General features: G+C 63.9%; 62 protein-coding genes, 2 pseudogenes and 1 other annotated feature (1 of these 65 running past the window's edge). Of the genes and pseudogenes, 16 read left to right on the top strand and 48 right to left on the bottom strand.

The features are described from left to right. From H0X91_RS18230 to glmS, 4 genes are all read left to right on the top strand, one after another. On the top strand, nt 1–265 hold the 3' portion of the coding sequence (locus H0X91_RS18230; protein WP_006490531.1) for a hypothetical protein. 506 nt of this gene lie to the left of the window's left edge; the window shows 265 of its 771 coding nt (coding positions 507–771); its start codon lies off the left edge, out of view; its stop codon occupies nt 263–265. Between the two features lie 333 nt (nt 266–598). Beyond that, nucleotides 599–2,737: a polysaccharide deacetylase family protein gene (locus H0X91_RS18225; protein ID WP_006497592.1), complete on the top strand. Its 2,139-nt coding sequence runs from the start codon at nt 599–601 to the stop codon at nt 2,735–2,737. A 92-nt stretch (nt 2,738–2,829) separates the two neighbouring features. After that, a complete protein-coding gene (locus H0X91_RS18220; protein ID WP_048989025.1) occupies nt 2,830–3,918 on the top strand; it encodes a hypothetical protein in 1,089 nt (362 codons plus the stop codon). Between the two features lie 49 nt (nt 3,919–3,967). Continuing rightward, the gene (glmS, locus tag H0X91_RS18215; protein ID WP_196433218.1) at nt 3,968–5,785 is read left to right on the top strand and encodes a glutamine--fructose-6-phosphate transaminase (isomerizing); all 1,818 of its coding nucleotides are present in this window, start codon (nt 3,968–3,970) and stop codon (nt 5,783–5,785) included. A 296-nt stretch (nt 5,786–6,081) separates the two neighbouring features. On the opposite strand, the gene H0X91_RS18210 is transcribed toward glmS, so the two are convergent. The 10 genes and pseudogenes from H0X91_RS18210 to H0X91_RS18170 all read right to left on the bottom strand — a co-directional run bounded on the left by H0X91_RS18210 (nt 6,082) and on the right by H0X91_RS18170 (nt 17,053). Further along, complete coding sequence (locus H0X91_RS18210; protein ID WP_196433217.1) at nt 6,082–6,642, bottom strand: hemerythrin domain-containing protein; 561 nt, start codon at nt 6,640–6,642, stop codon at nt 6,082–6,084. A gap of 461 nt (nt 6,643–7,103) precedes the next feature. Beyond that, nucleotides 7,104–7,225 (bottom strand): annotated as a pseudogene (locus tag H0X91_RS35325) (ABC transporter substrate-binding protein); the annotation flags it as partial. 17 nt (nt 7,226–7,242) lie between these two features. Beyond that, nucleotides 7,243–8,085 (bottom strand): formate/nitrite transporter family protein, encoded by an 843-nt coding sequence (locus H0X91_RS18205; protein WP_196433216.1) that lies wholly within the window; start codon nt 8,083–8,085, stop codon nt 7,243–7,245. 335 nt (nt 8,086–8,420) lie between these two features. Then, the gene (locus tag H0X91_RS18200; RefSeq protein WP_062910790.1) at nt 8,421–9,776 is read right to left on the bottom strand and encodes a nitrate regulatory protein; all 1,356 of its coding nucleotides are present in this window, start codon (nt 9,774–9,776) and stop codon (nt 8,421–8,423) included. A gap of 127 nt (nt 9,777–9,903) precedes the next feature. Next, nucleotides 9,904–10,668 (bottom strand): annotated as a pseudogene (locus H0X91_RS18195) (IS3 family transposase); the annotation flags it as partial. Continuing rightward, nucleotides 10,347–10,463 (bottom strand) — a sequence feature (AL1L pseudoknot). (Overlaps the previous pseudogene by 117 nt.) 117 nt (nt 10,669–10,785) lie before the next feature. Continuing rightward, on the bottom strand, nt 10,786–11,376 hold the full coding sequence (locus H0X91_RS18190) for a suppressor of fused domain protein (RefSeq protein ID WP_227746363.1): 591 nt from the start codon (nt 11,374–11,376) through the stop codon (nt 10,786–10,788). A gap of 55 nt (nt 11,377–11,431) precedes the next feature. Beyond that, on the bottom strand, nt 11,432–11,848 hold the full coding sequence (locus tag H0X91_RS18185; RefSeq protein WP_077056230.1) for an Imm70 family immunity protein: 417 nt from the start codon (nt 11,846–11,848) through the stop codon (nt 11,432–11,434). A 3-nt stretch (nt 11,849–11,851) separates the two neighbouring features. Further along, complete coding sequence (locus H0X91_RS35255) at nt 11,852–13,594, bottom strand: DUF4150 domain-containing protein (RefSeq protein ID WP_080331214.1); 1,743 nt, start codon at nt 13,592–13,594, stop codon at nt 11,852–11,854. Beyond that, complete coding sequence (locus tag H0X91_RS18175; protein WP_060263189.1) at nt 13,587–14,930, bottom strand: DUF2169 family type VI secretion system accessory protein; 1,344 nt, start codon at nt 14,928–14,930, stop codon at nt 13,587–13,589. Before H0X91_RS18175 ends, H0X91_RS35255 begins: the two co-directional genes overlap by 8 nt. Nucleotides 14,931–14,941: 11 nt before the next feature. Beyond that, nucleotides 14,942–17,053, bottom strand: a complete 2,112-nt coding sequence (locus tag H0X91_RS18170) for a type VI secretion system Vgr family protein (RefSeq protein WP_196433215.1) — start codon at nt 17,051–17,053, stop codon at nt 14,942–14,944. Between the two features lie 139 nt (nt 17,054–17,192). Between H0X91_RS18170 and tssF the strand changes: the two genes are divergently transcribed. Continuing rightward, nucleotides 17,193–19,070 carry a type VI secretion system baseplate subunit TssF gene (gene tssF / locus H0X91_RS18165; RefSeq protein WP_062884624.1) on the top strand — a complete coding sequence of 626 codons (1,878 nt, stop codon included), beginning with the start codon at nt 17,193–17,195 and terminating at the stop codon, nt 19,068–19,070. 1 nt (nt 19,071) lies between these two features. Here tssF and H0X91_RS18160 read toward each other — a convergent pair whose 3' ends face one another. Both H0X91_RS18160 and H0X91_RS18155 read right to left on the bottom strand, forming a co-directional pair. After that, entirely contained in the window at nt 19,072–19,644 is a 573-nt protein-coding gene (locus H0X91_RS18160; RefSeq protein WP_043205777.1) for a hypothetical protein, read from the bottom strand. A 24-nt stretch (nt 19,645–19,668) separates the two neighbouring features. Beyond that, nucleotides 19,669–20,046 (bottom strand): DUF3592 domain-containing protein, encoded by a 378-nt coding sequence (locus tag H0X91_RS18155; protein ID WP_012492498.1) that lies wholly within the window; start codon nt 20,044–20,046, stop codon nt 19,669–19,671. 840 nt (nt 20,047–20,886) lie between these two features. On the opposite strand from H0X91_RS18155, the gene H0X91_RS18150 reads away from it, so the two are divergent. After that, nucleotides 20,887–21,213, top strand: a complete 327-nt coding sequence (locus H0X91_RS18150; RefSeq protein ID WP_196433214.1) for a hypothetical protein — start codon at nt 20,887–20,889, stop codon at nt 21,211–21,213. On the opposite strand, the gene H0X91_RS18145 is transcribed toward H0X91_RS18150, so the two are convergent. From H0X91_RS18145 to H0X91_RS18120, 6 genes are read right to left on the bottom strand one after another with little or no spacing between them, the layout of a single operon-like run. Further along, nucleotides 21,183–21,671, bottom strand: coding sequence for a DUF2514 family protein (locus H0X91_RS18145; RefSeq protein WP_196433213.1), 489 nt, complete (start codon nt 21,669–21,671; stop codon nt 21,183–21,185). The two genes, H0X91_RS18150 and H0X91_RS18145, sit on opposite strands and share 31 nt — an antisense overlap. Beyond that, on the bottom strand, nt 21,668–22,357 hold the full coding sequence (locus H0X91_RS18140; RefSeq protein ID WP_196433212.1) for a glycoside hydrolase family 73 protein: 690 nt from the start codon (nt 22,355–22,357) through the stop codon (nt 21,668–21,670). Before H0X91_RS18140 ends, H0X91_RS18145 begins: the two co-directional genes overlap by 4 nt. Then, nucleotides 22,344–22,625, bottom strand: a complete 282-nt coding sequence (locus H0X91_RS18135; protein WP_196433211.1) for a DUF7940 domain-containing protein — start codon at nt 22,623–22,625, stop codon at nt 22,344–22,346. Before H0X91_RS18135 ends, H0X91_RS18140 begins: the two co-directional genes overlap by 14 nt. Continuing rightward, on the bottom strand, nt 22,622–22,831 hold the full coding sequence (locus tag H0X91_RS18130; RefSeq protein ID WP_196433210.1) for a hypothetical protein: 210 nt from the start codon (nt 22,829–22,831) through the stop codon (nt 22,622–22,624). The genes H0X91_RS18135 and H0X91_RS18130 overlap by 4 nt, the downstream gene beginning before the upstream one ends. An 11-nt stretch (nt 22,832–22,842) precedes the next feature. Beyond that, nucleotides 22,843–23,121 carry a hypothetical protein gene (locus H0X91_RS18125; protein WP_196433209.1) on the bottom strand — a complete coding sequence of 93 codons (279 nt, stop codon included), beginning with the start codon at nt 23,119–23,121 and terminating at the stop codon, nt 22,843–22,845. Nucleotide 23,122: 1 nt separating this feature from the next. Next, complete coding sequence (locus tag H0X91_RS18120; protein WP_196433208.1) at nt 23,123–24,436, bottom strand: hypothetical protein; 1,314 nt, start codon at nt 24,434–24,436, stop codon at nt 23,123–23,125. Between the two features lie 20 nt (nt 24,437–24,456). Between H0X91_RS18120 and H0X91_RS18115 the strand changes: the two genes are divergently transcribed. Beyond that, nucleotides 24,457–24,738, top strand: a complete 282-nt coding sequence (locus tag H0X91_RS18115) for a hypothetical protein (protein WP_196433207.1) — start codon at nt 24,457–24,459, stop codon at nt 24,736–24,738. On the opposite strand, the gene H0X91_RS18110 is transcribed toward H0X91_RS18115, so the two are convergent. The 25 genes from H0X91_RS18110 to H0X91_RS17990 form a co-directional block, all read right to left on the bottom strand. Then, nucleotides 24,732–26,369, bottom strand: coding sequence for a hypothetical protein (locus tag H0X91_RS18110; protein ID WP_196433206.1), 1,638 nt, complete (start codon nt 26,367–26,369; stop codon nt 24,732–24,734). The genes H0X91_RS18115 and H0X91_RS18110 overlap by 7 nt on opposite strands. Nucleotides 26,370–26,590: 221 nt before the next feature. After that, nucleotides 26,591–28,663, bottom strand: coding sequence for a transglycosylase SLT domain-containing protein (locus H0X91_RS18105; RefSeq protein WP_196433205.1), 2,073 nt, complete (start codon nt 28,661–28,663; stop codon nt 26,591–26,593). Next, nucleotides 28,660–29,643 carry a hypothetical protein gene (locus H0X91_RS18100; protein WP_196433204.1) on the bottom strand — a complete coding sequence of 328 codons (984 nt, stop codon included), beginning with the start codon at nt 29,641–29,643 and terminating at the stop codon, nt 28,660–28,662. The genes H0X91_RS18105 and H0X91_RS18100 overlap by 4 nt, the downstream gene beginning before the upstream one ends. Further along, on the bottom strand, nt 29,643–30,104 hold the full coding sequence (locus H0X91_RS18095; protein WP_196433203.1) for a hypothetical protein: 462 nt from the start codon (nt 30,102–30,104) through the stop codon (nt 29,643–29,645). Before H0X91_RS18095 ends, H0X91_RS18100 begins: the two co-directional genes overlap by 1 nt. After that, nucleotides 30,101–31,774: a hypothetical protein gene (locus tag H0X91_RS18090; RefSeq protein ID WP_196433202.1), complete on the bottom strand. Its 1,674-nt coding sequence runs from the start codon at nt 31,772–31,774 to the stop codon at nt 30,101–30,103. Before H0X91_RS18090 ends, H0X91_RS18095 begins: the two co-directional genes overlap by 4 nt. Continuing rightward, nucleotides 31,774–32,487, bottom strand: a complete 714-nt coding sequence (locus H0X91_RS18085) for a hypothetical protein (protein WP_196433201.1) — start codon at nt 32,485–32,487, stop codon at nt 31,774–31,776. The genes H0X91_RS18090 and H0X91_RS18085 overlap by 1 nt, the downstream gene beginning before the upstream one ends. After that, nucleotides 32,487–33,317 (bottom strand): hypothetical protein, encoded by an 831-nt coding sequence (locus H0X91_RS18080; RefSeq protein ID WP_196433200.1) that lies wholly within the window; start codon nt 33,315–33,317, stop codon nt 32,487–32,489. Before H0X91_RS18080 ends, H0X91_RS18085 begins: the two co-directional genes overlap by 1 nt. 1 nt (nt 33,318) lies before the next feature. Continuing rightward, on the bottom strand, nt 33,319–34,719 hold the full coding sequence (locus H0X91_RS18075) for a hypothetical protein (protein ID WP_196433199.1): 1,401 nt from the start codon (nt 34,717–34,719) through the stop codon (nt 33,319–33,321). Then, nucleotides 34,716–34,994, bottom strand: a complete 279-nt coding sequence (locus tag H0X91_RS18070) for a hypothetical protein (protein WP_196433198.1) — start codon at nt 34,992–34,994, stop codon at nt 34,716–34,718. Before H0X91_RS18070 ends, H0X91_RS18075 begins: the two co-directional genes overlap by 4 nt. Next, nucleotides 34,995–35,294, bottom strand: coding sequence for a hypothetical protein (locus tag H0X91_RS18065; protein ID WP_196433197.1), 300 nt, complete (start codon nt 35,292–35,294; stop codon nt 34,995–34,997). Nucleotides 35,295–35,304: 10 nt separating this feature from the next. After that, entirely contained in the window at nt 35,305–35,730 is a 426-nt protein-coding gene (locus tag H0X91_RS18060; protein WP_196433196.1) for a hypothetical protein, read from the bottom strand. Nucleotide 35,731: 1 nt separating this feature from the next. Beyond that, the gene (locus tag H0X91_RS18055) at nt 35,732–36,505 is read right to left on the bottom strand and encodes a hypothetical protein (protein ID WP_196433195.1); all 774 of its coding nucleotides are present in this window, start codon (nt 36,503–36,505) and stop codon (nt 35,732–35,734) included. 12 nt (nt 36,506–36,517) lie between these two features. After that, a complete protein-coding gene (locus H0X91_RS18050) occupies nt 36,518–36,703 on the bottom strand; it encodes a hypothetical protein (protein ID WP_059530864.1) in 186 nt (61 codons plus the stop codon). 55 nt (nt 36,704–36,758) lie between these two features. After that, on the bottom strand, nt 36,759–37,673 hold the full coding sequence (locus H0X91_RS18045) for a hypothetical protein (protein WP_196433194.1): 915 nt from the start codon (nt 37,671–37,673) through the stop codon (nt 36,759–36,761). Between the two features lie 27 nt (nt 37,674–37,700). Next, nucleotides 37,701–38,327: a hypothetical protein gene (locus H0X91_RS18040; RefSeq protein WP_196433193.1), complete on the bottom strand. Its 627-nt coding sequence runs from the start codon at nt 38,325–38,327 to the stop codon at nt 37,701–37,703. Nucleotides 38,328–38,347: 20 nt separating this feature from the next. Beyond that, nucleotides 38,348–38,944, bottom strand: a complete 597-nt coding sequence (locus H0X91_RS18035; protein ID WP_196433192.1) for a hypothetical protein — start codon at nt 38,942–38,944, stop codon at nt 38,348–38,350. Beyond that, the gene (locus H0X91_RS18030; protein WP_196433191.1) at nt 38,944–39,831 is read right to left on the bottom strand and encodes a hypothetical protein; all 888 of its coding nucleotides are present in this window, start codon (nt 39,829–39,831) and stop codon (nt 38,944–38,946) included. Before H0X91_RS18030 ends, H0X91_RS18035 begins: the two co-directional genes overlap by 1 nt. Continuing rightward, nucleotides 39,821–40,147, bottom strand: a complete 327-nt coding sequence (locus H0X91_RS18025; protein WP_196433190.1) for a co-chaperone GroES family protein — start codon at nt 40,145–40,147, stop codon at nt 39,821–39,823. Before H0X91_RS18025 ends, H0X91_RS18030 begins: the two co-directional genes overlap by 11 nt. After that, nucleotides 40,144–40,401, bottom strand: a complete 258-nt coding sequence (locus H0X91_RS18020) for a hypothetical protein (RefSeq protein ID WP_196433189.1) — start codon at nt 40,399–40,401, stop codon at nt 40,144–40,146. Before H0X91_RS18020 ends, H0X91_RS18025 begins: the two co-directional genes overlap by 4 nt. Next, nucleotides 40,316–42,460, bottom strand: a complete 2,145-nt coding sequence (locus H0X91_RS18015) for a portal protein (RefSeq protein WP_196433188.1) — start codon at nt 42,458–42,460, stop codon at nt 40,316–40,318. The genes H0X91_RS18020 and H0X91_RS18015 overlap by 86 nt, the downstream gene beginning before the upstream one ends. A gap of 1 nt (nt 42,461) precedes the next feature. Next, nucleotides 42,462–43,997, bottom strand: coding sequence for a phage terminase large subunit (terL, locus tag H0X91_RS18010; RefSeq protein ID WP_196433187.1), 1,536 nt, complete (start codon nt 43,995–43,997; stop codon nt 42,462–42,464). Between the two features lies 1 nt (nt 43,998). Continuing rightward, nucleotides 43,999–44,148 (bottom strand): hypothetical protein, encoded by a 150-nt coding sequence (locus H0X91_RS18005; protein WP_196433186.1) that lies wholly within the window; start codon nt 44,146–44,148, stop codon nt 43,999–44,001. Continuing rightward, on the bottom strand, nt 44,145–44,282 hold the full coding sequence (locus H0X91_RS18000) for a hypothetical protein (RefSeq protein ID WP_196433185.1): 138 nt from the start codon (nt 44,280–44,282) through the stop codon (nt 44,145–44,147). Before H0X91_RS18000 ends, H0X91_RS18005 begins: the two co-directional genes overlap by 4 nt. A gap of 2 nt (nt 44,283–44,284) precedes the next feature. Then, on the bottom strand, nt 44,285–44,449 hold the full coding sequence (locus H0X91_RS17995) for a hypothetical protein (protein WP_196433184.1): 165 nt from the start codon (nt 44,447–44,449) through the stop codon (nt 44,285–44,287). An 11-nt stretch (nt 44,450–44,460) separates the two neighbouring features. Next, a complete protein-coding gene (locus H0X91_RS17990) occupies nt 44,461–45,045 on the bottom strand; it encodes a hypothetical protein (RefSeq protein WP_196433183.1) in 585 nt (194 codons plus the stop codon). Nucleotides 45,046–45,112: 67 nt separating this feature from the next. On the opposite strand from H0X91_RS17990, the gene H0X91_RS17985 reads away from it, so the two are divergent. Together H0X91_RS17985 and H0X91_RS17980 are read left to right on the top strand one after the other, a co-directional pair. Further along, nucleotides 45,113–45,292 (top strand): hypothetical protein, encoded by a 180-nt coding sequence (locus H0X91_RS17985; RefSeq protein ID WP_196433182.1) that lies wholly within the window; start codon nt 45,113–45,115, stop codon nt 45,290–45,292. Beyond that, nucleotides 45,277–45,843, top strand: coding sequence for a hypothetical protein (locus H0X91_RS17980; RefSeq protein ID WP_196433181.1), 567 nt, complete (start codon nt 45,277–45,279; stop codon nt 45,841–45,843). Before H0X91_RS17985 ends, H0X91_RS17980 begins: the two co-directional genes overlap by 16 nt. A 452-nt stretch (nt 45,844–46,295) precedes the next feature. Here the strand turns inward: H0X91_RS17980 and H0X91_RS17975 are convergent, their stop codons facing one another. From H0X91_RS17975 to H0X91_RS17960, 4 genes are all read right to left on the bottom strand, one after another. Beyond that, entirely contained in the window at nt 46,296–46,661 is a 366-nt protein-coding gene (locus H0X91_RS17975) for a hypothetical protein (RefSeq protein ID WP_196433180.1), read from the bottom strand. Then, nucleotides 46,630–46,854 carry a hypothetical protein gene (locus tag H0X91_RS17970; protein ID WP_196433179.1) on the bottom strand — a complete coding sequence of 75 codons (225 nt, stop codon included), beginning with the start codon at nt 46,852–46,854 and terminating at the stop codon, nt 46,630–46,632. The genes H0X91_RS17975 and H0X91_RS17970 overlap by 32 nt, the downstream gene beginning before the upstream one ends. 215 nt (nt 46,855–47,069) lie before the next feature. After that, complete coding sequence (locus tag H0X91_RS17965) at nt 47,070–49,301, bottom strand: VapE domain-containing protein (RefSeq protein ID WP_196433178.1); 2,232 nt, start codon at nt 49,299–49,301, stop codon at nt 47,070–47,072. Next, nucleotides 49,298–51,058, bottom strand: coding sequence for a DNA cytosine methyltransferase (locus tag H0X91_RS17960; RefSeq protein WP_196433177.1), 1,761 nt, complete (start codon nt 51,056–51,058; stop codon nt 49,298–49,300). Before H0X91_RS17960 ends, H0X91_RS17965 begins: the two co-directional genes overlap by 4 nt. Nucleotides 51,059–51,128: 70 nt before the next feature. Between H0X91_RS17960 and H0X91_RS17955 the strand changes: the two genes are divergently transcribed. After that, a complete protein-coding gene (locus tag H0X91_RS17955; RefSeq protein ID WP_196433176.1) occupies nt 51,129–51,380 on the top strand; it encodes a hypothetical protein in 252 nt (83 codons plus the stop codon). On the opposite strand, the gene H0X91_RS17950 is transcribed toward H0X91_RS17955, so the two are convergent. Next, nucleotides 51,381–51,671 (bottom strand): YdaS family helix-turn-helix protein, encoded by a 291-nt coding sequence (locus H0X91_RS17950; protein ID WP_196433175.1) that lies wholly within the window; start codon nt 51,669–51,671, stop codon nt 51,381–51,383. Between the two features lie 143 nt (nt 51,672–51,814). On the opposite strand from H0X91_RS17950, the gene H0X91_RS17945 reads away from it, so the two are divergent. The 6 genes from H0X91_RS17945 to H0X91_RS17930 form a co-directional block, all read left to right on the top strand. Next, complete coding sequence (locus H0X91_RS17945) at nt 51,815–52,612, top strand: helix-turn-helix domain-containing protein (RefSeq protein ID WP_196433174.1); 798 nt, start codon at nt 51,815–51,817, stop codon at nt 52,610–52,612. A gap of 118 nt (nt 52,613–52,730) precedes the next feature. Then, nucleotides 52,731–52,862, top strand: coding sequence for a hypothetical protein (locus tag H0X91_RS35250; protein WP_269062948.1), 132 nt, complete (start codon nt 52,731–52,733; stop codon nt 52,860–52,862). A gap of 112 nt (nt 52,863–52,974) precedes the next feature. Further along, nucleotides 52,975–53,103, top strand: a complete 129-nt coding sequence (locus tag H0X91_RS35245) for a hypothetical protein (RefSeq protein ID WP_269062947.1) — start codon at nt 52,975–52,977, stop codon at nt 53,101–53,103. A gap of 2 nt (nt 53,104–53,105) precedes the next feature. Beyond that, entirely contained in the window at nt 53,106–53,501 is a 396-nt protein-coding gene (locus tag H0X91_RS17940) for a hypothetical protein (RefSeq protein WP_196433173.1), read from the top strand. A 3-nt stretch (nt 53,502–53,504) separates the two neighbouring features. Then, the gene (locus H0X91_RS17935; RefSeq protein WP_196433172.1) at nt 53,505–53,951 is read left to right on the top strand and encodes a hypothetical protein; all 447 of its coding nucleotides are present in this window, start codon (nt 53,505–53,507) and stop codon (nt 53,949–53,951) included. A 1-nt stretch (nt 53,952) separates the two neighbouring features. Next, a partial coding sequence (locus H0X91_RS17930) for a DUF7666 domain-containing protein (RefSeq protein ID WP_442859780.1) occupies nt 53,953–54,590 on the top strand: 638 nt, incomplete at its 3' end.

Raw genomic sequence — 54,590 nt, 5'->3', positions numbered from 1 at the left:
GATGGCCGCGCTGTACTACCCGCTCGATTTCTCGCTGCTGCAAAAGGCCGTCGCATCGCTGCTGGTGCTCGGCTACTTCGTGTTCGCGCTGCCGTTCGTGATGCTGCTGCACGCGACGATCATCCATCACGGCTCGCTGCTGTTCTTGCCGTTCTGCTATTTCCTGCTCGGCGGGCCGCTGCTGATCGGCCTGCTGGTCACGCTCTATACCTACTGCGCAAGCTGGCCCGGCGCACTGACGCGCGATCGCGATTCCGTCTGCTGATAGCGCGTTCGAACGCGCCGTATCAGCGATGAAACGATTCCGCCGTGTTTCCGGATGCACCGCCCGGCCCGCATCGCAAGAAGCCAGCAGTACCGGGCCTCCTGCGCCAATGGCACGTTGTTCGCTTCTTTCAATGCGTCGCATCGAGTCCTCTCATCGGCGAAGACAGCATGGCACACCGGCGCATTCGCGCGTTCCGGCCGCTGTCGGCACGCACCGCTCGATACCCGACGAACCGGACAGCCGCACACGTCTACGGGGCTGGATTGGTCGACCTGGCGGCACGCGCATCACGGCTGCCGCACGCCCCATTCCTTGAGCGAGGAGCACACCATGTTGGCAAAGTCAGGCAAGTTCTTGCGGATCCTGTTCGCGCTGTTCGCGCTCGCGTTCGCATTCGGTCCGGGCGGCGTTCGGGCGGCCACCAACCAGCTTCTCCTGTTGGTGCCCGATACGCTGACACTGCCCGATTCGCGCGTGTCCGCCTGGCTCGACAGCGCGCAGGAGGAAGGGCTGCAGATCAAGGTGATGACCGACAGCCAGTTCATGGCGGCCGGCGCGTCGCTGTCGCAGTATCCGGGCCTGATCCTGCCCGATCAGGTGCATACGACGGCCGACGACACGCTCGTGACCGCGATTCAGAACTACGCGCTGAACGGCGGCAAGGTGATGCTCGTCTACGATTTCGGCGTGCTGAATTCGGCCGGCTTCTACGTCAGCCCGAAATCGCGCTTCAGCAGCATGGCCGGTGTGGACTACGTGCTGTATGACCAATACGGCGGCAACATGATCGGCCTCGGCAACGTGACCGGCATGAGCAGCTGGCTGCGCACGCTCCAGGTGCCGCCCGGCAAGTCGATGGCGTGGACCACGACGTCGTCGACCACCACGACCGCGACGGCGCTCGCATCGCCCAGCACCGCCGGCACGTCGACGAGTTCGACGTCGGGCAGCACGCTGTTTCTGGCCGCCAGCCCGTCGAATCCGGGCGGCCTCGCCAATTACAACCACGGGGCCTGGTTCCAGTACGCGACGCCGCCCACGGGCAGCGGCGTGCTGAGCCAGACGCCGCCGAAGCTGACCGGCACCGTGACCGGCAAGCTGAAGAAGACCACGACGTATACCGCCAACTCGCTCCTGAGCACGTCGACCGGCAAGACGGCCAACACGCTCGCGTCGACGCTGGCCACCACCACCGACACGCTCGAAGGCATCTCCGGCTACGTGTACGGCTTCCTCACCTATCCGAGTTTCGTCACGCAGGGCACGTACACCGGCACGACGATCCTGACCTCGCCGACCTTCGGCCTCGTGTCCGGCTACAACACGTACGGCAACGGCGGCGTGTTGTTCGTCAACCTGCCGCTCGCCTACCTCGACGGCCAGACCGACGGCATGCTGATTCACGGCTACCTGCATTATTTCGGCACGCAGATGCTGAACCTGCCGTCGCTGTCGCCGCTGCCGAAGGCGATGGCCGGCCTCGTGTTCAACTGGCACTTCTGCGCGGGCGACCAGATCCAGCCGGCGCTGCAATTGAAGAGCCTCGGCGTGTGGAACAACGGGCCGTTCTCGCTCGTGATCACGGCGGGCCCCGATGAAGCGGCCTTCGGCGACGGCAACGGCATCAACCTCGCGAACAACCCGACCGCGCAGAATCTCCTGAGGTATTTCGTGACCAAGGGCCATCGCGTCGGCAGCCACGGCGGCTGGATTCACGATTACTGGGGGGCGAATGCGAGCGAAACGAACGCAAGTACGTTCACGCAGTACCTCGTGATGAACCACCAGGCCGTCCAGGCCGCGACCGGCCAGCCGGACGTCGAGTACGCGGCGCCGGAAGGCAACACGCCGACCTGGTCGGTCAACTGGCTCGAAAGCAACGGCTTCAACGGCTACTACTTCACCGGCCACACAGGCTCGGCACCGACCCGCGCATACCGCAACGGCGCGCTGCTGAACCCCGGCCTGTGGGCGTACCCCGTGATGCCGTTCGGCAAGTACGCGACGTTCGAGGAGTTCCAGCAATACGCGGTGCCGACGGCCGACGTGAACAACTGGTACGCATCCCTGATGAACTTCGTCGTCGCGAACCGCACGAGCCGGCTGATCTATGCGCATCCGCTGGGCGCATCGTCCTACACGTCGACGTTGTCCGCGATCTTCTCGCAAGCCAATACGCTGAAACTGACGGGTCAGTTCAAGTGGTACACGATGAGTGACATCACGACCTTCGATCGTGCACGCCTGAACGTCACGTGGTCGGCCACCGACACGGGCAGCGGCTGGGCGTTCGCCGCCAGCCATCCGACCAGCCTCGCGAACATGACGTGGCTGCTGCCGAAGAAGGGCTTCGCACTGCCGATCATCACGCAAGGCTTCGGCAGCGTCGTCATCACCGACTCGACGTACTGGCTCGTGACCGCGAACAGCGGCACCAGTCTCAAGTTCACCAGCGCCAAGGTGCACTGAGTTACGACATCGACACCCCCGTCGGCGCGCGACGCGGCCAACGCCGCGCCCGGCGGGATTTGCGCAGGACCATCGCGCAGGAGCCCCCCATCATGAACCGGCCCGCGCTTTTCCCGGCCGCACGCGCACGCGTGGCGGCCACCGCCCGGCTATGCCGCCTGTGGCGCGTCGCCTGCTGTGTCGCCGCGTGCGGCATCGCGCTGCAGGCGAGCGCCGCGGAACTTCAGCTCAACGGACTCTATCAACGCCCCGACGGGGCGATCACCGTGCGCCTGAACGGCGCCGGCATCGATCCTTATTTCGCGGCGAAGGCACTGCTCGGCGCCGAGGATGCCGGGCTCGACGCACATCGGGCCGCGCTCGCATGGATCGCGTGGCTGCTGCCGCGCCAGCGTCCGGACGGCGGTTTCGATCGCTACTGCGTGAAGAGCGGCCAGTACAGCTCATGCGCCGAAGCCGACGCCGACGATGCGATGATGGCGACCTGGATCGAACTGCTCGCCCGCTTCGCGCCGCCCGAGGGCCTGCCCGCCGCATGGGAACTCAGCCTCAATCGCGCGGCCGCGCATCTGGACGCGCTGCTCAGCAAGCCCGCAGGCGTCTATCAGATCTCGTCGACGCTGCACGTCGCGCTGCTGATGGACAACGTCGAGGTGCACAGCGCGTTCCAGGCGCTCGCCGCGTATTACGTCCGGCATGCCGACGCCGCCCGCGCCGGCCCGTGGACTCAGCGCGCCGACCGGCTCGCGTCCGCGATCCTGAAGGTGTTCTGGCGCGGCACACAGTCCGGCTTTCGCGCGAGCACGCAGCGCATCAGCGACACGACGTTCTATCCGGCGAAAGTCGCGCAGGTCTTTCCGCTCCTGTCCGGCATTCAGGTTCCCCAACAATCGAACGAGACGATCTACGCGCAGTGGATGCAGAAGTACGGCAAGACCTGGCTGCAACTCGCCGGCTCCGACTATCCGTGGGGCTTGATCGCACTCGTCGCATTCAAGATGAACGACTGGAACACGGTCGCGTGCTGGCATGCGCGATCGGGCCCGTACCGGCACGGCGCACACTGGAACGTACTGGAGGAGGCGCTTTACCTGGCATTCGAAAGCCGGATGGCCGACCCGGTCGCGCCCGCTCAATGCGGCTTCACGACGGCGGCGACAACGGAGACCGCGTCACGCTGATCCACGCGTGCGCACGGTCCGGGGCAATCTACAGGGAAGGAGACGTGTCATGTGTGGCATCGTCGGCGCGGTCGCGCAACGGGATATCGTCCCGATTCTGATCGAAGGTTTGCGCCGCCTTGAATATCGCGGCTACGATTCATGCGGAGTGGCGACGGTCGTCAACGGCCAGGCACGCCGCGAGCGCAGCATGTCGCGCGTCGCCGATCTCGACGCGCACGTGCGCAGCGCCGGCCTGACCGGCAGCACCGGCATCGCGCACACGCGCTGGGCAACCCACGGCGCGCCGGCAACCTGCAACGCGCATCCGATCTTTTCGCGCGACGAGATCGCGCTGGTGCACAACGGCATCATCGAGAATCACGAAACGTTGCGCAAGCAACTAGCCAACGAACACTACGAGTTCGACGGCCAGACCGACACCGAGGTGGTCGCGCACCTGATCCACAGCAAGTATCGCGGCGACCTGCTCGCCGCCGTACGCGACGCGACCTCGCAGCTGCACGGCGCGTACGCGATCGCGGTGTTCAGCAAGCACGAGCCGCAACGGCTGATCGGCGCACGCGCCGGCTCGCCGCTCGTCGTCGGCGTGAAGGACGGCGAATGCTATCTCGCGTCGGATGCGCTCGCGCTCGCCGGCATCACCGACCGCTTCATCTTTCTCGAGGAAGGCGACATCGTCGAGCTGACGCCGGGTGGCGTGCGAGTGCTCGATCGCAGCGGCGCACCGATCGAACGCGCGATACAGACCGTCTCGTCCGCGCAGGGCGTGGTCGAACTCGGGCCATACCGGCATTTCATGCAGAAGGAAATCTTCGAGCAGCCACAGGCCGTGGCGGCGACCATTCCCGATGCCGGGCTGTTCGATCCGGCCGTATTCGGCCCGGACGCCGCGCGCGCGTTCGAGCAGATCGACAACGTGCTGATCCTCGCGTGCGGCACGAGCCATTACTCGGGCCTGACTGCACGCCGCTGGCTCGAGACGATCGCGCGCATCCCCGCGCAGGTCGAGATTGCGAGCGAATACCGTTACAGCGACGCGCTCGCGATGCCGAATACGCTGGTGGTCAGCGTGTCGCAATCCGGCGAGACCGCCGACACGCTCGCCGCGCTCAAATACGCGCAGGCGCTCGGTCACATCGACACGCTGGCGATCTGCAACGTGCCGACCAGCGCGATGATGCGCCAGACCGGCCTGCGCTTCCTGACGCGCGCCGGCCCGGAAATTGGCGTCGCGTCGACCAAGGCGTTCACGACGCAGCTCGTCGCGCTGTTCATTCTCGCCGTCACGCTCGGACGGCTGCGCGGCTACGTCGACGACGCGCAGCTCGCGCGTTATACGACGCAGTTGCGGCGCCTGCCTGGCGCGCTCGAGGACGTGCTCGGGCTGGAGCCGCAGATCGAGCGCTGGGCGGCGGAATTCTCGCAGCACGAAAACGCGCTCTTTCTCGGGCGCGGGCTGCACTACCCGATCGCGCTCGAAGGCGCGCTGAAGCTGAAGGAGATTTCATATATCCACGCGGAAGCGTATCCGGCGGGCGAGTTGAAACACGGGCCGCTCGCGCTCGTCACGCATACGATGCCGGTTGCCACGATCGCGCCGAACGATGCGCTGCTCGAAAAGCTCAAGTCGAACATGCAGGAAGTGCGGGCGCGGGGCGGGCAGCTTTACGTGTTCGCGGATGCCGATACGCGGATCGACAACGGCGAAGGCGTGTCGGTATTGCGGATGCCGGATTATTACGGGCTCCTGTCGCCGATTCTGCACGTCGTGCCGTTGCAGTTGCTCGCGTATCACGCGGCGTGCTTGCGCGGCGCGGATATCGACAAGCCGAGGAATCTGGCGAAATCGGTGACGGTGGAGTGATTCGTTTGCGCAATCCGGCGCGAAGCCGCGAAGATCACAAACTGGCCCGCCCTACACGATTCGAACGTGTAACCCACGGGTTAGAAGAACGCACGGCGTCACACTGATCGAGATGGATCGACCTCGCCTTGCGAGTTGGCATCGAAACCGGCAGCGGCTTCAGGGTCCGTCGACTGGCACCGAACGCAGGAATCCTCGCTGCGGGTTCAGCCTATCTGCAGCGACATCCCGCACCTCGTACGCTTCAGACATTGCCCGTGCCCGCGCGACACGGCACGGGTCCTTTTCGCTGGCAACTACTGAAATATCCGGGTCATCGGCCAAGTCCGGTCGCCCGCGTCTTTCGGTAGTCGGGCCTCCAGCTGCGCCTTTCGTTCGGCGAGCTTGAGTCCAAGTCCGACAAGGTCGAGTCCCGATGAGCGCAGTTCGGGAAAGAGCTCCGTCTCCTCTTCCTTGATGTGATGCCGGACGTTTTCCATCAGCACCGCGAAAGTGGCATCAAACCCTTCCATACCAGGCTTGAGGGTTTCGAATTTCTCGATGAGCGTCTTCACGAGAAAGTGCTCGACGTAGGCTTTTTCGACATCCTTTTGGGGGCCGCCGGACAGCGCATCGTACGCAGCTGGGTAAAGAATCTGTTCCTCAATCATCGCGTGGACGGTCAATTTTTCGCAGGCGCGCCTAACGAGCGCGTGCTTGGCATCGAGGTCCTCGTCGGCGGTTTTTTCAAAGATCGTGAACAGCTTTTCGACCGCACGATGGTCAGACTCAAGTAGCGCGATAGCGCCGGTCGCTGACGGAGTGTCAGCTTCATCGCGGTCATGCTTGTGGCGCTGCGTCTCGTTCGTGTTCGCCATGGCTGGCCTCTGTCTAAAGGTGGATAACGGCCAGCCACTGGAGCAAAACTTGCACCTGCTCCCGAAAACGGGGCGGACGCCGCACTCGCCAAGGCAAGGTTTGATCCATGCTCAACGGTTACGGCGCCACAGGGCGGGTCGCATCGTGGCAAGAATCGGAAAAGTCAGGCGGTTCCCGGCCATGGAGCAGAGACGTTCCGCCTTGGGCGTCAACCACGAAATGGCACGCTCGGCACATCCCTACGGGGGTTGTAACGTTGAGCGCATTTTTGTGAGTGTCTCGACAGCCGCCCGCTGCATAGCCCCAAACAAAGTCGTCACCGTTTGCGAAGTTACGTTGTCACTTTGCCGGGTGATGTCGACACCACGCGCGACCAGGTGACGCGTCTAGCTGGCGCCTCCACGAGTCGCTCGCCGAACCACTCGAGGCGCGCCGGCCGCTCACGCTGCAGGGCGATTGTCCGGCGCGCGGCAACACTCGTCGGCGTGACCGTGATCGCGTCGTAGATCAACCCCGGCGCATCCGCCGACGTGAAGCTCGCCCGCCCCCGGTGCGTTTCCGCGCGTCGCCGGCGTTCGGTTGCGGCTTGCGCAGCGCGATCAGGCCTTGCGCGCGACGACACCCACCGGCGAAGCGGGCGCGCGTTTCGACGCGGTCTTGTAGTGCGTGCTGTACAGCGCCGCGCCGACGAACACCAGCCCGCCGACCAGGTTGCCGAGTACCGTCGGGATCTCGTTCCACAGCAGATAGTCGACGATCGTGAAGTGGGCGCCGAGCATCAGGCCGGACGGGAACAGGAACATGTTCACGACCGAGTGCTCGAAGCCCATGTAGAAGAACACGAGGATCGGCATCCACATCGCGATCACCTTGCCGGGTACGGACGTCGACATCATCGCGGCGACCACGCCGGTCGACACCATCCAGTTGCACATCACGCCGCGCACGAACAGCGTGAGCATACCGGCGGCGCCGTGCGCCGCATAACCCAGCGTGCGTGCTTCGCCGATGCCGCCGATCTTCTGTCCGATTGCGTTCGGCGCTTCCGAGAAGCCGAATGTGAAGATGATCGCCATGAACAGCGCGACCGTCAGCGCGCCCGCGAAATTGCCGAGGAACACGAGCGTCCAGTTGCGGAACACGCCACCCCAGGTCGCGCCGGGCCGGCGATCGATCACCGCGAGCGGCGCGAGCGTGAAGACGCCGGTGAGCAGGTCGAAGCCCAGGAGGTACAGCATGCAGAATCCCACCGGAAACAGCAGCGAACCGGCCAGCGCGTTGCCGGTGTTGATGGTGATGCTGACCGCGAAGGCGGCTGCGAGCGCGAGGATCGCGCCCGCCATATACGCGCGAATCAGCGTATCGCGGGTCGACATCGACAGCTTCGATTCACCGGCGTCCACCATCCTGGTGACGAATTCGTTGGGTGTGAGGTAGGCCATGGTATGCGCTCGCAAAGTTGGACGGGCAAAAAAAAAACGCGCCAGGCACTCGCTCGACATGCGAGTGCCTGGCGCGGACGCTGTTATCCACGTGATCGGCCGCCACGGTTCGACATGGCGTGATCGTCAGGCCGCCATTAGCCCGACGAGCGAGATGTTCGCAACTTTCATACCAGTGGCGGGGATATCGCGATGCAGGCCGGCCGGACGCGAGATGCCGGAGGGAAAGGCCGCAGCCGAACGCAGCGAATCGCACTCGCGCGGTGCGAACTGCACTTCGTGCACGCGCTTCGGGCGCCGCCGTGGTGCGTGAAGCGCGGTGCGGTGCGTTCCGGTCAGGTCGTGCCGTCGTCGTGCGGTGTCTCCGGCGCGCTTCGCTGCATACGACGTCGCACGGAAGTCTGCGCGTGCTCGTCGACGAATCGCTCGGGCGACGTCAGCGCGTCTTCCGCGATATCGGCAAGCGGCCGATTGCCGTCCATCGACGCCTTCTGCAGCATCCGATACGCTTCGTCCTCCCGCAGGCTGAAGCGCGTCATCAGCGTATTTTTCGCGCGCTGCACGAGCTTTCGCTCGTAGAGCGCTCGACGTGCCGCGTCGAGCTCGACCTCCGCGCCGGCCAGTCGCGCCGATTGCGCCTCCAGCAGGGATTTCAGGCTGGCGAGCGTCCCCGGGTCGGAGCCGGAGAGACGTCCCGGCAGCTCGTGAACCGCCGCGCGCGCCGACAACGGATCGCCGGCAAAGAACTGGGCGAGCGCCTGGATATGCGGGGGCGGATTGTTTCGCAACTGCGCCATCAGGCGCTCGGAGTCGCGCAGCGTTCGGTGCGCGTCGTCGATTCGCGCGTCGCACGTTTCCTGCACCTGCAGCGTCAGTGCAATCTGAAGGTGCCAGAGATCATCGATGCGGGCGCTCGCGGCGTCGAACCATGCTTCGCTCAGGCCGGCATCGAGCGCATCGCCGGCGTGCACCGTGCACAGTACGCGGCGCAGCTTCTCGAGCGCCGCCATGTGCGGCTCCGTCATGCGGGTTTCCCACCATGCGTTTTGCGCCGTGCTTGCGAAGCTCGCGAAGACTTCGAGACTGCGCTCCTGCGCGGCTATCAGATACAGCAGGCGCTGCTGCTGGTCCGCCGAAAACGTGCCCGCCGCAAACATGTGCGCACCGACGGCGCGTTCCTGTCCCGCTTCTTCCTTGCCCTCGACGACATGGACGAGGGCAATCAGCATGCGCGACACCGACGGATCCGCCCCGCTATCGGCAAACTGGAAAATCAGCTCCACCAGGCCGCCGATCACGGTACTGAAAGCCTGGACCGAATCCGGCGCCGACAGCGCAAGATGGTCGATCTGTTCGCGCAGCACATCCAGCGATTCCAGGTCGAGCAGCACCCAGGCGATCAGCGACAGCAGGCGCGACGTCGAGCCGCGTGCGGGCGTCAGCTCCCGATCCAGGCGCTCGCGCAACTGCGCGACGAGCGGCGCCGATTCGCCGCGCGAAGCCGCGTGTTCGGCGACAAAGCGCTTGCCGCTCGACGCCAGATAGATGCTGGTGGCGCCGCGCTCGCGCTGCAGCGCATGGATCAGGCGGCCGAGCAGGTCGACCAATTCGATCTGCTCGGCCAGCTGGCGCAGCGACGCGATTTCCTGCTGCTTGGCGAGCAGCGCGAATTGCAGGGCAGTGGCGGGCATGGTGAATACTGACCGTAGACAGGGACTCGGTTCAGTGTAGTGCGGACAATATTCGTTATTTTTACGCGTTGGATGTCAAGATTCGTGACGAAGGCGCGGTCCGCAACAAGGCGATCTATCTGGCGCCGTCCGTGGTCATCGACGAACTGACGCGCCAGCCAACAATACGGCGGGCGAATACGTCGATCACGAACGCGACGTAAAGCCAGCCTTGCCACGTCGAAGCGTACGTGAAGTCCGACACCCAGAGCTGATTCGGCCGCTGCGCGTTGAATTGCCGGTTGACCCGGTCAAGCGGGCGCGGTGCGCTCTTGTCGGCGATCGTGGTGCGAATCCGTTTGCCGCGAACCTCACCACGCAGACCTTGCAGCTTCATCAGCCGACCGACCGTGCAGCGCGCGACCACAATGCCCTCGCGGTTCATCTGCTTCCAGACCTTCGGCACGCCATAGACTGCATGTTGGCCTGCCAGACACGCCTGATCTCGGGTTGCAGAATCTCATCGCGTTTCGCGCGGGCGCTGCGTCTGGACGGATCGCGAAGCTGTGCCGCATGGCATCGGCAGCCCGACGGGGCGCTCCGCAAGACCTTGCAGATCGGCTCGCCCCCGAAGGTGTCGCGATGCTGATCGACGAACGCCGTCAGGACTTGAAACGGCGGTCGAGTTCCGCCTGGGCAAAAAACGCGCTCGCAACCTTGCGAATCTCGTTGGCACGACGCAGTTCCTTGACCTCGCGCTCCAGGGCCTTCAGCCGTTCGCGTTCGTCAGTGGTCACGCCATCGCGCTCCCCTGGTCAACCTGATCACGCTTGATCCATTCGTGCAGCGTCTGCGGCGTACACCCAATCATCGGCGCAATCGACTCGACCGCTGCCCACATCGCCGGATGTTCGGCGGCGAAGCGCAGGCGTTAGGTTGCCCAGACAGATGAGTCGTAGCTGCGCAGATGCTGAGCTCCGTCGACTGGACGCGCGAACCGGCCCAAACGGCTTTGCAGGCAAACGTAGCTTTACTTCAACGAAGATCGATACAAGTCAAATACATCTACATCCGCTTGTTCAAGCAAATCTTCAAATTCACTATCCCCGCGCGTGCGGAGGATCTCAAGTTCTGCATCAGAAATAGGGATTCCTTGCAACCAATTGACTTTCTCTCCGCTCTCCAAGTCAAGTTGCTTGAAATGCCCGTCATTCCACAGAAACGGTGCTGTCAGATACAGATGTGGGACTAACGTGTCGCTGTAGCATTCCGCGACATACCCTTCCAGCACGCCCCCTGGCATCACCGCCCACCGTGATCGCATTAGCGCAAAAGCAGCAAACGCAAGCACATTTGGCCAGTGCTCAATATCAGCGGGCATTGCACCACACAACTCAACACGAGTCCCTAACTCCGTCTCGCCGCCAAGAGCAGTCTCAAAGAGACCTATCGTGCTGTAAGACACGAGATCGGGGTCAGGCGAGTCCGCGACTGAGAGTACGTCGACCGCCATGGGCAAGTCATCGTGCAGATATTCCTGCACCTTGGGCATGCCGTCGAACACCGACAAGGCGTGCCGCCCCACAGCTTTTCGGCCAGCAGAAATTGGGCCTTTTGTCATGTCACGATTCGAGATGAGCGCTCACGGTTGAAGCACGATGCGTAAACGAGATAGACTAAATCTCTTCAATCACAACATCCGCTTTATTCTTCAGCGCATCATCAAAAGCTTCAATCAACAGATCAAACAAATCGCGCCCCGTACTAGATACAAAGTAATTACCCATCGAAGTAATATCTGAACTAATATCCGCCCCCCAAGGAGGTTGCTTGGTTCGATCTTCATAATCCCATATTACCGAAGAGGGCGGAAAATTATTCAACTCTTCACGAATTTTCTTCAACTCCTCTAGCGCCTGCCCAACGTGCTCCGCTGGCACACGCCCCTCATAAAACTCTTTCGATATAACGGGAAACTTGGTTCCCGGACCGTTGGACTCCAAGAGCCCCCAGATTGTGGAAAAGAACGAGTTAAAAAAGCTCGATGCTCCGACCTCGTCAACTATCGATCCGACTCGTACGCCAACTGACATGTGCTACCTCAATATGGTAATGTTACTTGGCTGAATTATACCGTTACTGCGCGTGGAGATTGACTGAATAACGTTTTGCAGCTCACCACGACTGACTACTTGACCACGAATATCTACAAAAAGCGATTGGACGGTATCCGGAGGCAATTGTTGCGCACGATAGATCGCCTGATTCGATACGTTATCGATCAATCGTTCCTGGCCTGCGGGCGTCTCAATATTGTAGTTCTTCACTTCAACGCTCGAACCATCTTTATACCAGTCAGGACGTGTGCTTCCTTTGGTGCCATAGGGAACCTCTTTCCCGTCCTTGAAGGACCTTTGTTCTTTGTATCCTTGCCCGAGTTTCTTCCCTACATCCTTCTCACTCTGCCTCCAAGACGGCCTCTTAGGCTTGGCTTGGACTTTCAGTCCATCTCCCGCAGGTTTTGCGTTGGCCTCCCCTGCGGCTTTCGCTGCATCAGCGGTCGCCTCGGTTGTCTCGCCTCCCTTCGCCGCCGCACCTCCAATGTCAGAGGCCTTGCCTGCTTGGCCAGCCGCCTCGGCAACCTCGCCAGTCTTCCCAGCCGCGTTCGCAACCTCTCCCGTTTTTCCCGCGACATTTGCAACGTCAGCAAGCTCGCCTGCCTTTCCGGCAACATTCACCGCCTCGCCAACCTTGCCTGCCACATTCCCCGCTTCGCCGACCTTGCCGGCAGCACCAACACCACCAACAAACAATCCGCCGATGTCGACCGCGCCGCGCCCCAGCGCCTCACCATAGTTGCCCTGGCTCCACGCCTCCATATACGGCTTGGTGATGCCATCGACGATCGCGCCAGGATGATCGTAGATCGCCTGCGCCGTCTTTCCGGCTGAGTCCAACGTCTGCGAGTACCCGTGGTAGTCGTATAACCCTGTCAGATCAGACAGACCCTCAGCAGCCTGCGACACTGGCGATAGCTTGGCCGCTCCGACCGCCAGCCCGCCCAAGCCCTTCGCCATGTCCCACACCGCGCCGCCGGCCCCCTTGAAGAACCCGCCAACTTGATGCATGACGCCCTTCTCGGGTGGCGGATTCGCATCCCCCACGACGTTCCCGCTCGCATCCACCGAGCTACCCGGCGCGGGCGCAGTTACGTAAGTGCCCGTACAGTTGCCGGAGTTCATCGTGCACGGGTCACCGTCACGAATAACGGGATGGCCACCCGCGCGAACCGTCGTGCTTCCCTTCGTCGGCTTGGTCTCGCCTCCCACCGTGCCGGAACGTACCCCATCGGCTGAGCCCGCTTCGTCGCCCGTACATGTCGGGACCACGCTCTGATCGAGCACGTACGCCGGCTTGCCGTTGAATCGCACGCTCGGCACGACGCCCGACGACCCGCTCAGATCCGACACGACCTGATAGGGTACCGGTGGTGTCGAGCTGCCCATCGGAGTCTTGCACACATCGGGCGTGCTACTCACGGCCTTGAAGCTGCCGTCCTGCCTCGACGCAATCCGATTGCCCTTGGAGAAGTGATCGGACGGCTGCGCCTGATCCTGCGGCTTATAGACGCCCGTTTCAAAGCGCCTCTGGACTGACTTCCCCGCTTCATCGAATATATCGCGCAGGTCCGGGCGATCGCTCCACGGATTCGGCGTATTCCACAAAGAGTCGAGATTTTTTACTGCGTCACGAGCCTGCTCCACACTCTGGATGTTGAAATGCTCCCGAAAAACGTCACCCGCATCTCCGGTGATGGTGACCGTTAGTGGTTCAGCCATGCCGCACCTCCGCCGGATCGACCGCGTTACCCGACGATGTCGCGGCAAGCCGCTCCAGCCCCGCCCGGTCGACAAACCTTGCCTCGAAGCGCTGCGCACGCACTGATTTCATCAGCGTTGCGCGCCACGCCAACGTCACCACGGGGTTCGCTGCGTCCGACACATCAACTGACAACGTATCGAGCAGCAGCGGCGCGAACTTGAGCGACTGGTCGGTGTAGACCCATCCCATCGGTAGATGGCCTGGCAAGGCGATGCGCAGGATCGTATTGCCCCGCTCGCCGACGGTCGATCCGGGCGTGCCAACTGGAACAAGATTCGTCAGCACGATCGTCTCGTCACCCTTCAGGTGCGGCACCTGCATCTGTGGGTGCGCGCCATTCCAGTACCTGAACTGAAAATCGTCCGGCAAGCCCGGATGGCGCTCAGCGAGCCACTGGTCATCGTACGTGCCAGCAAGCTCACGCCTCGATTTCCACGCCTTCCCGACGATACCGACGCCAGCCGGATGCAGCGACGGAGGCGCCTGCCCATTCACAGCTGCGAGCCACGCTTGTATCGAGATGGGTTCGCTGCTGGCTTCGATCTGCGGAGCAGCGACCCGCTGCAGCTTCGTCGCATCAAGGAACCAACGTTCAGCAAATCCCAGACCGATCGGATTGTTTTCGCAGGCCGTATGCGCCACCGGGACGTTATCTTGATCGGGATGCGCAGCCTGCTGCTTGTCATCGAGCCGAGATGCCTTCGGCACACGTTTCGCAGCCGGATCCTGCGCGTCGATCCGACACTGCCCGCCCCATGCGTATTCGTAACGCATAGGCAGCGCTGCGATTGGCTCAGGCGGCGTCAACCACCAGTCGATGGGACGCACGATGCCGAGCGAGGCGATCTTCACGAGTCGGTTCATGCTTCGACCAAACGTCGATCGTCGAGCAAAGTACCTTGGGCCGGTCACGAACAACCTACGATCTAGCAGGACTTTCGTCGTCGGCACACCCGTGTCGTTGTTGGATCGCATGGGTGCCGACACAATTCGAATGCCCGCTGCGAATCGCGGCAACGATCGCCCCTGCGGCGCATAGGCCGTCCCGTTGATGAGTACATCGCAAAGCGGTTTATACGGCGCGAGATCGCTTTCCTCTGCCACGCTGGACTGATTCGGCTCGCCGTGGAAACGATCTGATGTCGCGAGCGGTCTCTGCTCCTGCGCAAGCATCAACACGCCGTCTCGCAGCTCGAAAGTCTGGCGCAAGACAACGGTATGGAACGATGCGCCGTCCGGCGCAAACGACTCGAACGCCAATGCAGGAAAAGGCGTGTGATTGGAGAACTCCATCGCCGCTCCCGTCAATTGACGTCAACATCCTTGCCGTTGATCTGCACCGGCCCTGAGCCCTCGATTAGCAGTTGCGTGCCGCGCAGCGTGATGTGTCCGTTGCTCTCCATAATGAGCACCGAGCTACCGGTCTTGAGCTCGATACGGTCGCCAGCCGTGATCGTGTACGTCTTGCCGACCATCGTGGTCTTCGACAGGCCGACTTCTTCAGCGCTAGCCAGCCCCGCCGATGTGTTCACTGCGCCGGCCACTGTCACCTGATAGCCGCCGCCCACGGTCAGTGCTTTTGCAAGCCCCACCGTCTCCGTCGACGTCAGCGCAATCAGGAGATTCTCCATCCCTTGGATGGTCTCATTCCGGTTGCCACCGACCGTCAGCGTCTCGTTGTTACCAACGGTCTCGGTGCGATCCACCCCAACGTGAATCGTCTCGTTGTTGTCGACCGTTTCCGTACGATCGTGGCCGACGTGCACCGTCTCATCGTGATCGATGTTCTTGGTGCGGTCGTTACCTACCCAATGCGATTCATCGTGCTCGACCTCGATGCGCTGATCCTTCTCGGCGTGTAGCCACACCTCTTCCTCGCCCTTCTTGTCCTCGAAGCGAATCGCATTGGCCGTATTGACGTTACCGGTCTTGGTCGAGCGCGTCAGAATCCCGCTCTGTGTCGCGTTGGCTGGCAACGCCCACGGCGGCATGTTCTGCGAGTTGTAAACGCGCGACGTCACGAGGGGACGGTCCGGATTTCCATCAAGGAAACTCACGACCACCTCATCCCCGATTCGCGGGATCTGAATCATCCCGAAACCGCTACCCGCCCACGGCTGGCTCACGCGCACCCAGCAGGAACTCCCTTGGTCACGTTTGCCGAGACGATCCCAGTGGAACTGCACCTTCACCCGGCCGAGACTATCCGTATAAATCTCCTCGCCTTTCGGACCCACGACGATTGCCGTCTGCGGCCCGACGATCGTCGGACGCTCGCCCTCGAATGCCGGACGGTACGGAATTTTCTTGCGAATGCAGGTGAAGCTGCATGAATACGCAGAAGTCCCCTCGCCAGGCTCGTAGTTGTTCGTGCCTGTGTGCGACACAGTCAGCAACAGGAATTGCCGGTCTTCCTGTTTGGTACTGGCGTGATCGTAGTGGTCGTCCAGCTCGAAGTATCGGCACGGCATCATCCGCCGGCCCGTCGTCACCCCGACGAACGTTTTGCTGTGTGCAGCCAGCGCTTCCGTCCGGAAGCGCGCGAGCTCTTCGCCCCGATCACTGTCAGCGAAACCATGCTCGCCGAGGTAGTCGTAGATCTCGTAGGACGGTACGTCGCCTTGATTGACTTCCGTGCCGCCCGACACGAATCGCCGGGCATGAGGAATTTTGTAGTCGAACGTTTTCAGTCCGACCGTGTCCGGTGCAAGCTGACGCTGTGCTTGAAATGACGTGATGACGGCGAGATTGTCCATCGCCTCGCCCTGATTGTATTGCAGCGATGGACTGCGCCCGTCGATCGGCTTCGCGGTCACCGAGTTATCGGCGATGATCAGCTTGTGCCCATCCTTCGCATGCTCGAAGTAATAGAACAAGCCATCCTCTCGCATCAGCCGTTCGACGAAAGCAAGATCCGTCTCACGGTACTGCGTGCAATAGCTGCGATTCTGCGTTCCTTTCGACAGACGGAACTCAAACGATGCCAGCTTGCCGTACTCGCGAAACACGCGGGAAAGAATCGCCTCCGTATTCTCTTCCTGAAAGATCCGAATGTCCTGTCGGCGAGAAAGCATCCAGAGCCACGGCAGGATCGTTGCGCTGTACATCGCAAAACCGCCATCGGTATCCAGATGCGAAAACGCCGCGACGTATCCGTGGAAGTAACGCTCTTCCGAGCTGGCGAGCGCATCGGTCAACTGCAACGTGATTGTCACAGGTTGGCCGATCAACTTCTTCAGCTCGATATTCTTGTCTTGCGACGCGAGCCGGACATGCATCTCGAAATTCTGAGATAACCCCTCGGTACAATGGAAATCGACAAGCACGAGATCCGATCGACCTTTCAATGGCGTTTCAATCGTAAACAGGCGATTGCTCTGGAGCCGGAAGAAGCTCGCAATTTCGGACATTTGCATATATAGCCTCGGAATCTCTCAGCAGAGGGGCAATTTTTTGTCGGCGCGGCCATTTTAATATGCCTGCGCGCCATTTTGACTAGATGTCGGCTCCGGAAAACAGGGACCGATTATCGCGGATTATTGAATATTGCAGCGAATGGACCATCTGCTGTCACATTACGAACGTGAAGTCGGATTGCTTGCACGCAGTCTGGCGGACTTTGCTCGACGCTTTCCGAAGATTGCAGCACGCCTGGGCATGTCTGGTGGCCACGTCGAAGACCTGCACGTCGACCGAATGGTACAGACGTTCGCGCTGCTAGCGGCTCGTGTCGATGCGAAGCTTGATGACGATTACCCGCAATTCACCGAGGCACTTCTCGAAATTGCCTATCCGCAGTATCTGCGCACGGTCCCGTCATGCGCGGTTGCCTCGTTCGACCCATCGGTTCTGTTCGGTCAGCTTACCGAACCGCTGACGATAGCGCGCGGCACGATGCTGGACGCCAATGCCGCACCGTGCCGCTTCCGTACACTCTACGACGTCACGTTATCGCCGTTGCGTATCTACTCGGCACGCTATTCATCAGCGACGCTCGCGCCAGCAGCGGCGCGCATCCCGACAGAAGTGACGGGGATCATTTCGATTACCTTTACAAGCGAATCCGCGTCGCAAGCATTCGATGACGCCATTCCGTCCACCCCAGTGCGGGTACATCTGTCCGGAGAGCGGCCGCTCGTCGCCGCGCTTTCCGATACGCTGTTGCTTCGTGCATCGGCCGCCTACGTGGAGGTGGACGAAAGCGGACGCTGGACCCGCTTGTCGAAAGCCCCCATTGAGGCGGCCGGCTTTGCCGATGACGAGCGATTGTTGCCGAACCAAGACGATACAAGCGCACAATCGTTCAGGCATCTGATCGAGTATTTTGCCTTCCCCGAGAAGTTTGATTTCGTCGACATCGACCTGGGTCGAATGCGTCGCGCCGCGCGCGCCGAAGCAGCTCGACGACTGACGCTTCACGTCGCCGTGCAAGGCACCGCCCATGATTCCGGCACCGCTCAGATCCTGGCAACGCTGAACACCAGCACGTTCCGATTGTTTTGCACACCGGTCGTCAACCTGTTCGAACGCGCGGCAACGCCTATCCAGCTAACCAGTCACGATGCCACCTATCCGATCACGCCGACCCCGTTGGCAACCGGCATTCCGCTGAGCGTCTACTCGGTTGAGGCCGTGTATCTGGGCGAGCGTACGAAGTCGGGCGAAGACAAGGCCGCCATCGCTTCACATGCGGCACCGCGCACGCAGGTGTGGCCGTATCGTGCATTCAGTCACGCGCGGCCCATGGATTCGTCCGCCATCTATTGGCTGGCCTACCGAGATCCGGAGGCCATGCCGGACGGCGCGCTGGCGGAATCGCAACTGGCGTTGGTCGACTTAAAGGGTCAAACCGCTCATCCGCGACACCCTCAGGTCGATGTCGATGTCCTGGCAACCAACGGAGCAATGCCGTCCCGGTTGCCGATCGGGGCCCCCGATAGCGATCTTCTGTACGAGGGTTCGGCATTGGCGTGCCCGATCATGCTGCTCTCCCGCCCCACCTTGCCGGCTGCCTTGCCGCGGGGCGGTGCACTTTGGCGCGTCCTGTCGGCACTGGCGCCGCATCCGCTCGACCTGACGCGGACCGGACTACCCGCGCTGAAGGAGTTTCTCCGTTTCCATGCTCCGCGTTCCAGCGTGGTTGCCCAACGCTGCATCGACGCGATCGCATCTCTCGACTGCAAACCAGCGATCAGGTGGATGTCTCTCGACAATCACTTCCCGTCATTTGTTCGCGGTGTGGAGATCCTGCTTTCGTTCTCCGAGGCGGCGACACGAGATGTCAGCCTGCATCGGTTCTCGGCTGTCATGGACCGATTCTTCGGCCCGTACGCTCAGTCAAACAGCTACGTTCAACTCGTCGTGTTGTCGGCCGAGAGCGGCAAGGAGCTGTTGCGATGCGCGCCACGCCCTGGGACACAACCGCTGGTATAGGTCAGTGGAGATAGCCAGCCAGAATCCCCCCACCCACACCAGCTTGAAAGCCAGCCGTTCGACCGTGCATATATAGCAGCGCCGGAGCATTCGCAACGGCGTCCGCCAAAATCATCGACATGGCCGGGCTTGTCAAGCCCAACGCAAGCATTGCCGGATTGATGCCCAACAGCATCACAGTCGCTCCCTGTGCGACAACCACCCCACCGTAACCGTCGAGATAAACGGTTCCGCCTTGCAAATCCGACCGCGTAAGTTCACTGCCCTTGAATGCACTGGTCATGTAAACGGTCCCATGACTCGGGAAATCATACGTCGAGCCAGCAGCACTTGCATCATGGCTACCGAAGTTCGGCAATTTCAATTCTGGGATTGTGAACCTCGGCAATTTGATTTTCGGAATCCTGGCGCCCCAGCCGTAACCAATACCCACACCACCGTAGTAGAAGCTTTGCGAATGTTTCTGTGGATCAGTGAGAATGATATTCCCCCCCGTCGCAACTACGATGTCAACGCTCACCCCACCGCCCGCGCCAGTGTCATATTTCCACTTGCTCTTTCGAAGATACGACATACGCCCTCTCTCTTCTGCTTCTCGTTATGTTCGTGACGGCAGATTCATAATCCCGCACACGATTGCAACCGCACCCATGAAGGCAAAAACAATCGTCGAATCCCAGATCGCGGCGAAGACATTCATCGTTGCGCTGCCATCAGGATCGTCGGCCTGGTACCGCACCTCGACTCGCTGACCGAGCTCCACTTTCGTGACAATCCCGCCTTGCGGATACGAAATCTGCTGTCCTGTCTTGGTGGTGAATTGAATCTCGGGATGGTATCCGCCAGCATTGAGCTTAACGACGAGGCCCGGTACCACAATCGATGTTCGAAGAAATTCTCTAGTCGACTGTGCGCTGATTGCAGCAGCGACAAGAAGGCCCACCCCAATCACAATGGCACTGATGCCCTTAAACATGACGCCCTCGTTTACATTCCCTACAATTATTCGGGTGCTCCATGCTGATCGTATCAGCCTGCCAAATTCTAAAACATCCTCACCTGGACGCCAGACTGTCCGGCTGGTGCGCTATCAGGCCTTCGGCAAGTGGCGCGCTTGCGAATGGTCTCCGAGATCGAGGATGGGTTGTGTTCATTTCGGGAGCCGTAAGTTGGTTTGGAATTGGGCAAGCAGCGCTCCACTACAAATCGTGGCAAGTGGTGCCCTTCGCCTGCCTAACCGGTATCGGCCTTGCGATGTGCATAGCCGTATTTAGGCCAGACCCAAGACGGGACACTGTGTTTTATGGCATCCGACGTGACGCCCGGAAATCGTTCTGGCAGCGAAAGCGCAATGACATCCTCGCTAAATTGATAGCGGCCGTCATGGGCGCAGTACAGGGCGTTGGAGGAACACTGCTAACCCAAGCGCTCAACAGATGATGACGCGGCCTCCGGCAAAGTATCGGGCGGTCATCGGGTGGAATTCATTCACACTCCATTCACACCGAACGGCGAAGGGAGCCAACTTGACAGCAGTCGCTCGCGTGACTAAGTGACTGAATAAGCGAAGAATCCTGGCCCGCCCTACACGATTCGAACGTGTGACCTACGGCTTAGAAGAACGGCAGTTTGAAAATAGACGGAAACGGAAGTGCAATCAAATCAACGACTTGCAGCGATCGCCATCCCCTAGCGGTTGCACTTCCGGGACCTAATTTGACCTGTTTTCGGCATTTCACGTCAAGATTTCGTCAATGTCGGCAGCACCCCGCGCCGGTTGCTATACTGTATATTTGTACAGTACTCGCAAGCCGCTATGCAGCACTATTTCATCCTGAATGATCAGCATGATCCGGTCGAAGTCGATCTCGAGACGTTCAGCAAATGGGACGACAACATCGCGGATACGACCGTCGCCGAGGGCACTCGCGTCTGGACGGTCTTTCTTGGCGTCGCGGACGACGGAGGTACGTCGGTAGAGCCCTACTTCGTGCACTATGTGATCGAGCCGGGAGCGCTGTTCAGAACCGTCAACACGTACGGATACGAAAGCGCCGTCGCTCGGCACAGCCGCATTGCCGAATGGTTGAAGCGACGAGCCAAGCGGCGCGCTCAGCGCGCCGCCGACGTCAGTGCGTCGTAGTCACGCTCGCACTGCTGGCCGGCGAGGCGGGCGGCGTCAGCGTACGCTGCCAGTTCGCCCGCGCGGTCGTCAATGCTGCCGAGCACGTTGGCGAGCAGATCGAGGGCGTCGCCGGCTGCCGGGCTTCCGGCGGCAGCGGCGGCAGCGGCGGGATGGCGGGCTGCTGCGACGAGCTGGTCGACACGCTGCTGCAGGCTGCCAGCGGCAGCGCGAGCAGCAAAAGCATCCGCGAGCGCGATGGTACGTTGTTGGTTCGCATTGTCGGCGATCTCCGATTGCGCCGCAGTGCGGCGTTGTTCTTCGGCGCGCGCAGCACTCACAGCCGCAATCTGGGCCTTTTGCGCAGCGATGGTTGTCGTGCGCACGCCATCAGCGTGCCCCTTGAAGTAGCCAGCTGCCGAGCCGATGACGACGGCTACGATGACCGCCAGCCAGACGCGAGGATCGAGGAAGGTCATGCCGGCACCCCCAAGGAATCGAGCGCGCAAAGCCCGCGCGCGTTCATGATCGAAATCAGCTTGTCCGCGTACTGCGGGTCCGTTGCGTAGCCGGCGGCCGCGATCGCGCGCGCGAACTCGGGGCCCGTCTTGCACGCGAACGCCGGCCGGTAGCGCGGGTTGCCCGTCAGAAAGGCGGCGTGGTCGTCGATGCTGCCCTGCCAGGTGCTGTACGCGCGGAAATTGGCGGTGATCGTGATCGTCTGGCCATTGACGACCTCGTGCGTCGGCTGTGACGTCACCGGCCCGCGCCAGGACGCGTCGGCCTTGATGCCGAACAGGTTCATGCCCGGCGCGCGGCGTCCCCAGCTTGATTCCAGCGCGGCCTGCGCGACGGTGACGCTGGCGGGCACGCCGGTGCGTTTCGCGCATGCCTGCGCCGCCGGCGCGATCGCGGCGATGAAGCCGGCGGGCGTCGAAATGTCGGGTGCTGGCTCGGCCGCGCGCGGCGGCGTTACAGGAATCGGAACCACCGGCGCGGCGGGAACCGCCGGAAGGGGCGGCGCAGGCTGCGGCGTTTCGACGACCGGCGCGGCCGGCGCAACAGGCGCCTCGGCCGGCGCGGCGGGCTGCGGTTCAGCTTGAGCAGATGCAGGGACACGGCCGAACAGCGCGAGGATCGCGCGAATCAGGTTACTGAGCCCCATCGCCGCCACCCTTCCCGAAAAGCGCCTTGATGCTGCCGATCAGCGCGCTCTGGCTGACGACGCGCGCCGCGACCGTCAGCACGACGCCAGCGATCGGCACCCACTGCTGCCCGTGCTTCGGGAACAGCGCAAGCAGCGATGGCGCGAGTTGCGGATACTGATCCGCGAGCGGCGGAATCGCCGCGAGCAGAATGAGCATCAGCGCGCTCACGCGCACCGACCACCATTTGCAGACCTGGTTCAGGTCGTCGATCAGGAGCTTCTTCATCGTGCGCCTCCGCGCGTGCGGCGGGGAAACAGGCGGTCGCGGATCTGCAGCAAAAGCAACACGATCGTGAGCACGCCCACCCACCATGAGATGTCGTGGCCGTTGAACCACGTCCAGATTGCAACCACGCCCCCGCCGGCCGTCGTAGCGGGTGCCGACGCCGCCAACGCGCCGCTCACTGCATTACCCACCATTTCCTTATCCATTCCGCTCCCCGTTATGCGGACACGGCCGCGTCCGTGCTGTAGACGCGCCACGCGCCGTTGCTCCAGTACACCGGCACGCCCGTGCCGGCGCCGGCTCCCTCGCCTACCTTCCGCCCGTTTTTCGCCCAGGCTTTCTGCCCCTCCAGCGCGCTGTTCGGCAGGCTCGCGACCGTGAATGCGCCTAGGTCACCCGCCCCGAATTGCCGCCAGAGCAGCGCGAACCACGACTGCCACGCCGGTGCCTCGAAAGGGGTGCGCGGATCAGGAGGAGTGCTAAGTTTCACGCCCATGTCAATACTTCCATCCGTCGGCGTAGCCCATGCCCTGCAACTCCGGGATCTGAGCCTTCAGCCGCTCGCCGATGTCGTCGCGCCAGCCGGGGCTGTTCGGGATCTCGATCTTCTTGATCGCACGCTTCGCGCGCATCTGCGCGCCCGTCACGCTGTAGTCGGTGCCGGTCGCGATGCACACGTAGTCGCCGGCCGTCACCGGCATCTTCTCGTACACGATCTTGCCGTCGCGCTCGTTCGGGGCTTGCCCCATCTTCACCTCGCAGAGGTGAATGTCCTCGGTCGCGAGCCGCTCGGTGCCATAGACCGGGTAGCCGGTCGTGTCGCGGCCGGTGTACTTCGTGAACGGGTAGTCGGGGATCGAGATCACGACACCGACGGCGATTTCATCGAGCACCTCGAGCGTGTCTTCGCCGTGCAGCAGGTCGAGCATCCACTGCGCCGGGTCGCCGACGTGCAGCGCGTCCTGGATGATCCGGCACGGCCAGCCCGGCCGGCTGGTCGCTTCGAGCGGCCACGGCACGCCGTCCTCGTCGATGATCGCCGCCATGTCGAAGTAGCCGCGGTAGTCGATCGAATGGAGGTGCGCGGTCAGCGGCAGCAGCAGCTTGTCGGCCAGCTTCGATTTCTCGGTATAGCGCATCACCGTGCCCTGCTCGCCGGTGTTCGGCCCGCTGTCGCCAGGCATCAGCTTCTTGAATTCGAAGTTCTCGAGGAAGTGCTTGCCCCACCCCTTCGGCCCGAACCAGCCGCCCACCGCCATTTCGATGCCCGCGCGAAACTGCTGCAGGATGAAGCCTTGGTTCTGTGGGTTCTCGACCTTCCAGCGGTCGAGCATCAGGACCATGTCGCGCGGCGACTTCGACACGTACGATAGCGCCTTGTCGACGTCGCCGTTCGGCTTCGAGACGTAGCGCAGCATGTTGCGCTGCACGTAGTCCTTTGCCTTGTCGTAATCGCTGAATTCGACCGAATCCATCACCTTGATGCCGGCGCGCTTGAACACGTCCTGCCCTTTCTGCCGGTTGAGCTCCAGTTCGGCGCCCGCCGCGTTCGGCCCGAAGATCGGATAGCCCTTCTTGTGGTACGGCGCCAGTTCCTTCATCAGGCTGGAGTTGTCGGTCAGCACGATCAGGTCGGCCCAGCCCATCGCCGCACGCCAGTCCGGGACCTTCGTCACGAACCCGTCGGCGATGTCGTTGCGCCTCCCGTCCTCGCGCGGCGCGAACCACGCGCGCACCTCGTGGCCGCAGTCTTTGCACCGCATGATGAAATCGAGCGACAGCCCGATCTGGTCTATGATGAGAATCTTCACTGGGTCACCCGGGGTTCGCCATGACACTGGTTCTTCAAATTGCCGCGGGAGTAGTCCTCGGCGGCTTGACGCTCTACGCAATCGCCAAGTTGGGCGTACGAGGAATCATTTATCTCATTGCCGCCGGGCTGGGTCTGTACTTCTGCCTGCTGGTTTTCGGCTGGTTTTACAACCTGGTGCACACCAGTCCGAGCGAAGACATACCGGTCTTCATCGGCACGATGGTCCTGTTGGCCGCATTTCTCTACGCCGTAAGCAAAGTGCGAGGCCGGGGCAAGGCCGGACGGGACAACGTTCACTGATCCTCCGTGATCTGCGGTCGGCCTTGCTGCGTCATGGCCCCGGCCACGAACCCCTGATTCCGCATTGCGGTAGCAAGGCTATCGAGCAGGTTTTTGTCGAGGCCGGCCGTGCGCAGGCGCTGCATGCCGCCTGGTTTCGTCGCAATGTCGATGATCTGCCGTGCCTGCGGCTCGGTCAGGCTTTTCGCCTTCGCCAGCCGTAGCCACGAGCCGATCGCACCACCGCCGACGACGTTCAGGCCGTGGCCGACGATGCGCTCGGTGTTTTCCTCCTCGAACGCGGCGCGCCGCGATCCGCCGCGCGCCATCTGGTCGCTCACGCGCGCGCGAGCCGCCTCGGTGCGAAACGCCTTCTTGATCTGGTTCGCCGTACGATCGCCGAGTACCTCTCGGATCTGCGGGTCGTTCATCTTGTCGCCGATCTTGTTCAGCACACCCTCGGTCATCCGCGGGTGTTCGCGCAAATACCGCTCCATGCCATCGGCCATCCCGATTCGAGCGTACTCACGCTCAAGCGGATTCATCGCGCGCCAGTGGTCGATCGACGCCCCCTTGAGGCCGAACGCGTAGTTCGCGCCCCACGTCTGCGCGCCTAGCAATCCGGTCTCAGTCGCCTCGCCGCCGACCGTTGCGGCGAGACGCTGCGCGGCGTCCAGCGACGTCGGCTGCGCATCCTTCAGCGCTGCGTGCGCCGCCTGTAGACCGCCCGCCTTCATCGTCCCGATCGCATCCTTGTCGCTGGCCGCGCGGCTCACGCGCTTCTGCAGATCGTCGATAACCGCCGTTGGGATCTCCTCGCCGACCTTGTACTTCGGCGCCTGCGCGGCTGCCGACTTCGGGTTCATGCGCAGCTTCTGGTAATCGGCGAGCACCTCGTCGACCAGCGGCTTCACGTCCGGATGGTTCAGCGCGGCCTTCAGCTCGCCCGTCAGGGGCGTCACTTCCGCGTACGCGCCGCGGTACTGGGCGGCCATCTGCTTCTGCAGCCCTTCGAGATTGTCCGCGAGTTGCTGCTTCACGTGCTGCAGCGGCTGCGACGGGTTATAGAGGCGCGAAGCCTGCCCCTCCGCGTCGCTGCGCAGACTCTCCGCCAGACTGCGCGCCGTCGAGTTCGACACGTCGGCCGCCTTCGTCACGAGGTCCGCAACCTTCGGCGAGAAGTCGACGACGCGCGCGCCAGGGTTGCTCTGCAGGAACGACGCGAGCTGCTGCGGCGTCTTGCCCTCGGTCGCAAGCGCGCGTTTGATCTTGTCGGCCGCCGCCTTCACCTGGTTGAAGCCGGCCGGCCCGAGGCGATCGAGCAGCGGGCGCAGAACGGCACCTGCGGCGCCAAGGCCCAGTGCCGCCACCGTACCCTCGACCGCGCCCTCTGCCGCGCGCTTCATCCGCGTCGACATGTCACCGCCGGCGCCGGCGCCCATCGCCGCTCCCGCAGCTGCGCCGCCGGCCACCTGCCGGCCGAGCAACGCGGCGCCGGACTTCGCGACCTGCGCCTTGCCTGCGCCGGGCAAGATCGCGCTCTCGGCGGCCGCCATGGCGAGATCGACGCCGAACGCGGCCAGCGGGTGCTGCTGGTCGTACAGGTTCGCCAGCTGGCGGGTAGCCTGCTCGGCCTGCTTGCCGAACAGCACGCGATCGAGGTCCGCGCCGAACCCGAACGTTGCAGCCTGGTACGCCTTCGCGCCGAGCGCTTCGAAATCGAGCGCGCCGATCGTGCGCTTCGCCGGCTGCTCGCCGACGAGCTTCGCGGCGGGCCCGGCGGGCGCCGCGGGGGCATTCTGCGCAGCAGGCTGAGCGACGCCCTCCGGCGGGCCGCCGAACGCGGCGTCGAGCTTCGGATCGTAGTTCGCCATCATTGAGCCTCGTAATGCTTGAAGAACTCGCGCCAGTCGCGATACCCGGCATTCTTCTGCCCGTCGGGCCGCGTCGGGATGCCTGCGTAGTTCGGCGAGAAGCCGGTCGGCGACTGCGGATCGACGACGAACGCCGGGCCGAGCGACTGCTCATACGCGCTCCAGAGCATCTGGGCGTTCTGGATCGGCGCGTCGGGGTTCGCCTGCATGTACTCCCGCACGAACTCGCGCCGGCTCGTTTCCATGGCGGCGCCGGCGTACAGCTCCATCGCCATCTGACGGTTCGTCTCCGGCGACAGGTCGACGTTCGGCTTCTGCGTCTTCAGGTTCGCGTACATCGCCGCGGTGAACGACGACCGGCCGCCGCCGGCGGCGCCCTGCGACTGCTGCATGCGCGAGATCAGGTTGTTCGAGATCTTCTCGAAGAGCTGCCGATCGTCACCGAACTTCGTCAGCACCTGGCTCACGCCCGGAATGCTCGACCAGCCACCAGTGGTGACCGGGTTCTGCTTGTCGAGCAGGCCGAGCAGTTGCGTCGTCAGACCCATGATGTCTCGGTCCGACGACGCACCGAGCGCGTCCTTCTGGAGCACGGTGTTGTTCGCCGTCTGGATCTTCTTGCGCGCCGCGTCGACCTGCTCGGGCGACATCCCGACCGGGGCCGTGGCCGCGATCGAGGGCGCGAACGGCACGCCCTTGCCTGCCAGCGCCTGCTGGCGCTGCTGGTCTGCCGCCTGCGCTTGAGCCTGTGCGATGCGCGGCGCGTCGAATTTGGCCTGTTCGCGCTGTTCGCGCTGCTGCTCGAGTTGCAGCCTCGTGCGACGATCCGCGAGGTCGGCCTGATCCTTGATCGTCAGCGCGCGGTCCGCGAGCGTCGCGATCTTCTGCCGGTCGGCCGCGTAATCGCCGGTCAGGTTGAGACCGCGCGTCGCCGCCTGCATCGCCGGGTTCTGCTGCAGCTGCGCGAGGAAGCCGTCGTAGCTGGTCTGGTCGCCGACGCTGGCCGCGAGCTTCGCGGTTTCGTCGTTCGCGCTCTTCTGCACGTCCAGCGTCTTGCGCTGCAGGTCGATCTGTTCGCCCTGCAGCTTGTCTGCCTGCGCGTAAAACTGCATCGCGAGTCGGCCGTTGCCGTCGCGCTGCGCGCGCTGCCCCATCTGCGTGTACATGCCGATCATGCGCTGCTGCGCCGACGTCGCGCCTTGGTACGCGGTGACAGGCGTCTCGACGCCCGCGTTCACGCGCGCGTCGAGCTGCGCCGCCGGAGACGGCTGGCTCTGCGCCTGGTCGAGCGCGGCCGCGCCGGCCGACTGGTTGCCCATCGCAGAGCGCACTGCCGCGAGGTTCGCCGCGTACTGGTTCGTGTTTTTGCCCCACATCTTGCGGTTGGTACCGCCGTAGTAGGTCTTGTCGACGACCGACTGATCGCCGTCTGCCGCGCGCGCGTAGCCGGCAAGCTGCTGCGCCGCCCAGTCAATCGACGCTTGCGGGTCGCGCGGGTCGAACCCGGCGCGCGCGGCGTTGCCTTTCTCGACCTGCATCAGGCCGATCGATTGCCCGTTCGCGGTCGCCGGCCCGACGGCGTCCACCTTCATGCCGGACTCGACGGCCGCGCGCATCTTCAGCTCGCGCCAGTCGACACCGTACTTCTGCGCGGCGGCCTTGAACATGTCGTCGTACGGAGACGGCGCGCTCACCTGCTGCGCGATCTGCTGAATCCGCTGCGGGGTGTACGGCTTGACCATGTCCGCGCTGAAATTCTTGATGCCGCCCGCCGCGGCAAGCTGCGTCGCGCCGGCTGGCTGGCCGCGCGTGGCCGGCACGGCGCGCGCGACGGCAGCGTCGCCGATCGCGCTCGGGTCGGCCGCCTGGCTGAAATAGCGGTTCTGTGCGTCGAGGTCGGCGAGCTGCAGCGCACTCATCTGGTTCTGCGTCGACGCCGCCTGGTTCGCCAGCTGCTGCGCGGCGAGCTGGTTCGCACGCTCCTGGCGCGTGTACGCGAGGTCTTCCTGCTGCCGCTGATAGTTCTCGAACCCCTGCGAGAGGCCCGTCAGCATCGGTCCCCAGAGCTTCATGCCGTGAACCCCCACGAGTTGCCGCCAACGCCCCACGAGGAGCCGCCCCCGGAGTTGAAGCCGAACGTGTTCCCGCCGCCGCTGTAATAGTCGCCGCCGTTGATGTTCCCGTACACGGACGGCCCGTACAGACCTGCCTCGTAGCCGCCGGCGTCGCCGCCACTCCAGGCGCCGGACGCGCCGCTCAACCCGTTCAGCAGGTTGCCCACACCGTTCGCGACCTGTCCGACGCCCTGCCCAACGCTGTTGTAGGCGGAATTCACGTTGCCGTAGACGTTCGACACCGCCTGCGCGGCCGCCGTCGGCGATCCGGTCGACGCGCCGGAGAGCAGCGCGAGCTGCCCGAAGGCCTGATTGTTCGCCGCCAGATCCGCGCTCGCGCTGCTCGCGAGCTGGCCGAAGCCCTGATTGTTTGCGCCCAGCGCCTGACCGTACAGGCCGGACAGTTGCGAGAGCATCGTGCCGTAATAGTTCGAGCCGAACGACTGACCGTAATTCTGCAGCGCCGCGAGCTGGTTGCCGGACGCGTTCAGCCCCTGCGCCGCGAGCGTCGCGTTCACCGCGTTCTGACCTTGCTGGAACGACGCCTGGTACAGCGGCGACGAAAACACGCTGCTCGGGTTCGCAACAAGATTGTTCAGCTGCTGCCCGAACGACACGCCATTCAGCGCGCCCGTCAAGGGCATCGTATTGCCGCTGACGTAGTCGCCCATCGCCTTGACGCTCTGCGGCGCAGCGTTGCCGTAAGTGCCGGCTGTGGTCGCGTCCGCAAGCGTTTTCCCGAACTGGGCGTTGTACTGGCCGAAGGGGTTCGCGATTCCGGCAAGCTGGTTGCCGAGTTGCTGCGCCTCCTGTGCCGACAGCATGCCGCCGGCGATATTCGCAGCACCCTGGGCCACCTGGGAGCCCCCGCCGCCTCCACCCCCGCCCATGATGCCGCCGATGATCGGCCCGGCGACTGCTCCGACGATCCCGCCCATCAGATCACCTTCGTGTAGATGCGCTCGGCTTCAACAAAGCCGAGCCGCTCGAGCACACGGCCGAAGTCGTGGTGCATCTTGCAGTTGGTGTAGATCCGCTGCACGCCGAGCGGCTTCAGGCTCGCGAACGCGAAGCGCAGAAAGCGCATACCGTTGAAGCCGCGGCGGTGCTGGGGACGGAGGTAAGTGATATCGCTGGTTGCGGTGTAGCTCTGCCGATAGTGCAGATGCGTCATCAGGATGAAGATGTGGTACCCCACCAGTTGCCCGTCGGCCCGCGCGGTGACGACGTGGACCATACCGGCGCGGTCGAGCGCGTCGTAGCGCTCGTAATCGGGATCGAGCTTGATCACGTCCTTGTTGAGGGCGATCTCTGCCCAATGCGCCGGATACAACAAGCGCATCTCATCGATCGCTTGTGCGTAGGGCTCGACTGCGAAGGTGAGCTGGTCGGTCGTCACTGATCGCCTTCCTCTATACCGAGTTCCAGTTGGTAAAACCGCACCTGGAAACCGCCGATATAGAGCAAAGCGAAGGCTCGACGCCGGAACGCTCCCGCTCGCCGCAGCATCGCTCGTGCGGCTCCCAGATTCACAGGACGGAATGCGCTCCAGGTATTGAAGTCATCGTCGGAGTACCCGACGTACGCGGTATCGGCGATCTTGTCACCGATGACTTCAATGCGTTGGCAAAATTTCGTGTTGTCGGACCCGAAGTCCCCCGCGTTCGTGCGTAGCAAGCCGTAGATGAATGCTCCGTTGTCGCTCGACACACTCTCCAGCATGCTGTAGACCTTGCCGTCCGACTGCCCGAGCAGGTAGTCGGTGTTGTTCGCGTAGGCGTACATCACCTGCGCGAACACGTTCTGGACGTACGGCGTGACCACCAGTTGGCCCAGGCCCGCGGCGGAATTCAGCACGGTATCCGCGTTGATGTCCGTCGTGTTGATGGTATCGGTGTTGATCCCGCCGACCATCTGCTGCCCGACCGTGTAGCTGATCGTATTCGCGTCGATTATAGTCGGAACGTACGTTCCTAGAAAGGACTGCGAAGTATTAGGGCTGGATACATTGATCACTGCCCCGGACTGCAGGCCGTGATTCGGGATCACCACCGTCACGGTCGTGCCGTTCAGGTACGACACCACCGCATTCATCGACTTCGAGCCGAGCGCCGTAGACGACCAGCGGCTCCACAGGCCCATCGTCACGTCGTAGACGAGCGTCACATTGCTGGCCGTGAGCGTCAGCACATAGTACGCATGCCCGTTGGTCTTGATGAAGAACGCGAAGACGTTGGTGAGCGGATCGGCATTGAGCACGCGATCGACGCGCTCATCCGAGATCGGCGTCGGTACCAGACCGTTCATCATGTAGACGCTGCGGCCCTTCTGGTGCGTCTGCGCGATCCAGAAGATCGTGTTCTCGGTCGCCACCACGGACGTACCGCACGCGCAGCCGACGTTCGCAGCGGCCGACAGGTTCGGCAGCAGCGGGCTGCCGGGCGGCGTGTTCCCCGCGTCCTGAAAGAAGCCGATGCTGAACTGGCCGAAGCCGATCACGTAGTTGTAGAGCCGCGAGATGGCGGCACCCGGGTCTGCCGAACTGCTCGCCACGATAGAGTTCAGCGCGTTCCACGTTGCCGGCGTGTTCAGGTTGCTGTTCCAGATATTGCCGGCTGGGTCCTCGACGAAAACGTACCCGTCCATGTACGCCACGCCCGGCACGGTCACGGCCGGATAGTTCGCGTCCGTCACCTGCGCGAGGGTCGTACCGTTCCAAGTGTAGGCCTTGGCGCTGTTCTTCAGGAACACGCCGGTGCCCCCCGCGCCGGTGAGCGTGAACTGGTACGGGCTGGTCGAATCGACCGTGCCTTGCGACACGCCGTCGACGTAGAAGGTGCTGCCTACGATCGCGAGCAGGTGCGTGCCGAACGCGAAGAACCCCAGCGCCGCGCCGGCCGTCATCGCAGGAATCGCGCTCGCGAGTTGCACGCCAAAGCGCGGGATCGCGAAGATCCGCCCGTCCGTGTTCTTCGACGCGCCATAGTTCCAGAGCAGCGCGTCCTTCAGCAGCGTCGAATCACGCGATGAGATCGTGTTCGCAAGCTGGATGCGTGGCGGCTCCGCCATCACATCCTCCGCATATCAGGCTGCAGGTACATCGGTGCGTCTTCCTGATCCCAGTCGAGCATGTCATTCAGGTACTGCTCCGCACGCCGCTCGATGCGGTTGGCGACGCGCTCCGGCACGAAGTATTCCGTCAGCAACTCGCTCGCCAGCCCATATTTCAGCGCGTTCTGCCATTCGATCGGGAAATCGAAGTTGTCCGTGCCGTTGATCACGTCCGCGATCGGACGCTGGCACGTCAGGATGCACACGTTCGGGTTGCTGTCCGGCGTCAGGAACAGGTACAGCACACCGTTGCCGAGCTGCGGATCGTAGTAGAACGAGTTCGGCGTGCCCTGTGCCGTCTTGTTCCCCATCAGGTCGTATTCCTGCCGCGACAACTTCACGAGCGGCACCTCGAGTGCCGGGTTCGTGTTCGCGTACTGCAGGCGCGCCATCGGAATCCGCAACGGCCGGAAGGCCTGCAACTGCGCGTTCGTCGACGTCGGGCCGAGCTGGTAGCTCGTAACGCCTTGCTGGACGGTGAACGGCACGTCGGTCACGCACCACAGCGGATAGTCCTTCGTCATCCACTGCTTGATCATCAGGTTCAGCGCCTGCGCCGCGTTCGTGATATCCGACTGCGGGGGTGGTGCGTCGTCGTTGAACGTGCCCATCACGCGAAATGCCGCCTGGATGAGCGTGTCGCGTTGGATCGAATAGGTATAGGTCGTCATCACGCCACTCGCATGATGTAGCAGAGCGCGTAGTACGGGGGCAGCGTGGAAAACGCCGTTCCGGACCCCGTGTTCTGCGTCGTGATCCCGGTGGTCGCTGCGTTGACGCTGACGTTCGCGTTCTGTGCCTGGATCGTGATGCCAGTCGCGCTCACGCCGGTCGTTTGGGCAGTCGGGCCGCTGTTGTTGAGCTGGTACCCAGCGGAACTACCCGCCGCGCCGTTGACCTGGTACGAGTGCGAGTGACCGGGGTCGTTGATACCGTGGCTGTGAGGAGACTGCGTCACGCCGTGCGAGTGCCCGGTGTCGGTCACCGCGTGATTGTGCGGCGGCAGGTTCGCCGTCGTCAGCGTGGCGGTAGTCGCGCCGCCGGTCGCGCCGACCGCGTACGCGTTCCCCGCCCCCACGACGAACTTGTCTTCCAGATTCGGCGTGCCATTCGAGCCGTTGCACAACGCCCAGTTCTCCGGCACGTTGTTCGCCGCGCCAGACCACAGGATGATCCCGCCGATCGGCACGATGCCGTTGAACTGCCGCAGCTCAGCCGCGATGGTACGTTGCGAAACGATGTCCCCTGCCGACCAGGCGCGGGCGCTCGTCCCGTCCTGGGCTCGCTGGATCGTGAACACGTTGCCCGCGACCTGTGTTACCAGCACGATCTCGATGATCGTGCGCGTCGCCGCATCGGTCAGCGTCGCGTAGAACGAATCCGGCGCCACGGGCGCTGGGAACAGCCCCGCCTGCCCGGCATTCAGCGCAAGCGACGCCGCCGTCGAGCTGATCCCGGCGGCGAGCGTGCCCGCGGCGTTGTTCGCATATAGGAGGGTCATTTCAACCGCCCACCCATGCCGTGCCGTTGTAGATGACCGGGCAGAACGTCGTGCCGCCGCCCGTAATCGCGCCCATGAAGGTGCACGACGTCGCATTCGTCACGATGGCGCGGCGGCCGATCACACCCGGCGGCAAGCCGGCGACCGTATAACTGGCCGTATTGATGGTCGCCCCGGCCGAGAAATTGCCCGTGGCGTCGAGATTGGCCGTTTGCGTCGTCGCGCTCCCGTTCCATTGCCACCACGCGAAACCGCCCGCCGAGCCGCCGCCCTTCGCGTTCACGAAGTCCGTTTCTCCCGAGCCGCTTTGACGGTTCCAACCGATCGATGATGTGCCGGTCGTCGTCGCGTCGCCCGGCAGCGTTTGCCCCGAAATGTTGCCGAGCATGTACGACGTGCCGTTCGCGGACACGTTGCCGGCCGCCGTCACGTTGCCAGAGGTGTCGATTGACACCTTCTGCACGCCGGCCATGTTCGAGAAATTCAGTTGGCCGTTTGCAAAGATAAGCCCGAGCGATGCGCTGGTCGCGTCGCTTCGGATGCGCGATACGATCGTCCCCGCGCTCGCGTACCACGACAGCGCGTGATTCGGGCCCATCAGGATCGCTTCTGCTTCCCCGCTGTTCACGGCGAGCGAGTTGCTGCCGAACACGATCCCATCGTTGAACGCGGTATGGTTGTTGATAATGCCGATCGCGGCCGACGCGTTCACCGCGCCGGCCGTTACGTCCGGGCGGCCGGACGACAACCAGAGTGCGGGCGTTTCGCCGGTCTGCTGCATGTTGTACGGGTCGATCGCGATGCTCGTACCCTGGTTGACCATGTCGATCTCGACACCCTGCGTGATGCCGACACCGGGCGTCGTCGCGCGCGCCTCGAAATAGCCCGCGTAACCCGTCATCACCTGCGTGGTGTTGTTGTTCAGCGCGTAGCCAGCGACACCGATCGTCCCTTGCGAGCCCGCCAGCGTGTTGTCGGATGTGCGAGAGCCGCCGACGAGCGCCAGATACCCGCTCGGCGACAACGACCATGCCGTCGCGCAATTCGTCGTGCAATTGATGATCGGCGAGAGCCAATCGGACGTCGCGCCGAACTTCGCGATCCCCGCCGCGTTGCCGTTCACCACGACTTGAGCGAACGCTGCATTGTTCGGCGTCGTGCCACCGATGACGGGCGGAGCCGCAAGGTAGTTCGCAAACCCGACGCCCGACACCGTGCCGGTCGCCTGGAGCGTCGTGAATGCGCCACTGCTCGGCGCAGAGCCCCCGATCGTCGTGCCGTTGATCGCCCCCGCCGGGATGGTCGCGGATCCGTTGACCTGGAGATTTTGGACTTGATACGTCTGTCCGAGCGCGGCCAGCGATACCAGAAGCGCCGCGATGCCCACAATGATTCGTTTCATACCTGAACTCCAGCAGTGTTACACCAGACGGTCGGTACTACCTGGGCGCAGTAGATGAGCTGCCCGTACGGACCCAGTGTCAAGTCAATGAAAAGTTGCCCCAGCGCGGGAGCCGCCGGGCGGACCGAGCCGACCAGCGCGGGAAAAAAATTCTGGTTGATGTATTGCGTAAGCAGCGACAGCGGTACGTCCGCCGTCCCACCCGAGACGACGCCAGTCAGCGTGTCGGTCGGCTGCAGCGCGCGACTTCCGATCGGATAGCTGCCTTGTTTCATCTACGAAGTCGCCAAGATGGGGGTGCCGAACGTATCGAGAATCGGGCAGCCGTTGGTGTCGAGGAGGATCGCGCTCACGGTCGACACGAACGGCGGCTGCACATCGGGGCGAGACCACGGCACGTACTGCCGATCGATCACGCCCCTCACGAAGTCTTGCGGCTGGCGCGGATTCCAGTCCTGCGGGCAGCACATCAAGCCGTCCCAGCGCTCCTTCAACTGGTTCGAGTGGTAGGCCTGTCCGCAAACATCGCAGATCGCCTTCCATTGCCCCCGCTTCCAGAAATCCGCGCGGCCCATTGCCGCCTCCTTACTGCTTCACCAGGCGCAGCAGCAGCGTGTAGCCGTTGTCGACCGTCGTGCTGGCGCCTTTCGTCGCGATGCCGATGCCGCCCGTCGCGCCGGCGAGGCCCGCGGGCACGTACAGTCCGCCGAAGTCACGGAAGTACTTGTTCGCGCGGCCGATGCAGTCGTAGAACTGCTGCGGCGTCGTGGCGTCCCAGTACAGCAGAACCTGCATCTGCACTTCGGCCTGAATATCCCATTCGATCGAGTCGACGCGCAGCTGCGCCGCGCGCTGGTTGCGCGCCTGATCGATATAGCCGAGCGCGGACGGCAGGATCAACGGCTGGTACGCCAGATCACCCCCGCCCGATCCGCCGTTGTCGCCCTGCACGAGCAGCACGGCATTGCGCGGCCCGTCTTCGAGGATCCGAGCGCTGACGGTCGCCGGCATATCAACGCTCCTTCTGCGCCGTCACGAAGTCGGCCGTCATCGTCTTGCTCGATGCCGTGCCCGACAGCACGCCCAGCGTCAGGTTCAGGTTCGCGGTGGTCAGCGTCGGCGCGAACTTCGCGCACGCGCCGCGCGACGGGTTCACGCTGCCGACGCCGGACTGCGGAATGAAGCCGACCAGCTGGCCCCCGACGTACGCGCCGACGTTGCCGTTGCGGTCGATCGAGAAGGCCAGGTCGATGTTCGTGTTGTTCGCGAGCGCGTACGCCGAAGTCGGGATCGCGAGGTCCGTGTTCGCGCTGCCGACCATGCTGCGCAGAATCAGGTTGTTCGCCGCGCCGCTCGCCTTCAGGAAGTACAGACCGTCGGTCGGCGAGACGAAAGGGTTGGCCTGGCTGTCGACCAGGCCAGCGATGAAGCCAGCGTTCACGGCGTCGCTCACCTGCAGGCGGGCGAGGAAGAAGAACTTCTTCGGCTTCGTGAACGTGAAGCTGGCGGCGGGCAGCTGGATCGCGGCGTAGTCGGTGCCGACCGGCGTCGAACTGTTCGTCGTGAACAGCGCGAGACCGCCATCGCCGGCAGTGTGCGCGACCGAACCGTTACCGGTCTTGCTCTGCGTCCAGATGCTGGTCGTCAGCGACGAATCGAAATCGTCCTGCACGCCGTGATAGAAAAACGGATTGCCCGCGCCGCAGTCGGCGAGGGGTTGCCACGGCGCATCAGTCGTTTGACCGGCCGGGAGCCGAACGGGCGGCTGCGATGCAACAGCGACCATGTGGCGCTCCTATCAGTACATCGTTTTACGGTGCTTCACGCGCGAGCTCGTCGTGCCGCGCGCGGCGCCGCGCGCCGGCTTCGACACGCTGAGCAGCTTTTCGGGGCCGCTCATCGACGCGGAGCCTTTCACAGGCACGCGCGCCTTCGACTTGTGATCGGTCTTCGAGAGCACGCCCGAACGCGTTTTCTTGTTCATCTGGATCCTCACGAAGGCAACGGGGCGCGTGGCCCCGTCACCTGGTCAGCGTCGATTACGGCCCGTTCGAGCCGAACACGCCGCGCCAGTCGGCCATGCCGACCGAGTAGCGCTCGTACGCCTTGTACTTGATGTTCCCCGAGTCGAAGTCGCCGTCGTCCGAGTACTTGATCTTGTTGCGCTCGAACAGGATCGGGCCTTGCTTGGCCATGATGTTCGTGCGGATGAAGAACGCGTGCGGCGCCGTGAAGTAGCGGTTCATCTTCACGCCTTCCGGGAACATGTTCAGGTACTTCAGCGCGTTGATGTCGTTGTTCGCGGTGCCGCTCTGGAACGTCGACTTCAGGATGCGCTGCGCATTGAACATTTCCGACGGGTGCACGTGCAGCGACCGCGGCATCAGCGAAATGCGGTTGCCGCGGTCGTCCGTGGTGAGCCACATCTGGATGCTGAGATCCTCGAGCGCGGCTTCCGACAGGTCGGCCGCCACCGTCAGGGTGTTCGTGCCAGTGCCGCCGCCCTGCAGCGGGTGGGCCGCGCTGATCACGGGCACGCCGTCCGAGCCATTGCGCGTAAACATCGTGTTGTAGAAGTTACCGACAATCGTTTCCTTCGTCTGGCGGAACGAGAAGCCCAGCGCTTCAGCACGCTCCGACGCGACTTGCGGATACAGGTTGTCGTCGATTTCTTCCTGCGTCACGATGTAGCCGAGGCCGTACGCGATGTGGATGAAGCGGGTGATGAAGCCCTGCCACTCGCTGTCGTACATCGTCGGCGTGCCTTCCGGCTTGGCCGGCGCGGCGCCGTAGCCGACAACCTGGACGATTTCCTCGTACGCCTTCTTCGAGCTGAAGACCTCGACCAGCGGCTTCCATTCCTGCGCGGTCTCGTTGTAGCCACGGCCGAAGGTCGCAAACAACCCCGGCCAGAGCAGTTTCGGCAAATTGCCGGTGGTGATCACACCTGCCATCTCTTTTCTCCCTGATAGCCTGAGTTGTTACGCGCCAGCCACGCCCGAGCCCGAGAGCTCGTGCAGGTTGAACTTCACGATCCAGCGCGCATTCGCGCCCAGCGAGTTGCCGCCGCCCGGCGCCGGACGCTGGGACAGGCCCATCATCTTGAGCGGGAGCGTGGCCGTCGTCGCGACGGTCGACGTCGTCAGCACCGTGGCCGAGATCGCGAGCGGCGAGGTCGGATTCGTCGGCGTGAAGCCAGCGTTCTTGCTCGCAGCGGCCGCCGTGAGGCCGGACAGGCCGTCGTCCTGCAGCTCGAAGAGCTGGTTCGGGTCGTCGGCGACTTCGACGTAGTAGCCCTGCGTCTTCGTCGCCGGGATGCCGATGTTTTCGAGCGCGAGCGGCGTGCCGATCAACGACGGCGTGCCCACGGCCGGAACCGGCAGGACCGCGACGATCACGCCGCGCTGATATTCGGACGCGGCGCCCGTCGACTTCGTCACGCACGGAAAGCCGTTCGCCGTGTCGGCGCCCACCACCGACTTCACCGCGTCGCCGATCGAATACTGGTTCGTATCCGTCGACGGGATGTAGTAGATGTTGGTCTGACCTTGGTACGTGTTGATGCCGCGCACCGGAACAAAGCCCATCGGGGCAACCACGTTCGCCATTGCTTCTCTCCCTGTTCAGATCACGTCACGGTGCGCGTGAATTCGCCTTCACGTCGCACCAGTGCCGATCGGCGGTTGTCCGGCAAGTACTTCTCGCCGATCCGATCAGCGTTCATGCCGCCCTGACGGACCATGTCGGCCTCCGTTTGCTTGACCTTCGTCATCGCATCGGTCTGGTCCTCGTCGTACCACTCCTGCCGGATCTTCATCAGGTAGGCGTACAACGGCTCGTTCCGGTCCGTCGTGCCGACGATCGCGCGGATCTTGTCGCCAATATCCGAATTGCGCTCGACGACCTTGTTGCTTTCGGTCAGCTCGACCTCGTCCTTCTTGACGAAGTCGTAGCCGCCCGAGATCGCGCGCTGCAGGCGGCCCGGCGTGTCGTTGATCCAGTGCAGGTGAAAGCCCGGGATCTCCGTCAGCACGTCCAGCTTCTTGTTCGTGCCGTTGAACACGCCGCGCTGCCGCGTGCGCGCTTCATTCACGTTGCGGTCGGCCTGTTCGCGGGTCGCGCGCACCTCGCGCGTGACTTCCTGCGCGACCAGGTCGGCCGCTTCCGTCGAGCCCTTCGCATCCGCCGTAGCGGCGAGGGCGTCCAATCGTTCACGAGCGCGCATCAGCGTTTCCTCCGTTCTTCGTACCCGTAGTACAGCTCGACCCATTGCTGGCGGGTGATCCCGCCTTCCGCGACGGCCTCGTCGCACATCTCCCGCGCGTCCTTCGGCAGCGAGGCGTAAGTGCCCTTGCCTGCCGACCCCGACGTTGCGCCAGGCGTCGTTTCCTCGACCGGGCTCCCGCGACGGGTGAACTTGTGCGGAAACGCGCGCTTCACGCGGCGCGAGACTTCCTCGAGGAGTTCGGGGAACGGCATTCCGGGGTTTTGCTGCCGGATTTGCTGTCCCATCCCGCCGGCGTAGGCCGACAGGTCCTCGTCGCGCTCGAACCACGGATTACGCTCAGCCCATTCGACGAGCACGGGGTTCTTGCGCCAGTCCTGCTGCGGAGTGCTGGGTTTCGATGCAGTGCTGTCGGGGGCTTCCGGGAGGTCCGGGCCGCGCTCGCGGAGCGTGTCGATCTGCTCGTCGATCTCGGCCGCCTGGTCATGCTCGCCGGCCCGGATCGCTTCGCGCTTCTGCGCCTTCAAAAAGGCGAGCTGCTGATCGAACTCTTCCTTCTGCTTTTTGATCTGCAGGTCGAAGATGCGCTTGTGAGCCGCATCCATGCCCTGCATCTGCTTTTTGAGAGCGTCGAGCTCTTTCGCCTGACGGTCCAGTGCCTTGCGCAGCTGGCCGTTGTGCTTCGAATGGTTCTCGAGGAACTCATCGGCGGGCGACCACGGGGCCCGTCCGGTGTACTCCTCTTCGGGTACCCAGCCCAGCGCGCGCGCCTGTTCCTCGACGTCGCCCGCCGTCGTGTCGTCGCCGGGCTCCGTTGCAGTTGAACGGTAGTCCTGAATATCTTGGGTGTCAACGTTCTGATCGTCGACTTGCTCGTCAACCTGCATTTTCCACCTCCATCTCAAGGCCGACCACATCCAGATCGTTCAAGATCCGGTACTTGGCGCCATCGTGGCCGGCCCATACCAGGCCGGAATATTTGCCGAACACGATCCGGTCGCCCGGCTTGCACCAGTCGCCGACCGGCGTGTCCTTCCAGCAGCCGTCGCCGACGGCGACGACCGTGCCTTTCACCTGCGCCATCTCGTCGCGGCCGGTCGTTTCCTCGACCAGGAGCAGGCCGCTGGCCGTCTTCTTCTCGACCGAATCCGGCTTGACGAGCAAGCGGTGTCCCAGCGGTTGGAATCCCGAAGTGTTCTTCACGACACAACCTCCTCGGTAATGCGCACGACGTCGTCGTAGTCGAGGTCGATGACCCGCTGCGCGAACCGAACGTTCTCGACCGCGGCGAGGTTCGCGACGGCGATGTCCTGCGCGTTACGGCCCGCTGTCAGCTCGCCGGCCGCCCAGGCATCTTTCGCGAGCGCGATTTCAGCCTTGAGGTACGCCTTGAACGCCAGCGTTTCCGGCTGGGTTTGCCATGCCTCCCACTGCTCCTTGCTGAGGGGTGTTCCCATTGCTTGCTCCTGGTTGCGTTTGTGCCATCTGGTCGAAAATCTGCGAGTAACCGGCGATGGCCCCGGTCAGTTGATCCTGGAATTGCTTCGCGGCGCGCAGTTCCTGATCCATCAGGGATAGGATCTGGCCGTTCTCGGCGACGCCGGCCTCCGTGCGCAGCTTCAGCGCCTGAGCCTCGAGTTGCATGATCTTGGCCTGGTTCAGGCGTGCGTTTTCCATCAGCTCGAGCTGATGGCGGCGGTCGGCGGCCTCGATCTTGGCCTTCTCGACGCTCGCCTTGATCTGCGCGACCATGACGTTCGGCGGCGGCGACGGCTGCTGCGCGCCCGGCGTGCCCGGTTTCGGGAAAATCTCGTCGATGTTCGGCACTTCCATGCTTTCGAGCAGCCGGCGCTCGACGGCGTATCGGTTGTAGCCCGGCATGGAGCCGGCCAGCTGGCGGATCGTCATGTTCCGCTGCACCAGCTTCTCGCGCGATGCGATCGTGGGATCCGCGCTCGGCAGCACGGACTTGTTGGACTCGAAGTAGTCCTCCCAGAGCGCGTATCCGCCGTTGCCGGTGTCGTCGGCGTAGTCGAAGCGGCCCGACAGCGGCTTCGCCAGGTAGTTGAGGCGGTAGATGAGGCGGAACTCGCGCTTCATCGCGCGATACGTGCGTTTGTAGATGCCGTTGAATACCTTCTCGCCCTGCTCGATCACGGCTTCGGTCGTCCCGACCTTCTGGTTCTGCCCGGGGTTCTCGCCGGTCGCCGCGTCGGTGGCCATGCCGATCCGCGCGCCCCACTCGATCAGCAGGTTCAGCAGCTGGAACAGTACGCCGGACGGCTCGCGCACCGGCAGCGGGTAGATGCCTTTGTGCAGGTCTTCGGCCGTCGAGTCGGTGCGCTTCCACTCCTGCGGCTTGAAGCTGTATTCGCCTGTTCCCTTCAGGCGGATGCCGCGCGCGAGGAAGCCGCCGCCCAGATTCGACATCGTGCCGGCATCGAACATCTGGTTCATCGCCGTGTCGACGGCGTCGTTCACCGCGCCGAGCAGCATGCCGAAGCCCATCCCGTAGATCGAGCCGTCCGGCGCCGGGATAAATTCGAGCTTCGAGAAATACTGCTCCGGCTCGATGCGCACGATCTCACCGTTCTCGTTGCGTTCGACGCGGTCGTCCTCGAAGCGCGCGACCAGGCGATACAGCGTGCCATCGTCGGCGCGCACCGACGCGATATACGGCTCGCGCATCCCGTCGCCGTCGAGGTCGATCCAGCAGTGCTGCTCAAGCAGCATGATCGGCATGTCGTCGTCCGCGGCGGGCGGCTGGATGCCGGAAATCTCGTTCTCGGCCTCGGTGATCACGCTCGACACCGGCATGCTGCGCGGCGTCTCCTCGTCGGACGCATCGTCCGGCGCCGACGGAGATGCCGCGCGCGAAAACAGGCCGCGGCGCACGCGCTCCTCGATCTCGTCGCGCGACAAGCCGATCACGTGCGTGATCCGCGGCGCGGTTTCGAGCGACTTCGCCCAGTAGTTGACGACCAGATCCTTCGGCATCACGAGCTCGGACACGACGCAGCGCCGGCTGGAGCTGTTGTACGTCTTCTTGAACGCGCAGCCCATAATCGCCTGGACGATCAGCGCCTTGTCGGTCGAGTCCTCCCACTGGGCGTCCTCTTCCATGACCTGGAAGCTCATGTGCTCCGACACGCGCTTCGCCCGCTGCGCCTTCTTCCCGTCCGGGTCGTCGCCGATCACGCGGCATTTCACCGGGTATCCGCTCGGCACCAACGCCGGGTAGGCGCGCGCGTGGTACTGGAGCGTCGCGATCGTGATCAGCGGGAATTTGATGTTCGACGCCTTCGGCCACGGCCACGTCTTCTCTTCGGCGAGTTGCATCACGCGCTTCTCGGCCTCGGCGTACCGGTCCTCCCACTGCGACCGGCTCTGCCTGTCGGCGTCGTACTGGCGGCGGACGGTCTCGCCGACGAGCGCGACGTCGTCCTCGTGCATGTGCTCGACGAGGTTGTTCGATCCGACGATCGTCTCGAACTTGACGGGGTGTGCGATCTGCATCTCAGTATCCGGTTGTGCGGTTGCGGCCGCTCTGGTTCGCCTCGGCCAGCTCCTCGGCGTATTCCTGCTCCTCGAGCTCGTCCTCGGTCGGCGGCGCGATCACCTCATCGAGCGCGAGGCCGAGCTGGCTGAGCGTGTCGACGATGTCGTCGTGCGCGCCGCGCGGGAACTGCAGCAGTTCCTGCTCGACGTCGTCGTACCAATCCGCGCCCTTGTCGAAGCGCACGCGGCCGGCCTTCATCCGTGCCTGGATCGAGCGGGCCCGCGTGACCTTGTCCTTGCCCGGCACCATCAGGTGCAGCGACAGGAACGTGTTCCGGCGCGCCATCTCCTCATTCAGGTATGGGCCGAGCGCTTTCAGGATCGCGCCCGACTCGACGAACCAGAGCACCGGCTCGTATTCGTCCTGCACTGCAAAGATGTGGTCGACCAGCGTTTTCGGATCCCACCGACCCTTGCGGCAGTCGACGATGTCGAGGTACTGCGCGGCGTCGAGCGTCGCGACGCTGATCACGGAGCGGTCGGCCGACTGCCGGGTCGATACGGCGAGGTCGACAGACGCGTAGAAGTTGACGAGCCGGCGGCCAGGCGCCAGTTCCCAGTCGCGATAGCACTCATCCGGCAGGTCGAGCAGGTGCTCGCGCTCGAAGAATGCGTTGCCCTCGGCGATCGGCCGGTTCAGGTATTCCTGGGAGTACGCGTCGGCCTGCCCCTGGTTCACGAACGTCTGGCGCACCGCGCGCAGCCGCTCCTCGGTCCATGCTTCCGGCCAGAGGATGTTCGAGAAATCGTCGAACGCTTCGTGCGCGGCCCAGAGGTGCGTGACCCAACCCGGGTCGTCCATCAGCTCGGCGAGCAGCGAGTTGAACGCGAGGATCGTGCCAACGATGCGGATCAGGCAATCCTTCGCGCCGGCCGGCAGGAGCTGCTTGAAGAACCAGCCCTTGAATTTCTTCAGGCGCTCGGGGTTCGTCACGATCTCGTCGAATTCGAGGTCGTCGCCGAGGATCAGGTTCGGCCGCTTGCCGCGCCATTTCAGCCCGCGCAGGCGCTGTTCGGAGCCCTTCGCAATGACGCGCACCAGGTGCCCGTCCGCGAACTCGACGATGATCTCGGTCTCCGTATCTTTCAGCAGCTGCTTCACGCGGAAGTCGGCGCAGAGATCCTCGTTCTCGTAGAACTCGGTCTTGATCTCCTTGAGCTGGTGGACCGCCTGCGTCTCGGAGTCGGACACGATCATGATGTGATCGCGCATCCGGAACACGATCGCAGCGAGCGCGAACGTCAGCGTGATCGACGTGCTCTTCGAGTGCCCGCGCGGCGCCGCCCAGGCGCAGTACAGGTTGTCCTCGTTCGCCGCCTCGTCCCACATCGTCCGGTGAAACGCCGCGGTCGGCGCCGGCGAGTCGAACTTGTCGAACAGGTAGACCTTCTGGAACCCCTCGATCAGCGCGGCGTCGAGCTTCGTGCGCGTCGGCTTCAGGTTCGGCCGCGTGACGCGGACCGTCTGCGTCGGCGAGCGCGCGAGCTGCGGCATGTCAGGCCCCGAGGTTGCGGCCGAGCGCCCACGCGCGCGCCAGATCGGCATCCAGGCGCGAGCAGAACGAATCGGTCACGGCAACCCAGCGGCCGCACACCATCGCGAGGTGCGGCTTGCCGAGTCGGGGGTGCTGAGATGCGAGCCTCATTTCGCGCGGTGCTTGCGCTGCCGCTCCGGCAGTTGCTTGCTGGTGGGCGACTTGCCGGTCGGCTCGGCGCGCTTCATGGGCGACTTGCCGGGCTTGCGCTTTTCGCCCTTATGGGCGCGGGAATTCGCGGGCATGTTCAGTCCTCCTTCTTCCAATCGCCGTCGGCATCGAGGTGCGCCGGCGGCCAGCCACGAGCAGCCACCATTGCGACTCGATACAGGCGAGAAACGATCGACGCTGCAACAAACGCCAGAATCACCGTCAAGAGCGGGTGCGCGTCCATGAATTCGTAACCGTTCATCGGTTCGCTCCTCACACCAGGTCCGACACGTCATCGGCCGGCGCGCCGCCGACCACCTCGTGCGCCTCGACGTCGACCGCAGCGTCGTTGCGCATCGCCTTCTGCTGGATCGCTGCCTCGCGCAGCTTGTCCGCGATGCGCTCCAGCGCCGACATCTCCGGGTTCTCGTCCTCTTCCGGCGCCTTGCGCAGCGCCGCGCGCTTGTCGAACAGCACGCCGGTGATGATCGCGAGGTCGCGCGCGGGCACGGGCACGCTCTCCACCTCGATGCGCGCGTGCTCGCCGCGGCCGACGGTGATCACCTTGCGATCGCCGTTCTCGATCCGTTCCTCGAGCTGCTCGAGCGACTGGTCGAGGATCTTCGTGATGCGCGCGTCGAGCCGCTTGTCGCGCGCGCGGCGCAGCTCGCGCAGCGCCTTCTCGAACCACGCGGCCTTCACCCACTCCTGCGCGGTCCTCCGGTGCACGCCCGCGATCGCCGCGGACTCGCTCTGCTTGCCGGTCTCGAAGTACGCGGCGACGAATGCGTCGCGCCGCGCCTCGTCGGGCTCGGTATCGATCGGCTGACCTGCGATGGCGTTGCGTGGCTTATTCATGGACTTTCTAAGGATTGCGAAACATCATAAGCACACGCACACCGCAAACCCAAGCTTTCGATTTTCCATGGACCAGCCCAAAGACATCTCGCAATGCCACTTCCGTCTGCACGACGGGCTCTGGCATTGCGAGCACACGCAGTTCGCGGTTGTCGGCACCGGCGAGACCGTCGGCGACGCGTACCGCACTTTCCTTGCCGCCGTGCGCGGCGTTCACCCCAGGAGCCCACAATGTCCGACCTCTTGACCCCCGAAACCACCGACGCGCCGCCGGCGCCCGACGCGGGAAACGCGCCTGCCGTCGATGCGACGGCGCCCTCGACGCCGGTCCCTTCGCCTACTGCTGTCGATGCTGCCTCGACTGGCGGCGCGACGGATTCCCTCCCCTCGACGCCGGTCGCGCCGGCGCCCGAGGGGATCCCCGCGGCTGGCCCTGGTGAGCAGATCGCGCCGCTCGCCGGCAGCGCGGCGCAGGCCGTGCCCGACGTGGCGGCCGAGGCTGTTGCGCTGGGGGAAGGCGTTGCGCCGCCTGCGGACGGCGCTGCCGCAAGCGCTACGGCATCGTCTGCGAGCACTGCCTCGCCCGACTCCGGCACCGCGGCCGGCCAAAGTGATGCGCCGGCAGCCGAGGGCGCCCCGCTCTCGACGCTCGACCTCCTCGAGCAACTGCCGGCCGAGGTGGTCGGCGTCGTACACACGATCCTGTCGCACGTCGAGGCCGAGTTCGTCGACGTGTCGATCGGCCTGGGCCTGGCGAAGCTGGTGGGCCTGAAGGAGGCGCTTGCCGCGAAACTCTGATCGCGCGTCGCGCGTCGATGTCGGCCCCGCTTCGGCGGGGCTTTTTGTTTGTTGGACGCCGCGCGCTGCGGATTGGGTTGAACGCGTAAAATATTGCGCGTGTGCCTCGGGCGGGTCCCTTTGTCGCTGGGCGCGCGTCGGAAACAGGGTAGTAACCGTTACCTTACGTCGCGATTTACCCCCTCCGGGTCGGGAGAATATTACAATTCTTACAGAATCCCGCAATGCGAGATAAAATCGGCAGCACACGCGGTCGGAATGCGATAATGCCCATTATGTCAAATCATTGTGCGGCGCACCAACTGAATGAAATCAATGAGTTATACGCACCTCGCGATTCGAAGGGGGCGTTATTATCGATTGTGCAGCGCAGCATGAAGCTTTTCGCGGTCTCGATCGGGTGCGCGAGGCGGGCCAATCGTCTGACGAAAAGCGCGCCTCGCGGCCCGAAATCAGCCCTTCTCGCGGGCGGCTTTTAAACGGTCGCTTAACATAGCGAAAGACCCACCTCCGCTCACCCAATACCTTGAGCGACGCCCGCATCGCGGACACTGTTGGAGCTTGTATGGCCTTAGGTCGACACCTGGGCACATGTCGCCCACCGACAACGGGAAGCCCGGCAGCTTCGCCAGCTTGATGGCTGCGCGTACCGGGATGTGCCCGCGCTGCGCCCACTTCGTTCCGTTGTGATGCGATTCGCCGAGCGCTCTGGCGAGCGCTGATGCGCTCCCAGCCCACTCGATCGCGATCACCAGAGCGCGGGCCGCCAGCGCGTTGCAGAACTCGTCAGCGGCCTTCTGCAAGTCGCCCTTGGCCATGGCTCACCTCATCGATCAGAACCGACGTCACGCTCTTTCCGCGCGGCCGGATGCGCGCCGCATGGCGCTGGGTATCGATCTCGTCGGCGAGCGCGAACAACGCGCGCTCGACCAGCGCCTCAACCGTCAAGCCCATCGCCCGCGCTTCGCGTTGAAACCGGGCGTGGAGGGCGGGGGAAATTCCAGCTTTCATTTTGCACTCCTTATCGAACACGTAAAAAATTGCACCTAACGACGGATGCACCAATCTGCGAAAAACTACAAGCCCACTTCCCTCTCCAACCTCACCACCCCTCACTACCTATTTCCTCTGTTTCCCGTAATACGACTTTTTATCGCACCTGTTATTAGTTACAAAATCAGTGGAGAGGTAGTGAGGAATCCTTGAAACTACCGCTGCATAAGCCTCTACGCCTCACTACCTAGGAGGTGAGAGGTAGTGAGAGGTAGTGAGGGAACACGTGCCCATACCCAAGCGCTGCGCTTCTCAACCCATTTCGACACCCGCTCGTAACCCAAAGCGCGCAGACATTTGCCAATCCGCATTTCTTCGCGCCTTCCCAGCGAACGCGCCTCGATCTTCAACGCGCCGCGCGCCACGTCGCAAACGCGCAGAAAATCGCACGTTGCGTTGGTTTCTCCGCTCTCAGCGAAGTCCTGCGGCGCGTCGAGCCAGTCGCTGATGAGCTGCGTCCACTCGTCCTGAATCTTGTGCCGGCCGTGCACCTCGCGCGCCAGCCGCTCGGCATCCTGCCAGGCGATGCCCTCGACGATGAATGCGTCGCGCGCCTCGGCCCAGAGATGCAACCGGTCGCGCGCGATCGCATCCGCGTCGCACTGCCCGACCTCGGCCGGCAGCCAGCGGCGCTCGCCGGTATCGTCGTCGAGGAACTGCAACTGGTTCGACGTGCCGATGAACACGGAGCGGCGCGGGAACGTCGTGCCGAACTCCTCGTACTTCGGGATCCAGCTCTCGTCGGTCCGGCTGATGAACGCCTTGATCGCCTCGGCGTCGCGCGAGTGCAGGCCGCGCAGCTCGCCCAGCTCGATCACCAGCTTGCCGCGCATCTGCCGGCTGGTGTCCGCGTCGCGGTCGGCCAGGTTCATCTCCGAGAAGAACTCGCGCGCCGGGCTGATCGCCTTCACGCTGCGCGTCTTGCCGACGCCCTGCCCACCGATCAGCACGGGGACCATCGGCGCCTCGCAGCCGGGCTCCATCACGCGCCCCGCGAGCGCCGTCCAGAGGTATCGGCTGACGGCCCGGGTGTACGGCGTGTCGGCCGCGCCGAGGTAGTCGCGCAGGAACGTGTCGATGCGCGGCACGCCGTCGTGCCGCAGCGCTTCGAGCCACGTGATGGCGGTGTCGAACCGGTTTTCCTTCGCGATCAGTGCGATCGCATCGCGCGCGAGCTCCTTGCTCAGCCGCTTGAACCCGCACCGCTCCATCTGGATGCGGATCGCGGAGACATCCTGGTCTTCGAACGGTCGCCAGCCGCCCGTGCCGCGCTCGGCCAGCATCATCTCGGCGCGGAACGTGTCGTAGCGGATCTCGAACCCGATTTCGTACGGGTCGCGCACGGCCTTCGCCGCGTTGTCCAGCGTCGCCTCGATCTTGCCCTGCTTGTCGCGCACGTAGCGCGGCCGCTCGCGCTCTGCCGCGCCCGCCGTCGACGCCACGACGACCTCGAACTCCTCGGCCGCAGTCTCGGCGTAGCCGACCGCCTCGAGGAACTCGCCGTCGCCGCGCCCGGTGCAGTGCCCATGCAGGCATTTGAAGTGGCCGCGGTCGTAGCCGTTCGTGCCGGCCGGGAACCAGACCGTCGAGCCGTCGCCCGCCTCGCCCGTGGTGTGCTCGTGCTGCCAGGGGCACGCCAGCTGCAGCGCGCCCTCGCGGTCCTCGCCGAGCACCAGCCCCTCGCCGCGCAGCCAGTCGGCCACCGGATCGGGCGCCGCGATGCTGGGCCCGCGCTGTCGCGGCGTCAGGGCGTCGCCCTGCTCCGCTGGCTCGACGGCGAACTGCTTGGCGAGCGCCGACCAGAGCGCTTCGAACTCGTCGACAGCCAACTCGGGCAGCGCCGCCGGCAGCCCGCCGCGCCACTCGTACCGCGCGCCGCTCGGGTGTAGGCCAGCCGCGACGAACTGCTGGCCGGTCGCGAGGAACTCGATCACCCCGCCGTCGACGACGAGCTTGCGCTTCGCGAACCCGCCGGGCATGTAGAAAGCGAGCAGCACCTTGCCCGAGTTCGCGCGGAATCGCGTCGGCAGGTCGTCGCCCAGCCAGAGCGCGATGAAGTCGGTGATCGCGCGCGCCGCGTCCGGGTCCGGGACGTCGATGTCCAGCGCGCGCGCCGCGCGCGTCTGGATGCAGATGCCGTAGTCCGGCTCGTCGGCCCAGCGCGCGAGCTCGTCGTCGCTGGCAGCGTAGCCGGTCCAGCCGGCGATGCCGACGACCTGCCGCGCGGCGTTGTACCGGCTCGGCGTCTTGCCGAGGTCGCGCAGCTTGCTGTCGGGCGAGCGCTCGGCGGCCGTATTGGAGACGACGGGCAGCAGGTCGAGCCCGAGACCGAGCACGAGGTCGAAGTGCAGCCAGTCGGCGGGGCGCGCGCCGGCGCCCCGCTCCTCCGGGTTGGTTGTCGTCATGCGACCACCTGCTGCAGCATCTGCTCGTGAGAGAAGTTCGCGCGGATCAGCGCGGTCGCGACGTCGGGGCACACGCTGTTGCCGATCATGCGCACCTGCGCCGACTTCGACAGCGGCTTGCCGTTCACGACCGGATCGAGCACGTAGCTGTCCGGGAAGCCCTGCGCGCGGGCCAGCTCGCGCGGCGTGAGCATGCGCATGCCGATGTCGACGATCGCATAGTCCTCGCCGTGGATCGTGACCAGGCCGATGCGATCGCGCGTCGGGATCGTGTGCATCGGCTCGCGCGCGTCCTGCCACTGGCCGCCTTCGCCGTAGTACTTGATCAGGAACGCACGAACCTCGGCGTGATGCGTGCCGCCCGCGCTGATCGTGTGAAGCGGCTCGTCGGCGGGCGCACCGTCGCGGCAGGTGCCGCGCAGCTTCACGAGGTGGGAGGCGATGACCGCAGTGTCAGCTTTCGCCGTAACCGTTGCCGTCGGTTCGCTCGCGTCGCGCGGGCGCGACTGGGCGGCGCGGCCGCCGCATCCGACGAGTTGGGCGGTCACGACCGAATGGTGGTCGCTGGTCGTCACGGTGCCGGCCGGTACGTCGATGCGCGTGCCCGTTACGCCGCCGTAGTGCTTCGCGAGGAACGCGGTCACGGCGGCGTGCTTCGCCCCGCCAGCCACGATCGTGCCGAGCGGCTTGTCAAGGCCTGGCACGCGCGGCGCTTGGCCAGACCGCTCGCCGTAGCCGGTTTGGATCAGCGTCGCGGCGACGAGCGCCTGCTCGCCGCGTTGCGCCGTCGTGATGGTCGCGAGTGGAGCGTCGGCCGGCCGCGTGCGGTCGTCGCCCTGGTGCGTGATGTGCATGACGGTCGGCACGACGAGGCCGAAGCGTGGCGCGCCGGCCATGACGGTGTGAATGGGCTCGTCGAGCGTCTGGCCCGTGCTGTTCTGCGAGAACTTCACGATGAACGGGTCGGCGCTGTTCACGACGAACTTCATGATCCCGCGCGCGATGCGGCGCAGCGTCGCGTCCTTCAGCGGGCGCTCGCGCTCGAAGATCGACGGGCACGGGATCGACCAATCGATGCAGTCGGCTGCGGTGCACCACGGCTGCAGCGCGCCGGCGCGCACGGCCGTGCTCTTCGGGTCGCCATGCGTCGGCGTCGGCCAGACGATTGGCAATCCGTCGCGCCGCGCGACGAGGAACAGGCGCTTGCGGATCGTCGGCGCGCCGAAGTCGCACGCGCGCAGCTCGCGGTGCTCGACGCGGTAGCCGTGGCGCGCGAGCGCGTTCACGAACGAGCGGAACGTGCGGCCGCGGTTCTTCGGGCACGGCCGGCCGTCGGCGCTGAGCGGGCCCCAGGTCACGAATTCTTCGACGTTCTCCAGCATGATCACGCGCGGCTTCACGGTCGCGGCCCAGCGCAGTGCGATCCACGCGAGCCCGCGGATCTTCTTCGACACGGGCTTGCCGCCCTTTGCCTTGCTGAAGTGCTTGCAGTCGGGCGACAGCCATACGAGGCCGACCGGCTGGTTGCCGGTGATCGCGACCGGATCGACATCGAATACGCTTTCGCAGTGGTGCGCGGTGTGCGGGTGATTCGCCGCATGCATCGCGAGCGCTTCGGGGTCGTGGTTGATCGCGACGTCGACCGGACGCCCGAACGCCCGCTCAAGGCCGGTGCTGGCTCCGCCGCCGCCGGCAAAGTTGTCGACGATCAATTCGCTGCCGAGGTCGAGCGGAAAGGTTGTCAGATCACGTTTCATGATGTCTGGGCAAAAAGAAAGCCCCCGACCGTGGCAAGATTGCGGATCAGCAACACGGAGGGAGGCAGGAATGAGTCAGACCTATCAAAACCCTTTCGAAGACGTCACGCCGGGCGTGCTGCTCGAACGGATCCAAGGGCTGGTCGCGAAAGCGGAGACCGAAGAAACGAAGCTGTTACTGCAAGCGCTCCGTCTGCACGGCGAGGCGATCGACCTGCGGCTGCGCATGCAGCAGGCGGAGCTCGCCCGCCTGTGCCAGGCCGTCGCGCCGAAACGTGCTGACGCGGCAGGCAAAAACGGGGATTGGCCGTTCCCATCGTGATCAGGCCGGGAGCGGCGCCGGAGAAATCATCGCGAGCATGATCTCGCGCAAGGTGGGGTCGAGCAGCTCCTGCGGCATCACGCGGCGGCCGGTGCATTCGCTGACCAGCAGCACGCGATCAGGCGGCACGTAGCCGTTCCGCACCCAGAGGCTCACCGCCTGCTGGGACACCTTCTTTCCGCACGGCGTCAGGAGCTTCGTCAGCTCTGCGGACAGCGCCGCCTGGCCGCCGATGATGCGGACGGCCTTGGCGATGCCGGGTTCGGGGGTAGCGTGTTTGGGCTGGCTCATTTTTACAAGCACCGATGTTACAAGCATGTAATGATTCTATGCCGCCTTTCGGTTGCTTGCAAATTCTTAAAAGATCCTCAAGTCTTTGATTTCACGCTTGTTGCTTGTTAGACTACAAGTATTCCTTGTATTCCGACATGCATATGAACCCTGAACACGCACTTGCGGATTTCCTGAAGAAGCATCGGGAGGCCGCCGGACTGAACCATCGTCAGTTTGCGGAGGCCATTACGAAGGCTGGCGGAAAGGCCAGCACGCAAGCAGTCCAGCAATGGGAAAACACGGATCCGGAACAACGCACCACCCGCCCAAGTCCCCTAAACCGTATCGCGATAGCTGAAGTTTTGGGGTGCGACCATGCACAACTGGAGGCTGCGTACGCGACGGCGCGCAACGCAACTCCGCGGATAATTCGCCCGTCAACGCGAAGCGCCACGCCTGGTATCCTCAAATTTCAGGAAATGCACCGCCAGTTTGAGCATCGGGTCGCGCGGGCAATTGTTGAAGCGGTCCCAGGCGCGCACACGTATTTCCAGAAGCAGGTGACGCTGTTCGATAACACGCGACAGTTCGACTATTTGTCACCGAATCTGGCTGCCGAATGGGTATTTCGATCCCATCCTGTCTTAAACAATCTGTCGAACCAGATCGAAGCGCATCTCTGGCGGCTCTTATGGCTGTCACGCATTGACGAGGGCGTAGGCGTAAAGCGCGCCTATCTGCTCGCCCTTATCCTTCTTCGCGACCCGGAGCGCAAGTATCCGGATGACTACAGAGAGCAAATCGAGCACCACGTCGCGCGGTTCATGCGCGAATTGCAGATGTTGAAGCTCGACATCCGCATCGTCGTCGCCGAAAAGACCACTGAATTGATCAGTTGCATGCTGTCGTATGAAGGCGCCCCGCAGATGATCTCCTTTCATACGGACCCGGCTTCGTAACTGCCGATTGGTAACACAAGCGTCACTTGTACCACCCGCTGTTCACATCTTGATACAAGCATAGCGCGTCTCTATTCTTGCAAGCACAAGCAAATCACTGCTTGCAAGGACAGAGCCCATGAGCGCAACCCCCATCCTCCCCGGACGTCTGTATAGCGTCCGCTGCACCGCCGGCAAGATCACCGTGATCGCCGCGCATCCGTGCGACGCGATCTGCATCGCCCTCGAACTGCTCGGGAGCGCGGCATGATCACCACCCAGTTCGTCTACGGCTTCCTCGCCGGCGTCGCCACGACGCTCTGCGTGCTGACCGGTGTCGTGCTCGTCGCGATGCGCGGGCTGCACGCGAACGAGGAGTGATCATGCGCCACCACTCCTACGTCAACCTCCGCTACGGCGTCCTCCACTCCGTCGACTACGTCACGTCGTCGGGCCACCGCATCCACGAGCGTTTCGAGACCATCGAATACGCCGACATCGTCTGGTGCTGATCATGCTGACCGTCGAAAACCTCGCGCGGCTCAGTGACCGCGAACTCCTCAACGTGCTCCACGCCGAGCGCGATTCGCTCACCGTCACGCCCGCAGAGCTCGTGCTCGCCGCGCGGCTCGAAGCGATCGTTGATTCGGGCCTGCTGGATCTCGAGCCCGTACTCGACGAGTTCGGCGCCAGCCCTACGGACGTGAAGAACCTGCTCGACGCCGGCATCACCGATACGGAAACGACGATCGGCCTGCTGAAGGAGATCGGCGAGCACGGCATTGAGAACGCGCTGCAGCTGCGTCACGACCTCGAATTCACCCGCAAGTTCTTTGCCCTCGTCGAAGACGCGGGTGAAGTGTTCACCCGCCTCGCTGCTTTCTTGCAGCCTACGAATCAGGAGTCCTAAGTCATGAGTATCGAGAAAACCATCGCCGAGAACACCGCCGCCGTCCTGAAGCTGACGGAGACGCTGCTCGCGTTGAACCTGCAACCGATCGCCGCGCGGCCGGAGGCCGAATCCGCAAAAAAGCCGGATGCCGGGAAGGAGACGCCTGCCCGTACCCCGCGTACTGCGGCAGCTGGCGATGCGTCCGAGAAGAAGGGCGCGAGCTCCGAAAGCGGTGCGTCGTCGGCTGGCGATGCGCCGCCTGCGGACGAACCGGCGGCGCAGACCACGCCGGATGCTGACGCGGCTCCGGTCACGTACGAGCAGGCGTCGGCCGCAGTGACGGGTCTCGCGAAGACGAAGGGCCGCGCAGTCGCGATCGACGTGCTGAAGAAGTTCGGCGCGACGAAGCTGCCGGAAGTGAAGCCGGAGCAGTTCGCCGCGCTGATCAAAGCCTGCGCGGAGGCCTGACATGGACGACAAGACCATCGTCGCCTACAAGGGCTTCGACAAGGACCTGCGCTGCCGCGACTTCCAGTACGAGGTCGGCAAGACGTACGAGCACGTCGGCCCGGTCCGCGCGTGCGGTTCGGGGTTCCATGCCTGCGAAAACCCGCTCGACGTGTGGGCGTACTACCCCGTCAACCAGTCGCGGTTCTGCAAGGTCACCCTGTCGGGCGACATCAGCCGCGACGGTAGCGATTCGAAGGTCGCGGCCCGTCGTATCACGTTGGATGTCGAAATCGGCATCCCGCAGATCATCACCGACGCCGTGAAGTATCTGCTCGACCTGGCGAAGGACGCGACCAGCTTGGCAAAGACGTTGCCGAAGCTCGAATCGAAGGACCACACCGATAACGGTGTTGCGGATACGCGGATCGGCACCAGCGGCTACGGCACGCAGATTGGCACCAGCGGCTACGGCACGCGGATCGGCACCAGCGGCAACGGCACGCAGATCGGCACCAGCGGCTACGGCACGCAGATCGGCACCAGCGGCTACGGCACGCGGATCGGCACCAGCGGCGACAGCACGCAGATCGGCACCAGCGGCAACAGCACGCAGATCGGCACCAGCGGCGACAGCACGCAGATCGGCACCAGCGGCGA

This window comes from Burkholderia sp. 9777_1386, assembly GCF_015712265.1.
Lineage (GTDB): Bacteria > Pseudomonadota > Gammaproteobacteria > Burkholderiales > Burkholderiaceae > Burkholderia > Burkholderia cenocepacia.
Note: the sequence above shows the minus strand (reverse complement) of the source record. Positions and strands in the feature narration are given on the sequence as shown.

Coding starts and splice junctions, on each gene's coding strand:
- H0X91_RS18225 (WP_006497592.1), top strand. CDS start 599: ATGTTGGCAAAGTCAGGCAAGTTCTTGCGGATCCTGTTCGCGCTGTTC.
- H0X91_RS18170 (WP_196433215.1), bottom strand. CDS start 17,053: ATGCAAATGTCCGAAATTGCGAGCTTCTTCCGGCTCCAGAGCAATCGC.
- H0X91_RS18190 (WP_227746363.1), bottom strand. CDS start 11,376: ATGACAAAAGGCCCAATTTCTGCTGGCCGAAAAGCTGTGGGGCGGCAC.
- H0X91_RS18140 (WP_196433212.1), bottom strand. CDS start 22,357: ATGGGGCTCAGTAACCTGATTCGCGCGATCCTCGCGCTGTTCGGCCGT.
- H0X91_RS18085 (WP_196433201.1), bottom strand. CDS start 32,487: ATGACGACCTATACCTATTCGATCCAACGCGACACGCTCATCCAGGCG.
- H0X91_RS18115 (WP_196433207.1), top strand. CDS start 24,457: ATGACACTGGTTCTTCAAATTGCCGCGGGAGTAGTCCTCGGCGGCTTG.
- H0X91_RS17955 (WP_196433176.1), top strand. CDS start 51,129: ATGAGTCAGACCTATCAAAACCCTTTCGAAGACGTCACGCCGGGCGTG.
- H0X91_RS18130 (WP_196433210.1), bottom strand. CDS start 22,831: ATGGATAAGGAAATGGTGGGTAATGCAGTGAGCGGCGCGTTGGCGGCG.
- H0X91_RS18125 (WP_196433209.1), bottom strand. CDS start 23,121: ATGGGCGTGAAACTTAGCACTCCTCCTGATCCGCGCACCCCTTTCGAG.
- H0X91_RS18020 (WP_196433189.1), bottom strand. CDS start 40,401: ATGGGAACACCCCTCAGCAAGGAGCAGTGGGAGGCATGGCAAACCCAG.
- tssF (WP_062884624.1), top strand. CDS start 17,193: ATGGACCATCTGCTGTCACATTACGAACGTGAAGTCGGATTGCTTGCA.
- H0X91_RS17995 (WP_196433184.1), bottom strand. CDS start 44,449: ATGAACGGTTACGAATTCATGGACGCGCACCCGCTCTTGACGGTGATT.
- H0X91_RS35255 (WP_080331214.1), bottom strand. CDS start 13,594: ATGGCTGAACCACTAACGGTCACCATCACCGGAGATGCGGGTGACGTT.
- H0X91_RS18060 (WP_196433196.1), bottom strand. CDS start 35,730: ATGCCGGCGACCGTCAGCGCTCGGATCCTCGAAGACGGGCCGCGCAAT.
- H0X91_RS18000 (WP_196433185.1), bottom strand. CDS start 44,282: ATGCCCGCGAATTCCCGCGCCCATAAGGGCGAAAAGCGCAAGCCCGGC.
- H0X91_RS18055 (WP_196433195.1), bottom strand. CDS start 36,505: ATGGTCGCTGTTGCATCGCAGCCGCCCGTTCGGCTCCCGGCCGGTCAA.
- H0X91_RS17965 (WP_196433178.1), bottom strand. CDS start 49,301: ATGACGACAACCAACCCGGAGGAGCGGGGCGCCGGCGCGCGCCCCGCC.
- H0X91_RS17975 (WP_196433180.1), bottom strand. CDS start 46,661: ATGGCCAAGGGCGACTTGCAGAAGGCCGCTGACGAGTTCTGCAACGCG.
- H0X91_RS17970 (WP_196433179.1), bottom strand. CDS start 46,854: ATGAAAGCTGGAATTTCCCCCGCCCTCCACGCCCGGTTTCAACGCGAA.
- H0X91_RS17945 (WP_196433174.1), top strand. CDS start 51,815: ATGAACCCTGAACACGCACTTGCGGATTTCCTGAAGAAGCATCGGGAG.
- H0X91_RS18100 (WP_196433204.1), bottom strand. CDS start 29,643: ATGGGCGGGATCGTCGGAGCAGTCGCCGGGCCGATCATCGGCGGCATC.
- H0X91_RS18220 (WP_048989025.1), top strand. CDS start 2,830: ATGAACCGGCCCGCGCTTTTCCCGGCCGCACGCGCACGCGTGGCGGCC.
- H0X91_RS18200 (WP_062910790.1), bottom strand. CDS start 9,776: ATGCCCGCCACTGCCCTGCAATTCGCGCTGCTCGCCAAGCAGCAGGAA.
- H0X91_RS18205 (WP_196433216.1), bottom strand. CDS start 8,085: ATGGCCTACCTCACACCCAACGAATTCGTCACCAGGATGGTGGACGCC.
- H0X91_RS18185 (WP_077056230.1), bottom strand. CDS start 11,848: ATGTCAGTTGGCGTACGAGTCGGATCGATAGTTGACGAGGTCGGAGCA.
- H0X91_RS17935 (WP_196433172.1), top strand. CDS start 53,505: ATGAGTATCGAGAAAACCATCGCCGAGAACACCGCCGCCGTCCTGAAG.
- H0X91_RS18080 (WP_196433200.1), bottom strand. CDS start 33,317: ATGACCCTCCTATATGCGAACAACGCCGCGGGCACGCTCGCCGCCGGG.
- H0X91_RS18135 (WP_196433211.1), bottom strand. CDS start 22,625: ATGAAGAAGCTCCTGATCGACGACCTGAACCAGGTCTGCAAATGGTGG.
- H0X91_RS18030 (WP_196433191.1), bottom strand. CDS start 39,831: ATGCAGGTTGACGAGCAAGTCGACGATCAGAACGTTGACACCCAAGAT.
- H0X91_RS18175 (WP_060263189.1), bottom strand. CDS start 14,930: ATGGAGTTCTCCAATCACACGCCTTTTCCTGCATTGGCGTTCGAGTCG.
- H0X91_RS17950 (WP_196433175.1), bottom strand. CDS start 51,671: ATGAGCCAGCCCAAACACGCTACCCCCGAACCCGGCATCGCCAAGGCC.
- H0X91_RS18070 (WP_196433198.1), bottom strand. CDS start 34,994: ATGAAACAAGGCAGCTATCCGATCGGAAGTCGCGCGCTGCAGCCGACC.
- H0X91_RS17940 (WP_196433173.1), top strand. CDS start 53,106: ATGCTGACCGTCGAAAACCTCGCGCGGCTCAGTGACCGCGAACTCCTC.
- H0X91_RS18155 (WP_012492498.1), bottom strand. CDS start 20,046: ATGTTTAAGGGCATCAGTGCCATTGTGATTGGGGTGGGCCTTCTTGTC.
- H0X91_RS35250 (WP_269062948.1), top strand. CDS start 52,731: ATGAGCGCAACCCCCATCCTCCCCGGACGTCTGTATAGCGTCCGCTGC.
- H0X91_RS18090 (WP_196433202.1), bottom strand. CDS start 31,774: ATGGCGGAGCCGCCACGCATCCAGCTTGCGAACACGATCTCATCGCGT.
- H0X91_RS18105 (WP_196433205.1), bottom strand. CDS start 28,663: ATGAAGCTCTGGGGACCGATGCTGACGGGCCTCTCGCAGGGGTTCGAG.
- H0X91_RS18145 (WP_196433213.1), bottom strand. CDS start 21,671: ATGACCTTCCTCGATCCTCGCGTCTGGCTGGCGGTCATCGTAGCCGTC.
- glmS (WP_196433218.1), top strand. CDS start 3,968: ATGTGTGGCATCGTCGGCGCGGTCGCGCAACGGGATATCGTCCCGATT.
- H0X91_RS18045 (WP_196433194.1), bottom strand. CDS start 37,673: ATGGCAGGTGTGATCACCACCGGCAATTTGCCGAAACTGCTCTGGCCG.
- H0X91_RS18160 (WP_043205777.1), bottom strand. CDS start 19,644: ATGTCGTATCTTCGAAAGAGCAAGTGGAAATATGACACTGGCGCGGGC.
- H0X91_RS18075 (WP_196433199.1), bottom strand. CDS start 34,719: ATGAAACGAATCATTGTGGGCATCGCGGCGCTTCTGGTATCGCTGGCC.
- H0X91_RS18005 (WP_196433186.1), bottom strand. CDS start 44,148: ATGAGGCTCGCATCTCAGCACCCCCGACTCGGCAAGCCGCACCTCGCG.
- H0X91_RS17960 (WP_196433177.1), bottom strand. CDS start 51,058: ATGAAACGTGATCTGACAACCTTTCCGCTCGACCTCGGCAGCGAATTG.
- H0X91_RS35245 (WP_269062947.1), top strand. CDS start 52,975: ATGCGCCACCACTCCTACGTCAACCTCCGCTACGGCGTCCTCCACTCC.
- H0X91_RS18050 (WP_059530864.1), bottom strand. CDS start 36,703: ATGAACAAGAAAACGCGTTCGGGCGTGCTCTCGAAGACCGATCACAAG.
- H0X91_RS18065 (WP_196433197.1), bottom strand. CDS start 35,294: ATGGGCCGCGCGGATTTCTGGAAGCGGGGGCAATGGAAGGCGATCTGC.
- H0X91_RS18015 (WP_196433188.1), bottom strand. CDS start 42,460: ATGCAGATCGCACACCCCGTCAAGTTCGAGACGATCGTCGGATCGAAC.
- H0X91_RS18210 (WP_196433217.1), bottom strand. CDS start 6,642: ATGGCGAACACGAACGAGACGCAGCGCCACAAGCATGACCGCGATGAA.
- H0X91_RS18040 (WP_196433193.1), bottom strand. CDS start 38,327: ATGGCGAACGTGGTTGCCCCGATGGGCTTTGTTCCGGTGCGCGGCATC.
- H0X91_RS17985 (WP_196433182.1), top strand. CDS start 45,113: ATGGACCAGCCCAAAGACATCTCGCAATGCCACTTCCGTCTGCACGAC.
- terL (WP_196433187.1), bottom strand. CDS start 43,997: ATGCCGCAGCTCGCGCGCTCGCCGACGCAGACGGTCCGCGTCACGCGG.
- H0X91_RS17980 (WP_196433181.1), top strand. CDS start 45,277: ATGTCCGACCTCTTGACCCCCGAAACCACCGACGCGCCGCCGGCGCCC.
- H0X91_RS17990 (WP_196433183.1), bottom strand. CDS start 45,045: ATGAATAAGCCACGCAACGCCATCGCAGGTCAGCCGATCGATACCGAG.
- H0X91_RS18035 (WP_196433192.1), bottom strand. CDS start 38,944: ATGCGCGCTCGTGAACGATTGGACGCCCTCGCCGCTACGGCGGATGCG.
- H0X91_RS18150 (WP_196433214.1), top strand. CDS start 20,887: ATGCAGCACTATTTCATCCTGAATGATCAGCATGATCCGGTCGAAGTC.